Annotated in this window: 45 protein-coding genes, 1 tRNA gene and 1 pseudogene (1 of these 47 running past the window's edge); 27 read left to right on the top strand and 20 right to left on the bottom strand. The window is 43.0% G+C overall.

From position 1 onward, the window contains the following. A protein-coding gene (gene plsY / locus MHN30_RS20095; RefSeq protein ID WP_083229914.1) for a glycerol-3-phosphate 1-O-acyltransferase PlsY crosses the window boundary here: on the bottom strand, positions 1 to 242 show its beginning. It extends 349 nt beyond the left edge of the window; the window shows 242 of its 591 coding nt (coding positions 1-242); it begins with the start codon at positions 240 to 242; its stop codon lies beyond the left edge, outside the window. A 124-nt stretch (positions 243 to 366) separates the two neighbouring features. Between plsY and folB the strand changes: the two genes are divergently transcribed. From folB to MHN30_RS20080, 3 genes are read left to right on the top strand one after another with little or no spacing between them, the layout of a single operon-like run. After that, positions 367 to 717 (top strand): dihydroneopterin aldolase, encoded by a 351-nt coding sequence (folB, locus tag MHN30_RS20090; protein ID WP_017216518.1) that lies wholly within the window; start codon positions 367 to 369, stop codon positions 715 to 717. Positions 718 to 724: 7 nt separating this feature from the next. Next, entirely contained in the window at positions 725 to 1213 is a 489-nt protein-coding gene (gene folK / locus MHN30_RS20085; protein WP_130163452.1) for a 2-amino-4-hydroxy-6-hydroxymethyldihydropteridine diphosphokinase, read from the top strand. Next, complete coding sequence (locus MHN30_RS20080; RefSeq protein ID WP_010607635.1) at positions 1210 to 2010, top strand: undecaprenyl-diphosphate phosphatase; 801 nt, start codon at positions 1210 to 1212, stop codon at positions 2008 to 2010. The genes folK and MHN30_RS20080 overlap by 4 nt, the downstream gene beginning before the upstream one ends. Positions 2011 to 2343: 333 nt before the next feature. Here the strand turns inward: MHN30_RS20080 and MHN30_RS20075 are convergent, their stop codons facing one another. Beyond that, positions 2344 to 3300: a methylenetetrahydrofolate reductase gene (locus MHN30_RS20075; protein ID WP_130163454.1), complete on the bottom strand. Its 957-nt coding sequence runs from the start codon at positions 3298 to 3300 to the stop codon at positions 2344 to 2346. 270 nt (positions 3301 to 3570) lie between these two features. On the opposite strand from MHN30_RS20075, the gene MHN30_RS20070 reads away from it, so the two are divergent. Next, on the top strand, positions 3571 to 6447 hold the full coding sequence (locus MHN30_RS20070) for a pitrilysin family protein (RefSeq protein WP_239360900.1): 2877 nt from the start codon (positions 3571 to 3573) through the stop codon (positions 6445 to 6447). A 75-nt stretch (positions 6448 to 6522) separates the two neighbouring features. On the opposite strand, the gene MHN30_RS20065 is transcribed toward MHN30_RS20070, so the two are convergent. After that, entirely contained in the window at positions 6523 to 6930 is a 408-nt protein-coding gene (locus MHN30_RS20065; protein WP_211858517.1) for a diacylglycerol kinase, read from the bottom strand. Between the two features lie 243 nt (positions 6931 to 7173). Here MHN30_RS20065 and cysE point away from each other — a divergent pair, with 243 nt between their 5' ends. Next, positions 7174 to 7995 (top strand): serine O-acetyltransferase, encoded by an 822-nt coding sequence (gene cysE / locus MHN30_RS20060; protein WP_239360898.1) that lies wholly within the window; start codon positions 7174 to 7176, stop codon positions 7993 to 7995. Between the two features lie 49 nt (positions 7996 to 8044). On the opposite strand, the gene xseA is transcribed toward cysE, so the two are convergent. Next, positions 8045 to 9382: an exodeoxyribonuclease VII large subunit gene (gene xseA, locus MHN30_RS20055; RefSeq protein WP_239360896.1), complete on the bottom strand. Its 1338-nt coding sequence runs from the start codon at positions 9380 to 9382 to the stop codon at positions 8045 to 8047. 131 nt (positions 9383 to 9513) lie between these two features. Between xseA and guaB the strand changes: the two genes are divergently transcribed. The 3 genes from guaB to MHN30_RS20040 all read left to right on the top strand — a co-directional run bounded on the left by guaB (position 9514) and on the right by MHN30_RS20040 (position 14003). Continuing rightward, entirely contained in the window at positions 9514 to 10983 is a 1470-nt protein-coding gene (guaB, locus tag MHN30_RS20050; RefSeq protein ID WP_010374639.1) for an IMP dehydrogenase, read from the top strand. Between the two features lie 105 nt (positions 10984 to 11088). Next, positions 11089 to 12663: a glutamine-hydrolyzing GMP synthase gene (gene guaA, locus MHN30_RS20045; protein WP_069022743.1), complete on the top strand. Its 1575-nt coding sequence runs from the start codon at positions 11089 to 11091 to the stop codon at positions 12661 to 12663. Between the two features lie 527 nt (positions 12664 to 13190). Continuing rightward, on the top strand, positions 13191 to 14003 hold the full coding sequence (locus tag MHN30_RS20040) for a sce7726 family protein (RefSeq protein ID WP_239360893.1): 813 nt from the start codon (positions 13191 to 13193) through the stop codon (positions 14001 to 14003). A 237-nt stretch (positions 14004 to 14240) separates the two neighbouring features. Here MHN30_RS20040 and MHN30_RS20035 read toward each other — a convergent pair whose 3' ends face one another. Together MHN30_RS20035 and MHN30_RS20030 are read right to left on the bottom strand one after the other, a co-directional pair. Beyond that, positions 14241 to 15452 carry an RES family NAD+ phosphorylase gene (locus MHN30_RS20035; RefSeq protein WP_239360892.1) on the bottom strand — a complete coding sequence of 404 codons (1212 nt, stop codon included), beginning with the start codon at positions 15450 to 15452 and terminating at the stop codon, positions 14241 to 14243. Between the two features lie 292 nt (positions 15453 to 15744). After that, positions 15745 to 16860 (bottom strand): beta family protein, encoded by a 1116-nt coding sequence (locus MHN30_RS20030; protein WP_239360891.1) that lies wholly within the window; start codon positions 16858 to 16860, stop codon positions 15745 to 15747. Between the two features lie 371 nt (positions 16861 to 17231). Here MHN30_RS20030 and MHN30_RS20025 point away from each other — a divergent pair. The 4 genes and pseudogenes from MHN30_RS20025 to rimI all read left to right on the top strand — a co-directional run. Beyond that, positions 17232 to 17541: pseudogene (locus tag MHN30_RS20025) on the top strand (transposase); the annotation flags it as partial. Positions 17542 to 17712: 171 nt separating this feature from the next. Further along, a tRNA-Trp gene (locus MHN30_RS20020) sits at positions 17713 to 17789 on the top strand. Positions 17790 to 17852: 63 nt separating this feature from the next. After that, complete coding sequence (locus MHN30_RS20015) at positions 17853 to 18149, top strand: hypothetical protein (RefSeq protein ID WP_239360890.1); 297 nt, start codon at positions 17853 to 17855, stop codon at positions 18147 to 18149. Then, a complete protein-coding gene (rimI, locus tag MHN30_RS20010; RefSeq protein ID WP_239360889.1) occupies positions 18139 to 18585 on the top strand; it encodes a ribosomal protein S18-alanine N-acetyltransferase in 447 nt (148 codons plus the stop codon). The genes MHN30_RS20015 and rimI overlap by 11 nt, the downstream gene beginning before the upstream one ends. Here the strand turns inward: rimI and MHN30_RS20005 are convergent. The 3 genes from MHN30_RS20005 to MHN30_RS19995 all read right to left on the bottom strand — a co-directional run bounded on the left by MHN30_RS20005 (position 18577) and on the right by MHN30_RS19995 (position 25938). Beyond that, positions 18577 to 21258: an ATP-binding protein gene (locus MHN30_RS20005; protein WP_130125809.1), complete on the bottom strand. Its 2682-nt coding sequence runs from the start codon at positions 21256 to 21258 to the stop codon at positions 18577 to 18579. The two genes, rimI and MHN30_RS20005, sit on opposite strands and share 9 nt — an antisense overlap. Positions 21259 to 21442: 184 nt before the next feature. Then, positions 21443 to 24373 carry a TonB-dependent receptor gene (locus MHN30_RS20000; protein ID WP_239360888.1) on the bottom strand — a complete coding sequence of 977 codons (2931 nt, stop codon included), beginning with the start codon at positions 24371 to 24373 and terminating at the stop codon, positions 21443 to 21445. A gap of 464 nt (positions 24374 to 24837) precedes the next feature. Beyond that, positions 24838 to 25938, bottom strand: a complete 1101-nt coding sequence (locus MHN30_RS19995; protein WP_239360887.1) for a tRNA nucleotidyltransferase — start codon at positions 25936 to 25938, stop codon at positions 24838 to 24840. 90 nt (positions 25939 to 26028) lie between these two features. Between MHN30_RS19995 and MHN30_RS19990 the strand changes: the two genes are divergently transcribed. Beyond that, positions 26029 to 26943: an AAA family ATPase gene (locus MHN30_RS19990; protein WP_130163468.1), complete on the top strand. Its 915-nt coding sequence runs from the start codon at positions 26029 to 26031 to the stop codon at positions 26941 to 26943. An 8-nt stretch (positions 26944 to 26951) separates the two neighbouring features. Beyond that, positions 26952 to 27935 carry a general secretion pathway protein GspB gene (locus tag MHN30_RS19985; protein WP_239360886.1) on the top strand — a complete coding sequence of 328 codons (984 nt, stop codon included), beginning with the start codon at positions 26952 to 26954 and terminating at the stop codon, positions 27933 to 27935. 2 nt (positions 27936 to 27937) lie between these two features. On the opposite strand, the gene MHN30_RS19980 is transcribed toward MHN30_RS19985, so the two are convergent. Beyond that, positions 27938 to 29149: an HD-GYP domain-containing protein gene (locus MHN30_RS19980; RefSeq protein ID WP_130163470.1), complete on the bottom strand. Its 1212-nt coding sequence runs from the start codon at positions 29147 to 29149 to the stop codon at positions 27938 to 27940. A gap of 128 nt (positions 29150 to 29277) precedes the next feature. Between MHN30_RS19980 and MHN30_RS19975 the strand changes: the two genes are divergently transcribed. Then, positions 29278 to 30591: an amidohydrolase gene (locus MHN30_RS19975; protein WP_130163471.1), complete on the top strand. Its 1314-nt coding sequence runs from the start codon at positions 29278 to 29280 to the stop codon at positions 30589 to 30591. 61 nt (positions 30592 to 30652) lie between these two features. Here the strand turns inward: MHN30_RS19975 and MHN30_RS19970 are convergent, their stop codons facing one another. Continuing rightward, the gene (locus tag MHN30_RS19970; RefSeq protein WP_010374659.1) at positions 30653 to 31993 is read right to left on the bottom strand and encodes a peptidoglycan DD-metalloendopeptidase family protein; all 1341 of its coding nucleotides are present in this window, start codon (positions 31991 to 31993) and stop codon (positions 30653 to 30655) included. A 151-nt stretch (positions 31994 to 32144) separates the two neighbouring features. Here MHN30_RS19970 and tyrS point away from each other — a divergent pair, with 151 nt between their 5' ends. Together tyrS and MHN30_RS19960 are read left to right on the top strand one after the other, a co-directional pair. Next, positions 32145 to 33344 carry a tyrosine--tRNA ligase gene (gene tyrS / locus MHN30_RS19965; protein WP_130163472.1) on the top strand — a complete coding sequence of 400 codons (1200 nt, stop codon included), beginning with the start codon at positions 32145 to 32147 and terminating at the stop codon, positions 33342 to 33344. 307 nt (positions 33345 to 33651) lie between these two features. Continuing rightward, on the top strand, positions 33652 to 33900 hold the full coding sequence (locus tag MHN30_RS19960) for a DUF1289 domain-containing protein (RefSeq protein ID WP_099030485.1): 249 nt from the start codon (positions 33652 to 33654) through the stop codon (positions 33898 to 33900). On the opposite strand, the gene MHN30_RS19955 is transcribed toward MHN30_RS19960, so the two are convergent. After that, positions 33884 to 34573 carry a hypothetical protein gene (locus MHN30_RS19955; protein ID WP_239360885.1) on the bottom strand — a complete coding sequence of 230 codons (690 nt, stop codon included), beginning with the start codon at positions 34571 to 34573 and terminating at the stop codon, positions 33884 to 33886. The genes MHN30_RS19960 and MHN30_RS19955 overlap by 17 nt on opposite strands. Positions 34574 to 34743: 170 nt before the next feature. Here MHN30_RS19955 and MHN30_RS19950 point away from each other — a divergent pair, with 170 nt between their 5' ends. From MHN30_RS19950 to MHN30_RS19940, 3 genes are read left to right on the top strand one after another with little or no spacing between them, the layout of a single operon-like run. Next, positions 34744 to 34947 (top strand): DUF3283 family protein, encoded by a 204-nt coding sequence (locus MHN30_RS19950; protein WP_010374667.1) that lies wholly within the window; start codon positions 34744 to 34746, stop codon positions 34945 to 34947. After that, entirely contained in the window at positions 34947 to 35372 is a 426-nt protein-coding gene (locus MHN30_RS19945) for a GNAT family N-acetyltransferase (protein ID WP_010374669.1), read from the top strand. The genes MHN30_RS19950 and MHN30_RS19945 overlap by 1 nt, the downstream gene beginning before the upstream one ends. Positions 35373 to 35391: 19 nt before the next feature. Continuing rightward, the gene (locus MHN30_RS19940; protein ID WP_239360884.1) at positions 35392 to 39858 is read left to right on the top strand and encodes an EAL domain-containing protein; all 4467 of its coding nucleotides are present in this window, start codon (positions 35392 to 35394) and stop codon (positions 39856 to 39858) included. A gap of 9 nt (positions 39859 to 39867) precedes the next feature. Here MHN30_RS19940 and MHN30_RS19935 read toward each other — a convergent pair whose 3' ends face one another. Next, the gene (locus tag MHN30_RS19935; protein WP_039493932.1) at positions 39868 to 40815 is read right to left on the bottom strand and encodes an ion transporter; all 948 of its coding nucleotides are present in this window, start codon (positions 40813 to 40815) and stop codon (positions 39868 to 39870) included. A gap of 32 nt (positions 40816 to 40847) precedes the next feature. Beyond that, a complete protein-coding gene (locus MHN30_RS19930; protein WP_130163474.1) occupies positions 40848 to 43517 on the bottom strand; it encodes a bifunctional acetate--CoA ligase family protein/GNAT family N-acetyltransferase in 2670 nt (889 codons plus the stop codon). A gap of 145 nt (positions 43518 to 43662) precedes the next feature. Here MHN30_RS19930 and MHN30_RS19925 point away from each other — a divergent pair, with 145 nt between their 5' ends. Then, positions 43663 to 44373, top strand: coding sequence for an SIMPL domain-containing protein (locus MHN30_RS19925; protein WP_010374677.1), 711 nt, complete (start codon positions 43663 to 43665; stop codon positions 44371 to 44373). Between the two features lie 84 nt (positions 44374 to 44457). On the opposite strand, the gene MHN30_RS19920 is transcribed toward MHN30_RS19925, so the two are convergent. The 4 genes from MHN30_RS19920 to MHN30_RS19905 form a co-directional block, all read right to left on the bottom strand. Continuing rightward, positions 44458 to 44940 carry an NYN domain-containing protein gene (locus MHN30_RS19920; RefSeq protein ID WP_010374680.1) on the bottom strand — a complete coding sequence of 161 codons (483 nt, stop codon included), beginning with the start codon at positions 44938 to 44940 and terminating at the stop codon, positions 44458 to 44460. Positions 44941 to 44980: 40 nt separating this feature from the next. After that, positions 44981 to 45670, bottom strand: a complete 690-nt coding sequence (locus tag MHN30_RS19915) for a hypothetical protein (protein WP_239360881.1) — start codon at positions 45668 to 45670, stop codon at positions 44981 to 44983. A gap of 73 nt (positions 45671 to 45743) precedes the next feature. Continuing rightward, entirely contained in the window at positions 45744 to 46256 is a 513-nt protein-coding gene (locus MHN30_RS19910; RefSeq protein ID WP_239360878.1) for an NUDIX domain-containing protein, read from the bottom strand. 85 nt (positions 46257 to 46341) lie between these two features. Further along, complete coding sequence (locus MHN30_RS19905) at positions 46342 to 47394, bottom strand: aldo/keto reductase (protein WP_239360876.1); 1053 nt, start codon at positions 47392 to 47394, stop codon at positions 46342 to 46344. Between the two features lie 156 nt (positions 47395 to 47550). Here MHN30_RS19905 and dinB point away from each other — a divergent pair, with 156 nt between their 5' ends. The 3 genes from dinB to MHN30_RS19890 all read left to right on the top strand — a co-directional run bounded on the left by dinB (position 47551) and on the right by MHN30_RS19890 (position 52088). Continuing rightward, positions 47551 to 48675 (top strand): DNA polymerase IV, encoded by a 1125-nt coding sequence (gene dinB, locus MHN30_RS19900; RefSeq protein ID WP_069022594.1) that lies wholly within the window; start codon positions 47551 to 47553, stop codon positions 48673 to 48675. Between the two features lie 125 nt (positions 48676 to 48800). After that, positions 48801 to 50486 (top strand): carbon starvation protein A, encoded by a 1686-nt coding sequence (locus MHN30_RS19895; protein WP_239360874.1) that lies wholly within the window; start codon positions 48801 to 48803, stop codon positions 50484 to 50486. Positions 50487 to 50555: 69 nt separating this feature from the next. Then, a complete protein-coding gene (locus MHN30_RS19890; protein WP_239360872.1) occupies positions 50556 to 52088 on the top strand; it encodes a leucyl aminopeptidase family protein in 1533 nt (510 codons plus the stop codon). Positions 52089 to 52155: 67 nt separating this feature from the next. Here MHN30_RS19890 and MHN30_RS19885 read toward each other — a convergent pair whose 3' ends face one another. After that, a complete protein-coding gene (locus MHN30_RS19885) occupies positions 52156 to 53121 on the bottom strand; it encodes a YihY/virulence factor BrkB family protein (RefSeq protein WP_130163480.1) in 966 nt (321 codons plus the stop codon). Positions 53122 to 53255: 134 nt separating this feature from the next. On the opposite strand from MHN30_RS19885, the gene MHN30_RS19880 reads away from it, so the two are divergent. Further along, a complete protein-coding gene (locus MHN30_RS19880) occupies positions 53256 to 54371 on the top strand; it encodes a mechanosensitive ion channel family protein (RefSeq protein ID WP_130163481.1) in 1116 nt (371 codons plus the stop codon). A gap of 78 nt (positions 54372 to 54449) precedes the next feature. On the opposite strand, the gene MHN30_RS19875 is transcribed toward MHN30_RS19880, so the two are convergent. Continuing rightward, positions 54450 to 54881 carry an Lrp/AsnC family transcriptional regulator gene (locus MHN30_RS19875; RefSeq protein WP_130163482.1) on the bottom strand — a complete coding sequence of 144 codons (432 nt, stop codon included), beginning with the start codon at positions 54879 to 54881 and terminating at the stop codon, positions 54450 to 54452. 163 nt (positions 54882 to 55044) lie between these two features. Here MHN30_RS19875 and MHN30_RS19870 point away from each other — a divergent pair, with 163 nt between their 5' ends. Next, complete coding sequence (locus MHN30_RS19870) at positions 55045 to 55956, top strand: arginine deiminase-related protein (RefSeq protein WP_130163483.1); 912 nt, start codon at positions 55045 to 55047, stop codon at positions 55954 to 55956. An 82-nt stretch (positions 55957 to 56038) separates the two neighbouring features. Continuing rightward, the gene (locus tag MHN30_RS19865) at positions 56039 to 57469 is read left to right on the top strand and encodes an alanine/glycine:cation symporter family protein (RefSeq protein ID WP_130163484.1); all 1431 of its coding nucleotides are present in this window, start codon (positions 56039 to 56041) and stop codon (positions 57467 to 57469) included. The last annotated feature ends 202 nt before the right edge of the window (positions 57470 to 57671 follow it).

Below are 57671 nucleotides of genomic sequence, written 5' to 3'. Positions count from 1 at the left end.
AGCCATACAGGTTCTATTTTTAGAAAGTAAGCTCCCCACACCGGGATGGTTCCCTTTAAAATATCGAAGACGAGCACCAGCGCAGCTGGGATCTTTCCTCCCAATCTTAATACATTGGTTGCGCCTGGATTATTAGAACCATTAAAGCGTGGATCTGGTAGATGGAATAACCGACAAACCAGAATCGCTGAGGAAATCGATCCCAATAAATAAGCACATACGCACATTAAACTGATTAACACTGTCTTCCTTATTTTTTATTGCGTTGTTTTGGGCTATGATCGGCGGTCTTAAGTCCTGCACAGATCGCGAATTGCGATTAGAAAATGCGGGTGAATTACAGCGATAAACATGTTTGGAGTTTACATGGATAAAGTCTATATCTCACAGCTACACGTCGAAGCCATAATAGGAGTGTACGACTTTGAAAAAGAAAGTAAACAAAGCCTTTACTTTGATGTTGAGATGTTGACCGATATTAGCGCTGCCGCTCGTCATGACGATATTAATTTGGCGGTTGATTATGCCAAAGTGAGTGAGCGTATTATTGCGCATACCCAAGCAAAACCCGTTGAGCTATTAGAAACCTTAGTTGAACAGCTTGCTGCAATGATCCTAAATGAATTTAATGTACAACAAGTGCTTATAAAAGTGAGTAAACCTGCTGCCGTGCCACAAGCACAAACGGTTGGTGTAGAAATTGTGCGTAAGAAGTAGAATTATCATGGCACAAATTTTTATCAGTCTCGGCTCAAACATAGAAAAAGAAAAAAATTTGCTGAGTGGTTTGAGGATATTGATAAAACACTTTCCGGATTTTCAACATTCGAGTGTTTTTGAGAGTGAAGCCGTCGGGTTTGCAGGAAATAACTTTTATAATTCGGTCTTTGCTGCACAAACACAGCTGTCTTTAGACGAAGTGTATAAACTGCTCAAGTTGATAGAATACGATCATGGTCGTCGCTGTAGTGAAAAGAAGTTTAGTCCACGCACATTAGATCTCGATATTCTCTTTTATGATCACCTTATTTGTTCATCACCCGCTCAGTTGCCTCGGGATGAAATAACCAAAAATGCCTTCGTGCTTCAGCCATTAGCTGAACTAGCTCCTGATTTTATCCATCCTGTTGAGGGTAAAACCATTGCTCAGTTATGGCAGGAGTATCACAACCCAACTCAAAAATTATGGAAAGTGGAGTTTCCCAAGCAATGAGCTTTATTGAGATTGTCGTCCTTGCAATTATTCAAGGTCTCACTGAATTTTTACCTATTTCGAGTTCTGCCCACTTACTGCTACCTTCACAGGTACTAGGTTGGCAAGATCAGGGTCTTGCCTTTGATGTTGCTGTTCATGTTGGTACTTTGCTGGCTGTCGTTATTTATTTTCGACAAGACATTGTTAGCCTACTGGCAGGATGGTTCAAGTCATTCTCAGGTACGCACTCGAAAGAAAGCCGGCTGACTTGGTGTATTGTGGTTGCCACCATTCCATTCGTGATCTTAGCCCCATTACTTAAAGACATCGTAGAAGTTTACTTACGTAGTGCTTGGGTGATTGCAACATCGACGATAGTATTTGGTTTACTGCTTTGGTATGCCGATGTGAAAGCGAAACAAATCAAAGACGAATTTGCCTTAAACTGGAAAAGCGCGCTGATATTGGGGCTTGCACAAATTACCGCTGTTATTCCCGGCACATCGCGTTCAGGCATTACCATCACTGCAGGTTTATTACTCGGGCTTGATAAGAAAAGTGCGGCGCGCTTTTCGTTTTTAATGTCTATTCCGGTCATTTCTATGATGGGACTGTATTACAGTTTAGAGCTTGCTACCGGCGATGAAGTGGTTGATTGGAATGCGCTATTAAGTGGTGCAGCACTGTCGTTTATCTCAGCTTATGCCTGTATCTTCTTTTTTCTGAAAATCATAGAGCGCATGGGCATGATGCCATTTGTCATTTACCGCTTGTTACTTGGGGTGGGATTAATCGCTTTCTTGAGCCTAAGTTAATCTGGGCTTTGAATAATCCAGCAAGGTTAACAGAAAAGCCAGCTTGATGAAGCTGGCTATAGGGCCTGTTGGCCTTCGCTGTTTGGTTTTTGTTCTTCTGAGTGTGTTTTGGTCGCGACGCTCGACTTGCCGCCTAGTAATCTAGGCAAAAGTTGAGCAACAATGAACAAAGCGCACTCAGGTGAACCCAAAGGGCAGCGCTTGATTGGCATTTCTACTATGTTATCGCCAGACTTACATAGAATGACTATGCTACGCAGGCTCTGTCTTGTATAAATACCAATCAAACTGCTGCAAAAACAAACTTGGAAGATCAACAGGCCCTAGACTGCATTAAGCAATTTGCTTTTCCGCAAGGCATAATTCCATGGTCGCCTTCAACAGTCGATAAAGGTTTATCGACGCGTCAATTTCTTCTTTTCGGTTTGTTAAGCTCTCAATATTTAAGCCAAGAGAAATATCTAGGTGTGAGCAGCTTTTTAAGATTTGATCTAGATTCTCTCTACAAATACGAATTGACTCACTTAGTGTGTTTTCTGAATCTAACATGCGCCATTTGGTTGCTTCTGGTACTGAGATCCCCAGCCACTCCATAAACTGCAAGGTTTTTTCCCCACCACATGGAGTAAAGGTAAGAATAATGCGTTTTGGTGTTTGCCCTTGCTGTTTACAGGTGCGAGCATAGCTCGTGATAAGATCTATGGTTGCTTGAGCGTCATACACTGCTTGGGAAACAAAAAATTGGCAGCCTTGCTCTGTTTTATCAATTAATCTTTCGTGTTCATTACGCTTACTGGCGTGGCGCTCTGCAATCGTTACACCACCTAAGAAAAAGTTATCTTGATGATGCTTCAGTACATCATAGGCTTCAGAAAGCGGTAACTTAATATCGCCTTGTGAAGATGGACTGCCCACTAATACGAGATTGTTTAACCCATACTGCTGTTTGGTGCTGCTTAACCAATCGCCAAAAGCTTCACTGTCGCGCTGTGCCACACTTTTATACGTAATTACATCAAGGTGCGACAATTCGCGGATCAACTGACTATATTCACACGGATCAACGGTGTGCTTAAAAGGAAATGGGCGTGGTACTTGAGTACGACTGCTTTCATCTTGAATGTCATAGATGATCACGCCGTCGTATTCAATCTCATGTAAACGGCCCAAAAGCTTAGCGGCAATTGATTTTAGCTGCTCTGGGTCGGTGCCAATCTTAGGTGGTGTGGTACCAATTAAATATACCCCTTGGTTAGGGTCAATGATTTTCTCTTGAAGCGTTAAAGCCATAATCCTCATTCCACAAAAGCATTTCTGTATCTCTTTACTAATATAGCAGCCATTTAGACGTCTAGATAGATTTTTTTAATGAAAGAATTTCAATAATTATGAATTTATCTCAAGCGCTCAAACCAAAATTTCATATTTGTTTACACATTAGGGTGGTAAATCACCTTGGAAATTAGCGAATTAGTATGACTTTGGGGCATAATCAGGAGGTTTGCTAACGTAAGTGAACACGACTTACTTAGAATAAAAAATATGATTAGGACCAAATTCATGAAATTCAAATTACTAGCAACCAGCTTTGCCGTAAGCTTAGCGCTTAGTGGCTGCGCAGCGACGAATTCAGACCAAGCTCAACAGTCAGCTGTAAGTACTCAAGCTGCCCAATCCAATAAAGTATTCGCCCAAGATTATGTTTTGGAAGAGCTAGAAAATGGCCTTCGCGTCATGGTAGTTAAAACTAACTATCCTGATGTGGTATCGCTACAAATTCCGGTTTCTGTTGGTTCGCGTAATGAAGTTGAAGCGGGTAAAACCGGCTTTGCTCACTTCTTTGAGCATATGATGTTCAAAGGCTCAGAAAAGTATCCACAAGACGTTTATTCGGACATTTTGAAAAATTCAGGTGTTGATAATCGCGCTTACACCACCAATGATTACACGAACTACCACCTAAATTTCTCAAAGCAGCATTTAGATAAAGTATTAGAAATTGAAGCGGATATCTTTCAAAACCTAACTTACAGTGAAGAGCAGTTTCGTACTGAGGCACTAACTGTTAAAGGTGAGTACCTTAAAAATAATGCTAGCCCAGTTCGAAAACTGCTTTCTGCGGTAAGAAAAGAAGCATTTGACAAGCATACCTATAAACACACGACAATGGGCTTTTTTGAAGACATCGAAGCAATGCCAGATCAGATGGCCTATGGTAAAACCTTCTTTGAGCGTTTTTATAAGCCTGAGTATGTATCACTTGTGATCGTAGGTGATGTAGATCCTAAAGAAACTATGGCTATGGTGAAGAAGCATTGGGGTAATTGGAAAAAGGGTGACTACCAAGCCGATATTCCTGTTGAGCCAAAGCAAGACAAAGCGCGTTACGTTCACGAAAAATATGATGGCTTACCGGGTCACTGGTTGCTAGTTTCGTATAAAGGCGCTGCATGGGAGCCGAAGAAAAAAGACCGAGCGGCACTTGATCTGATCTCGCAGCTTTATTTCTCTGAAAACTCAGCGCTGTATCAAGAGCTAGTGGTAGACAAACAGCTTGCAAGCCAAATGTTTACCTATAACCCTGAAACCAAAGACCCTGGTCTTCTACATGTTTTCGTTAAAGTAGAAGATGAAAAAGATTTGGCGACAGTGCGTGATGCAATCAATAACACTTACGCAAAAGCACGCACAGAGCTGGTAGATGAAAATAAACTTGCTGCACTTAAATCAAACCTAAAGTACAGCTTTATTAACGGCCTTGACTCATCACAATCTATTGCTTCGACACTCGCGAGCTACATGCATTTTGAGCGTGATCCTGAAGTGGTGAATGCGCTATATGCTAGTGCTGATAAAGTCACTGCAAAAGATATTCGTGATATTGCCAATAAATACTTTGTGGACAGCAGCCGCACAACGGTGACTATGTCTGCACTTGAGTCTGTCTCTGGTTTTGATAAGGAAGTTAACTTAGACAAGTTAGTGGCAAAAATGGACAAGCCAGTAACGCGTTATTTCAACGTATTAGACAAGACCAATAACTCACCGCTGGTGGATGTGAACTTTCTTTTTTACACAGGTGCTGCTGCCGATCCTGCAGGTAAAAAAGGTCTTGCTGCGCTTACTGCGGCTATGATTGCCAATGGTGGAAGTGAGTCGCAATCATACAAAGAAATTCAAAAGGCGCTGTACCCGATTGCTGGTAGCTTTGGTTATCAAATCGATAAAGAAATGATTTCTTTACGTGGTCGTATTCATAAAGACAATGCTGATCAATGGTATGGCATTGTGAGTCAGCAGCTTTTGAACCCAGGGTTCAGAGAAGATGATTTTAAACGTCTGAAAAAAGAGCTAATCGATGGCATTAAGGCTGGTTTGAAAGCGTCAAATGATGAAGAGCTAGGTAAAGAAGTGCTTTATCACGAGCTGTACAAAGGCCACCCATACGAAAGCTATAACTTTGGTGATTTATCAGACTTAGAAGCAATCACTTTAGATGACGTTAAGGCTTTTTATGCTCAGCAATTTACTCAAGCTAAACTCAACGTGGGTATTACTGGTGCACTCGATAAACAGCTAAAAGAAGCGATGTTTAACGACCTTACGGCTTTACCTAAAGGTGAAGAAGCACGTTTACAAGTGCCTGATGCGCCTAAGCTATCTGGTCATCACGCAACCATCGTAGAAAAGAATGCAAAATCAACAGCGGTGTCTTTTGGTTTCCCAATCGACACGGTTCGTAGCAGTAAAGACTGGGCTGCGCTTTGGTTAGTGCGTTCATACTTTGGTGAGCACCGCAGTTCAAACAGCCACTTGTACCAGCGTATCCGTCAGGTGCGTGGTATGAACTATGGTGATTATGCATATATCGAATACTTCCCTCGTGGTATGTTCCAAACTAAGCCGGATGCAAACTTAGGTCGTAGTGAGCAAATTTTCCAAGTTTGGTTACGCCCACTTCGTTCTAATAACGATGCCCATTTTGCAACGCGTACCGCATTGTTTGAACTCGATAAGCTGATCAAAGAAGGGATGAGCAAAGCAGACTTTGAAGCAACACGTAACTTCTTAATCAACTTTGTGCCGCAAATGGTGGCGAGCCAAGATAGACAGCTAGGTTATGCACTTGATAGCCAGTTCTACAACACCGATGAATTTGTTGCCTATGTGACAAAGCAGCTAGCGTCGCTGTCTGTTGAAGACATCAATCGCGTTATCAAAGAGAACTTGCAGAGCGAAGATATTCACTATGTGTTTATCACTGGTGATGCAAAAGATATGGCGCAGCGTTTAAGTGCTGAGCAGTCATCTCCTATGACTTATAACACGAAAAAGCCTGATGTATTACTGGCTGAAGATGCTGAAATTGCTACATACCCGCTAAATATTCCAAGTAAGAATATTAAAACGTTAGATGTAGAAAAAGTGTTTGAATAACGATTATTCAGCTTAATAAAAAATGGCGGCTAAAAATTTAGCCGCCATTTTTTTGTGTCAAAACCACGCGTAATTTTAGGTTATGGTGTTGAACCACTCCACTGCGGCAGCTATCCAAATTAATGAGCTAATTAATAATGTCAGCGTAACGGCCGCTGATGCCATATCTTTTGCACGACCAGATAGTAAGTGATGCTCGGTACTCACTCGATCTGTCAGTGCTTCGATTGCCGAGTTGATAAGTTCTATGACCAATATCAACAGTACACTACTGACCAATAAGGCCCACTGAGCAATACTTTGCGCCAATATGATTGATAAAGGAAGACTTGCCACCAGTAACCACGTTTCTTGTCTAAATGCCGACTCTTCTTTATAGGCTGCTTTCATTCCTTTCGCTGAGCAATGCGTTGCTTTGATTATCCGCGCAAGCCCTGTGCCATTTGGTTTGTTGGTATCCGTTGTCTTGATCTTTATCGACATATTAGCGATCCCGCGTTGGTAGTATTCAATGGAGCGTTATTATACGAAGATCTGTTCAGTTCGACAGTGCAAAATTGTAAGAATCTTTGGTCCAACTGAAGGCGTTTAAAACCGGACTAAAATATGTTGGTTGGTTATTAGATATAACCAAGTGTTTGAAGCCTGATTTTTTATAATACATGACACTTAATGACTCTAAGCGTTACACTATGAGAAGTATCAGTATTATCGGAAGTTCGTCACATGAGACATGAGATTTGGAATAAGTTACGCGAAGAAGCCAATGAGTTGGTTGCTCGCGAGCCATTGCTTGCTAGTCACGTTTACTCGAGTATTTTAAATCACGAGTGTCTTGGTGCTGCATTAAGCTTTATCGTTGCAAATAAGTTGGCGGATGCCGTGGTGTCAGCATTTACAATTCGCGAGCTGTTTGATCAGGCCTTTGTACACTGCGATACCATGCTGACTCATGTTGCACATGATATAAAAGCCGTTAAAGATCGCGACCCAGCTGCCGATAGTTATCTCAACGTAATTTTAAATCTGAAAGGTTTTCATGCAATCCAAGCACATCGATTGGCATACTGCTTATGGCGTCAAGACAGAAAAGAGCTGGCTCGCTTTATACAGAGCAGAACCTCTGAAGTATTCGGTGTTGACATCCATCCTGCTTGTAAAGTCGGTCATGGTATTATGTTTGACCATGCGACTGGTATAGTCATTGGTGAAACCGCGGTTATTGAAGATAATGTTTCTATTCTGCAATCAGTCACACTTGGTGGTACGGGTAACGAGCAGGGTGATCGTCACCCGAAAATCCGCGCCGGTGTATTGATTGGTGCTGGTGCCAAAGTACTTGGCAACATTGAAGTAGGCGAGGGAGCTCGAATTGGTGCAGGTTCCGTTGTACTTAGCCCTGTTGCACCGCACACTACGGTAGTGGGGATCCCAGCTAAGGTGGTTGGTAAGCCATCATGCCCATGCCCTGCAGAGAGTATGAACCAAAACTTCCTAGAAGATGATGATAAGCTCGAAAATGAGTCTATCACTTCAGCGATGTTGTAAGGTTATTAGATTAAAAATGGGGAAATCACTTCCCCATTTTTATATACGCTTATTGGGTTGCTTTTACCATAGACACCACCTCACCATCAGCTAGTTGTGTAACTATCGGCTTTTCTGGGTCGACATCCGCCACTGACTTAATCACTTTATCTTCTTGCTTTGCGATACTATAGCCTCGAGCTAATACCGCCAGTGGACTGACGCTGTCTAGTTTTGCGCTTGATACCGCGAGTTGGTGTCTTTGCGTGTTAAGCTTTTGCTCCATTGCATACTGCAACTTATCACCGAGTTGTGCGACCAATTGCTTGAACTGAGCGATCCTTTGTTCTGGATGTAATCGATCAAATCTATGCTGCAACAGATGAAATTGCGATTGCTTTTGACGTAAGTGATGGGCTTGAGCACGAATTAATCGCTGTTCTAACTCATCAACTCGCTGTGTTTGCTGCATAAGTTGATTCTTAGGGTGTTGTAACTGCAGTCGGGCTTCAAAGTTTGCTAAACGCTGTGATGCACCTTCAAGGCGACGCTTAAAAGCCTGATTGAGATATTGTAGTAACTGCGAAGTACGCAATTTTAGCGCTTCTGAGTCCGGGCTCACTAGCTCTGCGGCCGCCGATGGGGTTGGCGCTCTGACATCTGCAACATAGTCGGAAATGGTAGTATCTATTTCATGGCCCACAGCGCTTATCACCGGAATTGAGCTGGCAAAAATGGCCCTCGCGACTGATTCCTCGTTAAAGCTCCATAAGTCTTCTAATGAGCCGCCACCTCTGCCAACGATCAATACGTCTACCTCGCGTCTAGCATTCGCCTGAGCGATTTGTTTGCAAATCTGCTGCTTGGCTTCATCGCCTTGCACTAGGGCCGGATAAATAACGACCTGTAACTGTGGGGCACGGCGTTTTAGTACAGTCAAAATATCCTTGATGGCAGCCCCTGTCGCTGAAGTGACGACCCCCACGCGATTAATGACACTTGGCAAAGGTTTTTTGTGACTGGCCGAAAACAGGCCTTCTGCTGCCAGCTGCATTTTTAGGGTATCGAACTGTTGCTTGAGCAAGCCTTCACCGGCGGGGGCCATTTGCTCGACTATCAATTGATAGTCACCTCGTGGCTCATACACTGACACTCTAGCTTGTACCATTACCTGCTGACCATTGGCAGGGCGGTGGTTACAGTAACGATTATTACCTCGCCACATGGCCGCTTTTATCTGTGCTTTGTCATCTTTTAGAGAAAAATACCAATGCCCGGAGGCCGGAGCAACAAAGTTTGAAATTTCTCCGGTGAGTTGTACAGAGGCAAAACCTTGTTCTAAGAGCGCGCGTATTTCTCTGTTAAGTCTTGATACAGAATAGGTTTTATTATTATTGGGGTATCCCATGTTGGCCTCCATAAAAAATTCACAGTCACTTTATCACATTTTTTGCTAAATTTTATTTACTCCCATAAGGAACGCTGATAAAATTCGCACGCAATTCCTTATACTCAGTTCACTTGAGAGAAGCCGCGAACATGCTAAGAATTGCAAAAGAAGCCCTTACCTTTGACGACGTACTTTTAGTACCAGCTCATTCAACTGTTCTTCCTCACACAGCAAACCTGAAAACGCGTTTGACTCGTGGGATTGAATTAAACTTACCGCTTGTTTCCGCTTCAATGGATACAGTGACAGAAGCGCGCTTAGCGATCGCTCTGGCACAAGAAGGTGGTATTGGTTTTATCCACAAAAACATGACTATCGAAGAACAAGCTCGCAACGTACGTAAAGTTAAGACGTATGAAGCGGGTATTATCTCTTTCCCTGTGACAGTTACTTCTGATCTTACGATTGCAGAAGCAATGGAACTTGCACAGGACAAAGGGTTCTCAGGTTTCCCGGTTGTTGGTGCAAACAACCAACTTGAAGGCATTGTGACTAGCCGTGATATGCGTTTCGAAACTAAGCTAGAAAAAGCAGTTTCAACGGTCATGACTAAGAAAGATGACTTAGTGACAGTAAAAGAAGGCGCATCTCGTGAAGAGATCCTTGGCCTAATGCACGAACACCGTATCGAAAAAATCTTAGTGGTTGATGATGCATTTGCACTAAAAGGCATGATCACTGTTAAGGATTACCAAAAAGCGCAAGATAAACCAAACGCATGTAAAGATGAGCAAGGCCGTCTTCGTGTTGGTGCTGCTGTTGGTGTTGGTGCTGGTACTGATGAGCGTATTGCAGCTTTGGTTGAAGCGGGTGTTGATGTACTACTAATCGATACTTCTCATGGCCATTCTCAAGGTGTTATTGACCGTGTTAAAGCGACACGTGAAGTATATCCAGAACTACAAATCGTTGCAGGTAACGTAGCAACAGCTGAAGGTGCAATTGCATTGGCTGATGCTGGTGCAGATGCTGTTAAAGTGGGGATCGGCCCAGGTTCTATCTGTACTACTCGTATCGTTACGGGTTGTGGTGTACCGCAAATTACTGCTATCTCTGATGCAGTAGAAGGCCTAAAAGGTCGTGATATTCCAGTGATTGCTGACGGTGGTATCCGTTTCTCTGGTGATATCGTAAAAGCGCTAGTTGCTGGTGCTTCATGCGTAATGGTCGGTTCAATGCTAGCGGGTACTGAAGAGTCTCCTGGTGAAGTTGAACTATACCAAGGCCGTTACTACAAGTCTTACCGTGGTATGGGTTCACTTGGTGCGATGAACCAAAAAGAAGGTTCGTCTGACCGTTACTTCCAGAAGAGTGATGCTGCTGACAAACTAGTACCTGAAGGTATCGAAGGTCGCGTAGCATACAAAGGACCAATCGCAACGATTATCCATCAGCAAATTGGTGGTATTCGCAGTGCAATGGGTCTAACTGGTTGTGCAACCATCACTGAATTAAATACTAAGCCGCAGTTTGTACGTGTGACCTCTGCGGGTATGGGTGAGTCTCACGTACATGACGTGCAGATCACCAAAGAGGCGCCTAACTACCGTATGGGTTAAGCCTCAAGGCGTGTTTCTGGGCTAGCAAGTTGCTAGCCCTTATTACTTTTGATAGAGACGCAATGCGGCTTTATCCTGTTTAGTTCCTAACTAACGAGATTATCAATGAGCAAAGATATCCACGATTCCCGAATTTTGATCTTAGACTTTGGTTCGCAATACACTCAGCTAATTGCACGTCGTGTACGTGAAATTGGTGTTTATTGTGAGCTTTGGGCTTGGGATGTGACAGAAGAGCAAATCCGTGAGTTCAATCCTCAAGGTATCATTCTATCAGGTGGCCCAGAGTCAACAACGCTTGAAGGTAGCCCAAAAGCACCAGATTACGTATTCGAAGCCGGTGTGCCTGTACTGGGTATCTGTTACGGTATGCAGACGATGGCAATGCAGCTTGGTGGTCAGGTACATAGCTCAGATAAAAAAGAATTCGGCTACGCAAAAGTAGAGAAAGTAGGCGACTGTAAGCTATTTGAAGCGATTGAAGATCACATCGAAGATGGTGCAGGTTACCTAGACGTGTGGATGAGCCATGGCGATAAAGTTGCTAAAATTCCAGATACATTCAAAACTTCAGCGAAAACGGATACTTGTCCTCATGCGGCAATGTCTTGGGAAGAAAAGCGTTTCTATGGTGTACAGTTCCACCCAGAAGTAACGCACACTCAGCAAGGTCTGCGTTTACTAGAGCGCTTTGCAATTGATATCTGTGGTTGTGAAAAACTATGGACGCCTGAGCAAATCATTGAAGATGCAATTGAGCGTATCAAAGAGAAAGTAGGGGATGACGAAGTTATCCTTGGCTTATCTGGTGGTGTTGATTCATCAGTGGTTGCAATGCTTATTCACCGTGCGATTGGTGATAAGCTAACCTGTGTATTTGTTGATAACGGCCTGCTGCGCTTGAACGAAGGCCAGCAAGTAATGGATATGTTCGGTGATAAGTTTGGTCTGAACATCATCAAGGTAGAAGCTGAAGAGCGTTTCCTTAACGCGCTTAACGGCTTAAACGACCCTGAAGACAAACGTAAAGCAATCGGTCACACCTTTATTGAAGTGTTCGATGAGCAAGCCAGCCAGCGCCTAAACGCGAAATGGCTAGCACAAGGTACAATTTACCCTGATGTTATCGAATCAGCAGCATCAAAAACCGGTAAAGCGCATGTGATCAAATCTCACCACAATGTGGGTGGATTACCTGAAGATATGGAGCTTGGTCTGGTTGAGCCACTACGTGAACTATTTAAAGACGAAGTTCGCAAGATTGGCCTAGAGCTTGGTCTGCCGTATGACATGCTTTATCGTCACCCGTTCCCAGGTCCAGGTCTTGGTGTTCGTGTACTTGGCGAAATCAAGAAAGAATACTGTGACTTACTGCGCCGTGCTGATGCTATCTTCATTGAAGAGCTACATAAAGCGGATCTATACCACAAAGTGTCTCAAGCGTTCGCCGTGTTCCTACCGGTACGCTCTGTTGGCGTGATGGGTGATGCACGTAAATACGATTGGGTGATCTCACTACGCTGTGTTGAAACTATCGACTTTATGACGGCACGTTGGTCACACTTACCATACGAGCTACTAGGCCACGTTTCAAATCGTATCATCAATGAAATCGATGGTATTTCTCGCGTGGTTTACGATGTATCAGGTAAGCCGCCAGCGACAATCGAGTGGGAATAAGCTTGGTTGTAAAAACCTAACCTAGCTTTCGTTAGATTAATAAAAGGCCAGCCAGTATTTCTGACTGGCCTTTTTTATGAATTTTTACTTTCATAAAAAAACCTTGCGGAGGTATTTGGTTTCTTCGCAGTGATGTTCATCGTGATGCTGGCCTGCTATTTTTTTGGAGGCCGTGGCTACACAGCACCTCACTTCACATATATCAAACCGATTATGGTGAAGCTGTAACTTGTTTCTTGCCTAAAAATAGACCACTTAATAAAGCAAGTTGGTATTAAAATAATTACTAAATTAGGTGCAAAATATCCAGTTGCAATAACAGCAAGTCACAAATACTACCACTCAAATCGCTGACACCCACCACTACAGTTGGGCTAATTGAGGGAGTGTTTAAAGTTGAGTTTAGGGATTTGGTTGGATAGTTGCAAAGCTACTATTGAAATAGATAGAATGCGCAAGTTATCACTTATTGTTATATATTTTAACTGTACTAATTTTGTACTTAGCATGCCGATAATGGATTAATAATGTTTAAAGAGTCTGAATTTAAAGCGGCTGCAATTGACTGGTTAATTGCAAGAGGAGAGCTTTGCAAAGATGCTGTGTTGATAAATGAGTTACCAGTTGACGATTTTAGTCGCAGAGCTGATTTAGTAGTTGCTAATGGTAAATTACAAGCGTTTGAAATAAAAAGTGATGCCGATAGTTTGACTAGACTGGAAGGGCAGATACAAACGTATCTGACTTTTTTTGATAAAGTGACTTTGATTTGCTCTCCAAAGTTTACCGAAAAAGCAAAGCAAATATTGCCACCCAGAGTGGAAGTTGTTGAACTTAATTTTGCTGATGCTCGAACACCAAAAATAAAAATTAGAAGGCGAGGTAAAATTGACCGTATTAACACTGCAAGCCGATTCTTATCGTTTGTTGATAAGCGCGAACTAGTAAGAGCTTTAAGAAATAGGGGGATTGCATGTTCTCATGCTGACACCCTTCAAGAACTGTATGGAAAGTATAGTAAGTTACCAATTACTTTCTGGCGTTCAGTTGTGCTTGAATATTTGAAGTCTAAGTACAAAGTTACGCATGATAACTTTGTTTCTGCCCGTGGTGATTTTACTTCAATTGACGACTTAGATATGTTGAGTCCAAATAAGTTAATTGCTAGTGAAACTGTAGAATGTACAGATGATGCGATTGATCGGTGGGACTTGCCTGATAATGAGCAATTGGTAGAGGCTGGTGCAGTTGATGTAACAAAAACCATGAAGCAGTTTGGAATGATTTCTGAAAAGCCTGTTTTTGTTATACCTAGAGTGAAAAAGAGTAAGGCTTGTTAATCTGAATGAGCCATAGTTTGACCTGTTAGATTTGACTAATAGCACTCAATCAAATCTAACATTCATATAGATGCACTTGAAGACAATAGAAACGACTAATTGAGGTGTGAAGACACGCAATGCATGAAACCTAATCACGAAAATCAATTCATAGTAATAATACTGAGAGAGCCGAACCACTTTTAACCTTCTTGTTAACTTCTATAAAACGTGAAATAGCTTATTAATTATTAATTATTAATTATTAATTTTTTCAGTTTTTGTTAAAATCTCTCTAACTTTATAAAAGTTTACATTGGAATCGCTGTCTAATGAAACATAATAATCTTTAGCGTTTTCTTTTTCGTCATAATCACCGAATATAACATAATTAAGACCTCCTGCGCGTTGAGATGATTCGAATATAATTCCATCAAACATGCCTTCTTGATAATTCCGGATGGTTTCAGATAAAATCTGAAGATCTATATATGTAACATCCGTCGGCCTAACTGGCTTAGAAACAAACTTATGTAATTCATTTAATAAGTACCTATTCCTTATGTTTTTTTCATTTTTTGGGTCTTCAAGAATATTAAACTTTTTTATTTTAATCGTTTCTAACAGCGTGAAATCAAAAAAGTTCAATTTTTTAGTAGATACAAACTCCCCAATTGCAATGGTATCACCGACATAAGGACGTAATTCCGCAATGGCAGTTTCATAATCTCCAGCGGTATACAAAAAAGATATTCCTGAAGGACTCATCCGATTACTTGCGGATAAGTTTTCTGGAGGTGCACCTAGCTCTTTTTTTGGATTTTTTCTAAAGGTATCTTTTTGAGAATCATCTTTTACTATTCTCCCTCTAAAGAAACTTACTCCTTTATCTATTTTTGTTAGGGCAGAGTTGAAATTTTCATCATTTTCATCAATACTTAAAAAGCAATTATTAATTAAACCTTCATAAAATTGAATTGCTTTTTTGTTAGTGAATCGACGGTTATGTTTTACATCATTTGATATTTCATGCCACTCAGTTTTGGATTCTTCTTTATATTTTTCAATGGTTTCATCATCAACAGTCTCTTTATATCGCCCTTCAGCTTTAAAGAATTCTGGTGTTTTATCACATAGCAAATTTGAAATTTTAGTTGTAAATTCCTTATTGTTATATGTAAATCTAGATACTACATCTTCAAGGGGAATTGAATCAGATGTGTTTTTTTCAACTAATTCATAGTGGTTCGGTATATTTCTATCTAGTGTAAAAATAAAATCTTCTAAAATAAGTCCTTTGGTGCTTTTTTTTGAACATATCACACAGTTTTGTTCTAAATTATTGTAATCCTTATTATTTGTTTTAAAGTAGAGTGCAGTGGAATTACATTTCTTGCAAATAAAACCAATGGATTTTTTTATTTTTTCTTTTCTGAATTCTTCAAAAAAGTTTTCAAAATTTGAATTCATTTTTTCCAAATTAATATTGATGTACAAAAATTCAACACGGTATCATTTTAATGCTTTTAAAGTTAGCACTTAAGTCGCCGTGAATTACGAGCGTAAAGATTAATATAACCATGAAGGTAAAAGTGATAATTTCTGACTAACGGTATAAGTTCATTTTGATACTCGTGAGTGACGTAAAAATATCTTTATCTAAACTGTAGATCCAGGTACGAGCAGATACAGTTTACCTAAAAATACCTTTACTTTTAAGGTCGTTGTAAAGGGATTATAAGCTATTATATCATTAGAGATGTTACCACTCGCCTTCCTCTTCCCATGTTTCATCAAAATCGCTTAATGGTACACCAATGATGTCTTGCTCTAGGAACTCTATGGTTCTTTCAATGTGTAAGTTAACACGTACAGATATCCATTTGGACTGAGACTTGAATTTATCTAAAATACCTTCGGCTGACTTAATAATTATATCTTTACCCCAAGCTTCAAGTTCTTCATCCCAACATTCATTTTGAATTATGGCTCGTGAAGCTTCTGTATATTTCACATCTCTAGGATCATCTTTATTTTCAAGTTGGCGGCGTTCAAAAATCCAAGTGCCAGGTGTTGGATAGTCAACACGAGCTACAAAGGTGGCTCTTCTGGCCTCATAAAACATTGCATGTATAGAGGCATGGTCTCCATAGATTGCAACATCTTTACCTCCAAAAGAATGATAATTTTGCCACTCTAAAATTGGAATTTCGCCGTATGATTTGGCTTTATTTGTGGTATATGGCGGGAATGATTTAGGAAAGCTCGATGCTGATGTAACAATTTCGAGCGATTGGTCTTCTTGGCGCAAGGCATTTAATAGAGTTGTAGTTGAATTTAAAGATTTATTTTGATTTTCAGGGGTTATTTGACCGTTTTCAATAATGATTAGTAATTTTTCTATCGATGTAATTGCAGATGCAGCGTAAATAGCGGCTTGATACTCTCGTTTTGATCTCGGATTTACTTTTAGTACTACTCGTCCAAAGCGAGATTCTAAGTCTTTTAATTGTGCAAGGAAGGCTCTGCGAGAACAATTAGAGGTAATTTGTGCTGCTGGAATGATATTGGGGTTAACGTTTGCCAGTTGATCTAAGAACACTTGCCAGTTTTTAAAATTATTAGAATCTTCTAAAAGCGTGTCGTACTCTTCAACCCTGATAGGTTTGTCGTTTGCAATAGAGATTATTGCCGGTTCAAGAAAGGCTTTGTTCCACTTTTCAAATACTTTATCTGCTTGCTTAACTTGATGCGCTTTTGAAAGCTCAACAAATGGCAGTATTTTTTGTTTAGTGTTGCTTTTTAGTTCTGCAACACCTTGCATCTCTGCAAGGCGTGTTCTTATCGTGGGTACGTATAGGTATTCATTGAAGTTCATAGCTTTCCTTAACTTAATCTAGTTGACGATGGTGAAAGAGCTTAAATACTGCCACAGGTTTACTTTTGTTAACAGTGTTTGGTGTTTTGGTTCTGTTTGTTTTTTTTTGAAGTTAATGATGATGATCATGTTTTTATGAGTTTTATAGGTCTTATACTTTTTTCTTTATTTGTTTTCTTACTTACTATTTGAGCTGCGTGTGATTAATGAAGCTTTGAGTGCGGCGGGAGTCGTAACACGTTTCCAAAGCTGCGGGTGGAGTAGATTGTCTTAATGGGAGTAAAACGCTGACACCCACCACTAAGTTTGCACCTTCCAAAGATACCGCCTAAGCTTTAATTCTGCACTCAAAGGATTGAGGAAACCAAACTATGGCTACTGCCCGTAAAAAACAAATTAGTTTAACCGACACCAAATACTACCACTGTATCTCCCGTTGCGTAAGACGTGCCTTTCTGTGCGGTGAAGATAAATTTACTGGAAAATCATATGAACACCGCTGGGATTGGGTTGAAGAAAAGCTCCTGATGTTGGGCTCCGTGTTTTGTATTGATATCTGTGCTTATGCCGTGATGAGTAATCATACTCACTGTTGATGATAAAAAAGCTAAGCGTCTGTCGGATAAAGCAGTTGTGATACGGTGGCATAAGCTGTTTAAAGGTAATTGGATAACACGTAAGCTTACCGAGGGTGAGTGGGAGTAATGTCTCTAAAATGAGTTAGCATCCGCTTAAGAAAATGGCGAATATGATAAATATTCGCCATTTTGCTTGTTTTAGAAGCAGTTGAATCAAAAAAGTAATTTTTCACTTTACCTTTTTAAAAAGCTCATTATAATGCGTCGACATTGCAGGGGCGTAGTTCCAATTGGTAGAACAGCGGTCTCCAAAACCGATGGTTGCGGGTTCGAGTCCTGCCGCCCCTGCCACTTCTTATTTTGCACTTCGCATATTTTCAAAGTAAACTCCCTAAAAAATTAAACTGCTTAGCTATGAATCCGATTTACGCAAATATTCTCGATATTGTACCGCTAAAGCTAAATTCTACATTTGCACATCTTGACCCTAACGCTGTTGTTGCTACTGATGTGAATGAGCTTCAGCAAATAGCTTTACCGGCTGTTTTGTTGCAGGACTTTGAATTGGTCATGGGTAGAAAAATTGAGGTTGTCATGGGCAACACGATTGCATTTGAGAATAACCAATTGAGTTTGCCAAGTGCACAACTAAGTACAGCTCAAAAGCGTGAGTTGTGGCAATTAATCTGGAGTCAACAAGATGCAAGTTAAGCAAGGTGGTTTACTGCAGTTTCCACTTAATGAGATTATGCAGGTAGAGCAAGCTTGTCATGCTTTTCCTTGGAGTGAGAAAACCATGCAGTCTTGCCTTCACGGTCGTTACTTTAATACGGCTATTGTTGATGGTAATACGCTAGTGGGTTTCTACGTTGCTGAGCGTGCGGGCCCAGACTTAACCTTGATGGATATTTGTATTCGTCCTAATTACCAAGGTAAGGGCTACGCGAAGCCATTAATGGAAGATTTATTAGCGCAAGCGGAGAGCTTGCAAGCAGAAAATATCTTCCTTGAAGTTAGAGCGTCAAACTCTGCAGCAATCGCGTTATATCATCGCTATGGTTTTGTCGAAATGGGCTTGAGAAAAAACTACTACCCAAGCACTCATGGCCATGAAGATGCAATGCTCATGGCTTTACCATTAGCCTAAGTGACTATTATCCGTTGGCTGGTCTATTGATAGGGTATAGCGCATAGCCTCAGTGAGCTTAAGCAAATAGTAATGGCGATTACTGTTTTGTGTTTTTTGCAAACTGGTTTCTAGTTCCCCTGCGGCTTCATGAATATTCATAAAGCCAAAGCAACCCGCGCTGCCTTTGATACTATGTGCCAGTGCCCTTAAAGATTCCCATTCTTGTTTATCGTAAAGCTTTTGCAGCTCAGCTAGCTGTGACGGTAGCTTTTCGACATAATTACGACTTATTTGTAAGAACTTTTCGGTTTTTAATAAGGCATCCCATGAAGAGGACTTGTCATTTTGAAGTTCAAGGTACTCTAGTAGCAATTTACCTAGCAATTCTTTATCTATCGGCTTGCCAAGAGTAGCATCACACCCTGCTTTAATATGGTTGTCTATGTCGTGTTTCATTACGTTGGCGGTAAGCGCGATGATTGGTCCATCATAGGCGGCATGTCTGAGCATTTGCGTTGCTTCTTCACCACCCATGACTGGCATTTGCATATCCATTAATATCAGTTGATAGTCTTCAACCAGCGCCATCTCAACCGCTTCAGCACCGTTATTAGCAATATCAGGAACTATGCCCCAGTTAGACAGTAGCAGCGTAATAAGCTCTTGGTTATCGGGGTTGTCTTCCGCAACAAGCACTTTGGCATCAAGCTCTTTTACCGCCGCAATATGGGTTTTACTGTTATCCGGTTGTTTTGGTCGCTCAAGTGCGTTTAGCCAAGAGTAAGAGCGCTCTTTGAAATTACCAGAGACCTCAACAGAAAATAAGCTTCCTGTGCCTTGTTGGCTTTGAACATGCACGTCACCACCAAGCAGTTGTGCTAAATTCTTTGAAATACAAAGACCTAGTCCTGTGCCACCGAAGCGTCGAGTTGTTGTTGTGTCGGCTTGCTCAAAAGGCTTAAATGCGCGCTCTAGCTCATTTTGTGACATGCCAATTCCGGTGTCTTTGATGCTAAAGATAAACTTTTCAGATTCTGGTCTAAACTCCACCTTTAAATGAACGCCACCGTACTCAGTAAATTTCACCGCGTTTGTTGCGATGTTAAGCAAGATTTGTTTTAAGCGAGTAATGTCGGTGTAAAGCTTGTCAGGCAAGGGTAGAATAAATTCTGTGGAAAAGTTCAGTAGTTTTTCATTCGTCATCGGCTCAATGATGGATTCAATATCATTGATGAGTGGCATTACCAAGACCTCTGATTCTTCCACATCCAGTTTTTCAGCCTCAATTTTCGAAAGGTCTAAGATATTATTGATAAGTTCTAAAAGGTGTTTAGAGTTTCTTAAAATTGTGTCTAGGTGCTGTTTTGAGGTTGGAGAATTAGGATGCTGTATAAGCTGCTCGGTAAACCCCATAATAGCAGTCAGCGGGGTACGTATCTCATGACTCATGTTAGCTAAAAAGCGGCTTTTAAGCTGGTTTGCCTGCTCGGCTTCTACAATAGCAACTTCTAGCTTGCTATTGGTCTCTTCTAATTCTTTGGTTCTGTCTTCAACTTTTTCTTCCAAGTGCTCTTTGTAATCCTCAAGCTCTCGTTGAAAGGTACGAATTTGGCCGATCATATGGTTGAAATCTCGAAAAAGGATGCCAACTTCGTCACTGTTATGCTCCGGTAGCGCCACCATTAGGTCACCATCTCCGACTCTATGGCTCGCTTCCCCCAGTAATTCTATGGGGTTGAGCAACAGGTTGCGGACCACGATAAAAATCAAAATTGGCAATGTAACGACAGATAAAATAACGATCAATGCTGTGATCAGACTAATGGTTTTACCAGAGCGGTAAAGTAGCGATTTAGGGATCGTTGAAATATAAAAGTAGCCTCCGCTTAGTTGCGCGCTGTAGGTCATCCTTTCCACATTATCAATACTATGAATAACGGTAGAGTCTAATTGGCCAAGATCAGCAATATAACCAATTTCTTCTATTTCACTGGCGCTTAAGTAGTGGCCAATGAGGTTCGTATCTGAGCTGAATAACACTTCACCATCAATACTCACTAATAGGTTTAGCGTATTGTCGTACGGTGCTTCGAGAATACTGGTACTTAAAAGAGAAGGAGAGACTTGTACGACGATATAACCTTGTTGTCTAGGTTGCTTGAGTTCGTAATCTACGCTGTAGATTTGCTGGACAAAATACAGCTGTGTACCTGCACTTGAGGCAACCATAAATTGATGTTGGCGCAAGTTACTTTGCATGATCTGTTTGGCGAAAGGGTAGAGGTTTGGCGCTTCGCCCAAGTTACTGGAATAAAATGCGGAGCTTCTGCCATTGGGAGATAAAAGATTGATGCTGATAATATCAGGGTAGGCTTCACTATAACTGGCAAATACATCCATCAGTGCACCTAAACGCTTGGTTTTTTCCATCCTTTCAAGGTTGGCCGAATTAAGAAAGTCACTAAGTACTGGAGAGGTTGAGAGCAGTTTTGTTGTTGACTGGTAGATCTCAATATAATTGAACATCTTCTGCTGTTGTTGTTCAACGAAACGACTAACAATGAGCTTGGCTTGTTTTTGCGTTGAGCTAGTTACATTCGTGAGCGTAAATCCGCCAAGAAACAGCAAGGGTAATATCACAAGCGGGGTGATATACCAAAGGAGTCGAATACTTAACTTGCTTGTTTTCATGGATAACTAGCTGCCTTGCTACACGAAATCTTAATGACAATAAAATTAACATGAGTATTAAATCATAAGCGGGGAAAGGTGAATACTCAAGTTTGTCCAATTGCGTCGAAAATACGATAAAAGGTGGGGGCTAAATAAAAAAGCCTCCAAAAAGGAGGCTTTCGGATCGTAATTTTACAGCAGATTAGAAGTTATACTTCATACCTAGTGATAGACGACGACCTTTAACATCGAAGAATTCACCGTCATCGTATGTATAAGGTGTACGAGGCGGCTCTTTATCAAATACGTTATTTACACCAACACGTAGTTGTAGATCTTCAACCAAGTTAGTTTTATACATGAAATCTACAGTAGTGTAAGAAGAAACCTCATTGAAGTTGTTATCTTCAGGTGTCCACTCGTTATCTTCAACAGTGCTGTGGCGATAGTTTACTGTTACTACGTATGCAGAATCATCATGCGTGTATAGCGCGCTGAAACGGCCTTTCCAGCGTGGTGCGTCATCCGTTTCACCCATGTAGTTACGGAAGTCTTCCGCACGACCAGTTGAGTTTTGGTTATCTTCAATCAAATAAGTCGCAGTTAGTTTAAGTGCAAACTCACCGTTTAATGCGTCAAATTTGTATGCAGATTCAAAGTCCATGCCTTTTTTGGTGATTTGTGCAGCGTTAATTGGACGCGAGTAGTAGTTTTCAATTTCACCAGTTTCTTTATTACGTACAAAGTTACCACAGAAAGGGTTGTCTAAAGAAGATGCTTCGTAACAAAGCTTAATACTGTCACGACCAAAGTATTCAATTGCACCATCAATTTCAAATGACCAGTAGTCAACAGTAAGATCCAAGCCTTCAGCAAATTCAGGCGTGTAAATTACACCGATAGTGTAGTCATTAGATACTTCGTTTTTCAGCTCAGTATTACCTTGAATATAACCAGGTAAGCTACCACCAGATAACCATTCATCAGAAGGCATCCAACCCGCAGCTAGACCAGCAGCTTGACAGTTGTTGATGATGTTATCTCTGTACTTGTAGTCACTGCTTAACTCTGCAATTGAATCTGCGCGACAAACGTCTGCACGGCCTGAGCTGTAAGTTTTAGAGTTTGGAGTAAACAGGTCACCTAGGTTTGGCGCACGTACCGATTTAGAACGGTTTACACGTACACGTAGTTCGTCAGTCACACCCCAGTTTAGTGCAAGTTTCCAAGCATCGTCACCACCTGTTACAGAGTAATCCATGTAACGGTATGCACCTTCAAAAGTAAGGTCAGTAGCTAGGAATTCATCCATCAGTAGCGGTACAGAAACCTCGGCTGAGAATTCTTTAACTTCGATTTCGCCATCCATAGGTAGGCTTGAGTTACCTTTAATAAGGCCCTGCTCCATGTTTTCAGATGGACGGATCTTAGCAACTTCACGACGGTGCTCAGCTGTAAACGCTGCACTTACGTAACCTGCAGGTAATTCAAATAATACACCATCAACCGTTGCACCAAATACTGCTTGGTCGTGTCTTGCAAAACGAGTTGCAGTCGTTGAAATGTAACCTAGTTGTTCCTGAGTTGCACTTGTTGCACCCATTGGGTTGAATGGTACACAACCTTCACGTGCACCAGTCACGTTACCGTCAGCATCACGGGTAGCACACACAACTTGACCATCGATTAATACAGAATCAATCGCATTAGCTAGGTTGTTTTTATAAACTTCACCAGTCCACAGCGTGTCTTGTTCGATACGACCGAATTGGAAGTATGTGCTGTAGCTCCAGTCATCGTTAATGATGCCTTCAGCACCAATTGATGAACGGAACACTTCACGCTCTTGGTTATACTTACGGTCACCCCATAAGTTTTCGTTTGCTTGATAAAGTGTTACAGAGTCTAGACCTGCGTCATCCATCACTTTACCCATGGCATCGTTTACAAATGCGCTATCGCGACGGATTGTGTGTGAGAAGAATGCAGGGCTACTTTCAGTCGTTGCTTCCGTCTTAGAATAAGTCGCATCAAATGTTAGTGCATGTTCATCATTCAGCTCATATGTACCGTAAAGAGTACCGATCATTCGCTCAAGAGGTGTGCGGAAATAATCTTTATAACCGTGTCTGAAGATAGCATCACCAGGGTTTGCTTCGTCGTAGGTGTAACGACCTGCAGCACGAACTGGCTTATTAGTAAGTTGAGCTGGATCGTCGATTAGACCAAGACCGTAATCGAATGGACGCATTGTACCGTCTTCATCGAAAGTGAAGTGGTGGTTCTCAAACGCTTCACGTGTCTTTGTACCAGTCCAAGCAAAGAAGTCACCACGCTCTGAGTAATAGCCAAGTGCTGTTGGGTGATTAAACTCGATATCAGCAGGAATACCGTCACTACCACCTGTATTTGCAGGGTTAGAGATAGATCTCATGCCGCGCTTGAAGAAGTCACGGTCTAGTTTCGCGTAGCTTTCATTTTTGGTGTAGTTTAAAGAGGTAATGAAAGAGAGCTTTTCTAGTTCTTGACCACCGGTAATCGAGAAGAAATATTCCTCACCACCGCTTTGTTCAGGCTTTACTGTAGACACATCAACTTCTACACCATCGAATGACTTTTTAGTGATGATGTTTACAACACCAGCTACAGCGTCAGCACCGTATACTGCTGCTGCACCACCCGTTGCGATTTCTACGCGCTCAATAATAGAGGTAGGGATGTTGTTTAAATCTACCGCAGTGTCACCAACAGAGCCTGGTACAAAACGACGACCATTAACAAGTACTAATGTACGCTCTGAACCTAAACCACGTAGGTCAGTTGTATTTAAGCCTGATGCATAGATATAGTTAGTAGTATTCTCTGGAGATAGGCCAACTGTTGCTTGAGGCATTTCAGCTAAAAGGTCATTTACGTTTGTGATGCCTTGGTTTTCAAGCTCCACACCACCGATAACGGTAACTGGAGTCGGCGAAGTTAGGTTTACACGTTTAATTCGAGAACCTGTAACTTGAATACGCTCTACTGATTTTGCTTCTGTCTGCTCGTTTGCAACAGCTACTGAACTACTTACGGCACCGGCCACTAAAGCAACTTGGATACCCGCGGTAACTAGATTTAACTTCTTCAACATTTTGACCCTTATTTACTTTGTTTATAACGACGGTCAACTCTTTCCATACATTTGAAAGAGGAGATATCGCAATATAGGTGCAGCGTTTTTACCATAAACAATTGTTAAATATGGCTTTTGTCTAAATGTGTATGATGTTTATAAAAGGTGTAATATGTGATTTTGCTGTTCCTGTTTTGATTTTATTCTTATTAATCATATGGTTGTGTTGAGTCTTTGTGTCATCTTTTATTTACGGTTAGTGAGTGTTTACAAATGCTGTTATTGTTTTGAAAACAATAATTTTATATTTGATAGGAATGGTATAAGTTTTAGCGGTAATTTTGAGCGTATTTGTAGCTGGATTTGTAATTTTTATGTAGTATTTGCTGTGTTAAAAATGAGCGTTTGATATTGTGGAGCTCATTTTTGTGGGAACTTTTAAAGATAGGCTGAAAATCAACCTATCTTTTCACGGTAGATGGCTAGTTTTGTATAGCTTTTAGGCGTCTGAGTTTGAGCTGTTCTTGAATAGCCTTTCCCTGATAGCCCATTGCGATGATCTCTTGAACGTCTATGTTGCGAGTTGCTAAAAAGTTCTGTGTAAGTTTGTCACAAAGCACGCGGAAATTATCACTTACCTTGCTACAAATATAACAAAAACGCGCTAATTTCTCAGGTCTGCGCCATGCGTCAATATTTTGTAATATAATAAGCCAATCATCCGGCGTTTTATTTTCCTTGCTCAATAAATCGAGATTTGTGATGAGCTCTTTGCTGCTTTCTATGTAACTATTAGGGACTTTGAATCGTTTTGCTTGCGCTAACTGAATCAAGCTAGTACCCGAAAAGTAACAGGCAAGGCTGAATTGTGCTAACCCATCTAACTCATCATTTTTTTCAAGTCTAGAGAGTGCGCTTTGGAATTTGTCATAGGCTGCTTCATCCCATTTTGGGATATATGGAGTGACATCATCAAGCGCACTGAGCCTCCAAATGGTATGTAGAAAGTGCCCCAAACCTTTATCTTGGATTGTCTTTTCTATTTCTAGCCAAATACGCTCTTTGGTTAAGGTTTTTAATTCACCGTTAGCAACCATGGTTTGCATAAGGTGCCAAGTTTCAGCAGCAATGGTGAAGTTGTATTCTTTATAACGAGCTGCAAAACGCGCTACTCGCAGCACTCGAAGTGGATCTTCACTAAAAGCACTGCTCACATGGCGTAATATTCTGCTTTCTAAATCTTTTTGGCCGTCATAAGGGTCGATAAGTGAACCATCATCATCTTTAGCAATTGCATTAACGGTAAGATCTCGGCGAAGCAAATCTTCTTCCAGTGTGATTTCAGGGCCGAAGTCGCAAATAAATCCGGTATATCCTTGACCACTCTTTCGCTCAGTGCGCGCAAGTGCGTGCTCATCTTTGGTCGTTGGATGTAAAAACACAGGAAAATCATTACCAACCTGCTGATAACCCAGTTTGCTCATTTGCTCAAGTGTGCTGCCAACGACGACATAATCTCTTTCTTTTATTGGGCGTCCTAGCAGTTCGTCTCTAACTGCACCGCCGACGAGGTAGATTTTCATTTTCTATGTTCCATTTTCTGCGATTCGAGGTTTTATCTTGAACCGGATTTTGCCATTATAGAGCGCATCATAACAATAAAGAGACAAGTCGTGTATTTACGCTATTTTGGGTTAACTGAAAAACCCTTTTCGATTGCTCCAAATCCTGAATTTTTATTCCTTAGCGAACGTCACAAGGAAGCACTTGCACATTTAACCTATGGGTTGGGTGACGCGGGCGGTTTTGTGCTACTGACAGGTGAAGTGGGAACGGGCAAAACCACAGTAACACGCAGCATGTTGGCTCAATTACCTGAATCAACGAAGGTTGCTTTTATACTTAATCCATCACTATCAGAGCTTGAACTGCTTGCGACGATTTGTGATGAGTTGGAAATTGACTATGACAGCAACAACGCCACGTTAAAATCGCTTACCGATGTGATTAAGCATAGATTGTTAGAGAACCATCATAGTGGTGGTCATACTATGTTGATCATTGATGAAGCTCAGCATCTAGCACCAGAGGTACTTGAACAGCTTAGGCTGTTGACTAATCTGGAAACAGATCATAAAAAATTGCTACAAATTGTATTGGTAGGTCAGCCAGAGCTACAGCATTTGTTACAGCGCAACGAGCTACGTCAATTGGCACAGAGGATCACTGCGCGTTATCACTTGCTACCACTTAGCGAATCGCAAGTGTTTGCTTATATACAGCACCGACTGCAAAAAGCAGGTTGTCAGCAAGCGTTGTTCCACCACGATGCGGTAGCCTATGTACATCAAGTGACAGCTGGGATCCCAAGATTGATAAACTTGTTGGCCGACAGATGTTTATTAGGTGCTTACTCGGCATCGCAAACTCAGGTAACGAAAGCAATCGCTGTTCAAGCTGCAAAAGAGGCGCTACCCACTAATTTAGTGCCAGTCGCAAGGCAAGAAAAAAATCGCGTGCCTTTATTGTTTACGGCTTGGCTTGGTGTGTTATTTATTGCAGGCTTTGGCTTGGCAAAGTTGGTGTAGAGGGAAACATGTCGTATTTAACAAGTGCAATGAAACAGTCGCAACAAGGCGCAGATGCAGAGCAGGATTATTTGAGTCAACGTCAAGACGCCCAACTCATTTTCTATAAAAAGCTCGTTACCTATGCCGGTGCGGGTCTCTTGTCTCTGTCTTCACTTGGGGCGGGCTATTATATTGGTAAGATAACGACCCCCGCGGAAGTGCAACCTGCAGTAACGTCTAAAGAGGAACCGAAAAAAGAAGAGCAAGCTGAGCTTTCTACAGATCTTGCGGTGGAGAATAATCAGCAGGTGAAAAAGGCTAATGTTGCTAGTCAAGAAGTGAGTACACCAACCACTACTTCAGCGACAAACAACACTGTTAATCCTAATCTAGCGGCGCAAACTGCTGAGCCTGAGCAGCATTTCCAGTGGGTGTCTGTGCAAATTGGTGTTGATAACCAAGGCAAGCCTTTATATCAACAACAATTGGTACCGGTAGATTCTGTTAAAGCTGTAGCTGTTGTTCCAGCCCCTGTCCCTACATCGGATGCCATTCAACCTAATCAGGCTACTCAAGACTCATCTCCTGGAGAAATCCAAACGGCTGGTGAATATGCGGGTTATCGCGTATTTGGTGCTAAGCCAAAACTACAAGATGATGAACTTGCCGGGGTATCAGAAGAACTTAAAAAAGCCTTTGCTGAGGCGGTAAAAGAAACGGCACCGCATGAAGAGCCTGAGGTGCTTTCTACGACTAAGGACTCTGCTTCAGCTACGCCCATCGCGCTGCTGCCTGCCCAATTGCAAAATAGTATTCCAAGCTTACGTTATCAAGCGCATATTTATGCTACCGACTCGCATGAGCGGTGGATAAAAATAAACAATAGACCTTTATATGAGGGTGATAGTCTAGGTGCTTTGACCGTTGTAGAAATTACACCAGAGCAAACACGTTTTGATTTCGATGGTATTGAATTCAGCCTCGAAGCAATGGAGGACTGGCTGCCTTAATATCAAGGCAGCATTGAGTGTTTAAAAAACCGGATAAGATCAAGCTTGAATTCTTCAGGCTTGATCGCTGACTCTAGCTCATCGTTTGCTTTTTTCGCGCTTAAATCTATATCTTGAACTTCAATGTAATGCATGTGCTTAGCGTGATAAAACACTTTCACGACGGGCTTTAAAGGTGTTTTGGGGTTACTTTGGGCAATAACACCGACCTTACCACTAGTGAGTTTTACTAAGGTGCCTACAGGGTATACGCCAATGCAAGCAATAAACCGGCTTAGGAGTTGTTCGTCAAAATGGTGAGGGCAGCCTTCACGCATTAACTTAAAAGCTTTAATTGGTGTCATGCCCTCTTTATAGACGCGCTCGGCGGTCAATGCGTCATACACATCAACGATAGCGGCCATTCTGACATGCTGTGGTAGTTCGTCCGCGGTTTTGCCATAAGGATACCCTGTGCCATCTAGGCGCTCGTGGTGATAACCCGCAATTTCGCAAGCAACTCGTCCAAGACCCGCATTGAGCAAAATATCAAAGCTATATTTTGCGTGTGATTTCATAATGCCGTATTCATCTAAGCTCAACTTTCCTGGCTTATGTAAAATATCGTCGGGAATTTCTATCTTACCAATGTCATGGAGTAGCGCCCCTGTGGTCATCTCTTCGGTTAATTCTCTAGAGTAGCCAAGGTGCTTACAGAAAATAGCCATTAAGATAGAAACATTAATAGAGTGCTCCAATAAATAGGCGTCTTTTTCTCTGATCCGAGCAATGCAGGAAAGCGCATCTTGATTGCGAAATACGGAGTCAATAAAGCCGCTCGCTGTTGCTTTAAAAGCCTCTATTTCTATCGTTTTACCCGCTTTAATATCCGCAAACGCTTTGCTTTGAATTGCCTTTGCTTCGTCGTAAAGTGTCACTGCGTGTTGCATTTCTGCGTCAACACTACACTTGGTTTGCCAAGGATCATGCTCTGGTTTATGCGGTTCTTCTATATTTTCATCATGAGGAGGTTCATCGTGAGGGTCGTGTTCTGAAAGGCGCTTACTGGGATCAACCGTTACCTCTAAAACACCACTCTTTTGTAGCTTTGTAATGCTTGTTTTCGTTCTCACCCAGCCCTTGGTTTTAATCGCAACTGAGCCTGTCTGCTTTGTCACACCGACAACAAACATACCTGGCTCTAAATCACTGATATTAATATTAATCTCTGGCATGAGGATTCCTTTAGTTGTGTCTTTAAGCGTAGCAAAGCTTGGTAAAATAGAAAGGATTAAAATATAAATATGATTGATTTTCCCCCAATAAACCCGCATCCTGAAAGAAACAAAAAGGAGTCTATCTTATGCGCTTATCTCCCTTGGCATTAGGCCTCATTGCTACTTTGTCTTGGCATGCGAATGCTAATTTGAAACAACAAGTTGCAGAGTCTATGCCTGAACTTGAATCTTTGTACCTACATTTACATCAAAACCCTGAGCTTTCGTATAAAGAAGAAAAAACAGCAGGGCGTTTGGCGGATGAAATGCGCAGACTTGGTTATGACGTGACTGAAAATGTGGGTGGCTTTGGTGTTGTTGGCATGCTGAAAAATGGTGATGGTCCAACGGTGATGATCCGAGCTGATACCGATGGTTTGCCAATTATTGAAGAAACAGGAAAGTCGTACGCGTCAAAAGTTAAAGTGAAAGATGATGCGGGGAATTTGGTTGGTGTGATGCACGGTTGTGGTCACGACATCCATATGACCAGTTTAATCGGTACAGCAAAACAGCTAATGGCTAACAAGGAAAAGTGGCAAGGTACATTGATGTTAGTTGCTCAACCCGCTGAAGAAGTGGGTGGCGGCGCAAAAGCCATGTTAAAGGAAGGGCTATATACTCAATTTGCTAAACCCGATCATGTTATTGGTTTGCATGTAAGTGCTGCGGTTCCTGCCGGTAAAGTGGCGATCGCACCGGGTTATGCACTGGCTAATGTTGACTCAGTTGACATCATTGTCAAGGGTAAAGGGGGGCATGGAGCCTATCCACATACTACCATCGACCCTGTGGTACTGGCATCGCGGATTGTTTTGGGGCTACAGACCATTACATCACGAGAGATCTCTCCGTTAGAACCGTCGGTGATCACAGTAGGCTCTATTCACGGTGGTTCTAAGCACAACATTATTTCAAACGAAGTGAAGCTACAATTGACGCTACGTTCTTATAATCCGGATGTACGTGAGCAACAAATTGCGGCGATCAAACGCCTGACTGCAGGCATTGCACACAGTGCAGGGTTGGAGGACAGTCTTGTGCCTGAGGTTATCGTTCATGAAAGCGAAAGCATTCCATCTACGTATAATAATCCGGAGTTGGCTGAGTTTGTAACTAGCGCCATTAAGCAGGAAATTGGTGCAGAAAATGTTGAACAATCTCAGCCTGTGATGGCTGGTGAAGATTTCGGCTTATATGGCCGTACTGATGACAATGTACCAATTACCATTTTTTGGCTAGGTGGTGTTAATCAAGCGGTATTCGATGCGACACAAAAAAGCGGAGAGCCTTTACCTTCATTGCATTCTAGTAAATTTGCACCAGATTATCCTATTGCCATCGCAACTGGAGTAAGAGCGATGAGCAATAGTGCACTTGCTTTGTTTAATCAAAAATAAGCTTTATCTAGCATTTTTATCTCGCATAGTAAAAAGGTAGCCTCGGCTACCTTTTTAGTTTTTAGTCTTTATTTGCTGCAGCAAGCATTAACTCTCTATTGCGCTCTAGTTTTACCAGCATCGCATCTGCAATGGGCTTGAACTTAGCGAGCTCAGACTGAGGTAATGGCTCAGACTTCGGCAGTTTTACCGTTTTAGGATTTCGGTGTACGCCGTTCACCAAAAACTCATAATGAAGGTGAGGACCTGTCACGCGGCCAGTTGAGCCGACAGTACCAATTTTCTGTCCTTGCTTCACTTTTTGACCTGTCTTCACTGCACGTTTATTCAAGTGTAAGTACTTAGTCACATACTTGCTACCGTGCTGAATAAACACATAGTTACCATTGAGTTTATTGTAACCTGACTTGAGTACTTTACCGTTACCAGAGGAAACCACCGGCGTGCCTACGCGTGCCGCATAGTCTATACCATTGTGAGACGATACTCGGCCAGTCACAGGGTGAAGACGACGCGGATTGAAGCTGGAGCTGATATATTTGAAGTTAACTGGTGCTCTTAAGAAGGCTTTTTTCATGCTACGGCCTTCAGGGGTATAGAACTCGTCATCAGTATGACGAACCGCGCTGTAACGCTCGCCTTGGTTAATGAATTCTGCGGCAATAATTTTACCATTACCGATTTCTTCACCGTCTACATAGTGCTTCTCAAACACTAATGCGAAAGAGTCGCCCTTACGAATATCATTTGCAAAGTCGACATCCCAACCAAAAATATCGGCGAAGTTCATTATTTGACGTTCGCTAAGGCCCGCTGAAATACCGGCGCTCCAGAAGCTGGAACTGATCTCGCCACCCGCTGATTTTTCGCGACTTTCGATTTCTTTGCTTTCGATTTTGGTTTCGTAACTACCCTCGTCGTTTAGGGTGACCAATAAGGTATCCGTTTTTGACAAGATGTATTTTAATTGAGCTAATTCACCACCATCATTGCTAGCAAAGCTAAGCACTTCTCCCGGGTGGATTTTAGTCAGCTTACGGGTTTCTGCGTTGGTATTGACCAGATTGTGTAACGTTTTGGCAGAATAACCTGCGCGTTTAAAAATCACGGCTAGGCTGTCGCCAGACTTCACTTCGTGGTCTTTAAATTCAAATACAGGTTGCTTAGGGGCAGACTCAGGCGTGATGACTGGCGCTGCATCTAATTCAGTAAGTTGCTCTGTTTTTTCTGATATTTTTACTGGCAACTCGTAACGTTTCCCAACTTCTAAAGCTTTTCCGTCATTGTCTTTTGAAGCCGTTGCTTTTTCAGAGGGGATCAGGGCAATTCCGACCATCGCAGATAGGAAGCCGATGATGAGCACTTTGTGCTTTTTGGGGAGCTTATGAACCACATGAACCATAATGCGCCTTTTCTGCTGTCAAGAATTATTGTAGATAATATTGCAGGATATACGTAATAAACCCGTAATACCAGCGTTTTGTGCATTTAAACTCGGATAAATATAGGCTAGAATCGAGCGATTACAAGTTATAGCTGTTGGAGTGAGAATAGTGGATTTAGAAACTGCATTTGCAGAGATTAGCCGTGGTGCAGAAGAAATTCTGTTGCAGGATGAATTAAAAGAAAAGCTGAAGTCAGGTAAAAAACTACGTATTAAAGCGGGTTTCGATCCAACAGCGCCTGATTTGCATTTAGGACACACAGTGCTAATCAATAAAATGAAAACCTTTCAAGACTTAGGCCATGAGGTGATTTTCTTGATTGGTGATTTCACCGGTATGATTGGCGACCCAACGGGCAAAAATGTAACTCGTAAGCCACTCACTCGTGAAGATGTACTGGCAAATGCAGAAACATACAAAGAACAGGTTTTCAAAATCCTTGATCCTGCCAAAACCACAGTTGCATTCAACTCTGAGTGGATGGAAAAGCTTGGCACAGCTGGTATGATCAAGCTTGCTGCACGTCAAACTGTGGCACGTATGCTTGAGCGCGACGACTTTAAAAAGCGTTATGCAAATGGTCAAGCAATCGCAATCCACGAATTTTTATATCCACTGGTTCAAGGTTGGGACTCGGTTGCACTAGAGGCAGATGTTGAGCTGGGTGGTACCGATCAGCGCTTCAACCTATTAATGGGTCGTGAGCTACAAAAAGACGAAGGGCAAAAACCGCAAACAGTACTGATGATGCCGCTACTTGAAGGCACCGACGGTGTGCAGAAAATGTCTAAGTCATTAGGTAACTACATCGGTATTACTGATGCGCCAAACGACATGTTCGGTAAAGTGATGTCGATTTCTGACGATTTAATGTGGCGTTACTACGAGTTGCTAAGTGCGAAAACATTGGATGATATCGCTGCACTTAAAGAAGAAGTTGTGGGTGGCCGTAACCCTCGTGACATTAAGATTGAATTTGCAAAAGAAATGATTGCTCGATTCCACAGTGAAGCTGACGCTGAAGCGGCACATCAAGACTTTATCAAGCGTTTCCAAAAAAATGCCTTACCTGATGAGATCCCTGAAGTCACCGTAACTATTGAGGGTGAAAGCACGTTTATCACTAACTTGCTAAAAGAAGCGGGTTTAGTGACAAGTACTTCAGAGGCGATGCGCATGATCAAGCAAGGCGCAGTAAAACTTAACGGCGAAGACAAAGTAACGGATACCAAATTAGAAGTTACTAAAGGTTCTTGCGAAATCTACCAAGTAGGTAAGCGTAAGTTTGCGAAAGTAACGGTAAACTAAATTAGTTTGCCTACACTTCATTTTAAAAAGGCTAGGCTAGCGAGTGACTAGCCTTTTTAATTTGAGATATAAAAAGCGCGGTTATCGCTCTTTGTCAAGACAAGTGAATTCCCGCTTCAATTTCGCCTATTCCCACGCAAACTTTATTCTTAATTAAGCTGCAAAAATTGCCTTCAAACGTTGATTGATTTTGATCATGAACGTTATTCGAGTGTTGTTGAATGCAAGCAAGCTTATCAGAATTACACCTTGGCAGAGTTTGCCCTAGCCAGTATGCTTAGGTTAGGGTTAATGGTGTAGCGCATACATGGAACAAATTGAGATATTCGAGATCCCAAGTCCGTGTAAGGGGATCTGTCAGGTAAATAATCGCGGTTATTGTAAAGGTTGCTATCGCAGTCGCGAGGAGCGCTTTGAGTGGAATAATTTGAATAACGAGCAAAAGCGTAAAGTTATCTCGTTGTGTCAGCAACGTTATAAAAGGTACCTGCAACGAAAGTCAAAATCAGAGCATATGGACGATCAAAAAGGGGAAAACTTCAAATTTGATATTTAGCTTTAAGCATTTTTATTATTCCTTGTCGCTCAAACTCCTCTAACTTTGCTTTGATAAGTGGGACTAGTTGTTCGTTACGCTTATGTACAAAGTGGAAACTTTCAACGACGGCTAAATTTTTTATCTGCAATGTTTCTTCATTTATGTTCTTTAGATGTGGCTTTAAGTGAAAGTCGAGTATCAATGCGCCTTCAACCTGTTTCTGCATGACTAAGTTAAGCTGTGCCACCGCGCTTTTAACGCCAATAACATAGGCTGTGGTATGGTGTTCAGCCAAATAAGTAGTTGCGACGGGATAGCCGCTGCGGACCGTTAATGATTTGATTTCGTTAAGCTCGCAGTGAGCACATAGGGTGAATAACTGTAAATTAAACTGAAATAAGGGATAGTCAATACGGCGCAGGTTTGGATACTCATTCTCCACACTGGCAACTCGAGCTAGCTGTCCGTCTAAGTTTCCTGCGTTGGCTGCAATTAAAGAGCCTTTATGATTAAACTCCTCAAGGCGTAACTCTATTCCGAGAGATTGATAAACCATTTCCATCAGCTCTATCACATAGAGCGCTTGTGGAGCTTGCGGTGGTTTATTGAAGCGCATAACTTTTGGTAGTTCATTCGCGGCGTGTGCAACAGTTGAAATAATCATTAGTAAACACAGTAATACGGTTTTCAATCCGACTCCTTCGGTGGGTCACTCAGCGATTTTTATGCATTTAAGTATACATAATTTTTACAATAAAGGGCACGCTATCGCGCTTTAATCAAAACTAGATTTTGCTGCAATAGACAGACAGCCTTGTGATACACTTGAGCTTTCCTTTGCTTAAAATTGAATGATGCGTAATGAGCTATAACCTGTGTTTACTACCTAGACAAGAAAAATACCAAATTCAACTTGAGTATGAGGCGTCGTTTTGGGCCTACCAAATAAAACGAGGCAAAAAAAGTAGAGAAGCGATTTATGACACCATCAATCAAAGGCCGTTGTCTGAACAGGACACGCTAAAGCAAAAGTTTGAGTATTACCTGAGTCTAATGCTTGCTTGATGCTGACAATTGAATTGCTCCCAGCCGTAATGACGCCGCTTGTGAATAAGTTTTATGCAGCAAACAAAGCGCGGGGGCGAGCAGCAAAACACGACAAAGTGTGGGTTGCAAAAAATAGCAATGAAATTATCGCGGCTTGTCGTTTGCAACCGGTAGACGGATATTGGTTGCTGGTGGGCGTTTATGTTGCATCACAACATAGAAAACAAGGCATTGCGAAGAAACTAATTGAAGCTGTGATTGCACAGTTTCGTAGTCAGCAGCCACAGCAGATAATTTATACTTTTGCTTACTGTCATCTTCATGACTTTTACAGCGCACTTGGGTTTCAAAGCAATTCACGAGAGCTACCACCTGAACTTGCTTCTCGCTTATCTAGTTATCTTGGACAAAATCGTCAACTCGTGGCAATGTATTACGTCTAGTTAACAACCTCGGCTTTTTATGTTTCGCCTGTGTTTTATATTTTGCATTTGCCTATTTACTGCATTGGTAAATGCTGCACAAATTTCTCGACTTTCTCCCGCGGAAGGATTATCACAAAGTTACGTAAATACGTTGCTCATAGATGAGCAGGGCTATTTGTGGCTTTCTACCGAAGGAGGACTTAACCGTTACGACGGTTATCAAGTGCTGGACGTGAATGGACCAGATGGTGTGCTTGATAAAGTGCAAGTGAATTATATTTACCAGGACAACCTTGGTGGCATTTGGATCACCACGGGGATCGCAGGATTATTGCGATACGACCCCATGAAAGACGAGTATAGAAAGTACATAGAGCCACCCTCCACAGAGGACGAGTTTTATTCCAATTTGGTTAATATTGTTTTGACCAAAGATGATGATCATATGTGGGTTGTGCGCACCAATGATGTCGCTATCCTCAATATCCATACAGGCAAACTTGAGAGTGAAGTGACTTTACCGCTAGATGAAGAAAGCGGTTTTATACGCGCCGTTTATCAACATCAAGACATTTTGTTTATCGCCACTTCAGAGCGCTTGTTTGCATATCATTTAACAACGAAAAAACTAAGACCCCTTGACCACCTTGCTCCCATTGCACATCCCTATCAAACAAATACTAAATCACTATTTATTTTAGACCAAGATACCTTGCTCGTGGGAGCGGTTCAGGGGATGTACGAGCTAGATATTTCTCAACTCCTAAAAGATTTTGACGCAGAGGTACCGTTTAAAACGCTACTTCCTGAGCTAAATATATGGAAAATGCTCAGACATGATGAACACACCTTGCTACTTGGTACCGATAAAGGTCTTGTTTATTACACGATTGAAGATGGTAATGCGGTTCGTGATAAACGCTTGTCTACAAGCGTATTTTTACCATCAAATACCAGTGTTATCGATATTGTCAAAGACAACTATGGCGGGCTTTGGGTTGCAACCAAAGAAGATGGCGCATTTTACTTACCAGACAGCACACTGGCGTTTGATAACGTTAGCGATCTTACCGTTGAAGGTGAGGGTTTTTCTCACAGTAATGTCTGGGCAATGCATGAATCTAATCAGTTCTTGTGGCTAGCAACGAATGATGGCCTAACACGATATAATGCAAAAACCAGAGAGACCAAACAGTTTCTAAAGGGTTACTTGGGTGACGAAATTCTCTCAGAGTTTATTATCTGGAAGATTGCGGAGTATAACAATAAGCTTTGGCTAACAACTGTGAAAGGATTGTTTGTCTTTGATCCTATTACTCATGAAGTGACAAGACCCAAGGCTAATAACCCAGAAGATAAAGAGATACTGACATCCTTTGTGAAAGGAGGGGAGCTGTTAGCTGATGGTAAGTTTTATTTCGTCAATAGTGACGTGGGGATGTTCGTTTATGATATTAATACAGCAGAGCTGACACACCTGACGAAGTCATTTGAAAATGTCGATCCGTTTCTTACTTATGGCTTCTACCCACCACTTCCAAACGAACCGCTTAAACCCCTTTACTACTATGCTGGCGTATTGCTGCAATATGATCCGCAGTTGGAAACGCTAACTGAGATCTATAAAGCGCCAAAGGCAAATAAGCATTTAGCGGTTGATATCACCACCTATACCATAGATAAAAATAATATCTTGTGGTTGTCGTTATCATCATTTGGTTTGATTGGTCTGACGCTAGACGGTTATGAGCCGATTTATAACATCGATTTAAAAGCCCATAAAATAGATACTTTGATGTATGAAATGCGCCAAGACAAAGAAGGAATGATTTGGATGTCATCTCACAAGGGAATTTGGCGTCTAGATCCGGATAATTTGCACTTACAACAATTCACCACCGAGGATGGCATACTTTCTAATGAATTTAACGGTGGCGCGTCCGTGATGTTGGAAGACGGTCGCATTGCGTATGGTATGTTAAAAGGGTTTGTGGTGTTTTCTCCTGATGACAATCGGCCTAAAAAGCCTTTACTTGATCATGTAAATATCACCAGCGTGGATTTAATTTCTCGCCCAAATCAAAAAGCCGGATTAAAGCAATTTGATCACATTGAACTTGAACATGACGATATTGGACTCGAAGTGTCATTCTCTGCGATGGCATTTAGCTATCAGGATCGGATCATTTATGAGTATCAAATATCCGGTGGTCAGAAGATCTTGAGCCGCAATCAAAATCGTGTGGTATTTCCTAAACTTAATCCCGGTGAATATGCATTAAAAGTGTGGGCTAAAGACCCATTAACGGGAGATTATACACCGCCTGCAAAATTAACCATTAATGTGAACTATCCCGCATGGCGTTCACCCGTTGCGATTGCTGGATATGTGTTTCTCACGCTCTTACTACTGTCTCTTTGGAGCTATCGAAAGTATCGTGTTGAGCAACTTATTCTTGCCGCTCATAAGGAAACACAAGACCGCGAAGCTAGGTTGAAAATGGCGCTAGAAGGAAGTAACTCCGGTGTATGGGAGTGGCATGCGGGTAGTACCTTAATCTATCAGCCTAGATTAGTTACTGAACTCGACTACGAACTTGAGAGTGTTGGTTTAGATGATTATCTGCAAAAGATACACCCCTCGGATAGAGCCATGTTCCGCTTACAGTGGCTTGAGTTCGTCACAACGAACAAAGGGTTTATCGACTGTACTTATCGATTAAAAGACAGCAAAGGTCAGTGGCGCTGGTACAAGGATTTTGGCAAGGTACTCGAATGGGATGAAGGCAATCCAACACAAGTGGCTGGCACCTATACCAACTTAACGCGTGAACGTTTATTTGAAGAGCGTGCCGCATTATTTGGGGCTGCGTTTGAGCAGACCCGTGACTGGGTTATGATCTTAGACAAAAGACTACGTATTCAGGCTTGTAATCGGGCGATGCAAAATGCCTTTAATCTTGACTCTATCCCGTCATCAAGCACTGCGGTGAAACTTGGGATGTCGAGACAAAAGCGGATGATGTATCTACGCCAAACCTTGGCGTTGGCAGTACATCAACACTTGAGTTCAGAGGAAGTCGTAAGTCTGCCTAATGGTGATGAAAGAGACGTATTGATTAAAATTAGTGCCGTGGCAAATGGTGATGGCGAACTATACAGTTATGTCGTGGTACTAACCGATATTAGCCAACAAAAGCGTACTGAAAAAGAGCTATATCAGCTCGCTAACTACGATTTACAGACGAAGTTGCCGAATAAAGCGTTATTGATGGATAGAGTGCAGCATGCAATCAAGCAGTCGCAGGCTCAAGAGACACATTTTGCGTTGTTGGTAATCAAATTCAATCGCTTACAAAATCTATACGATATTTATGGTGCAGACTTTGTGGCTGAGCTGCTTCCACTGCTTGCAACAAAGCTACGCTGTTGCTTCCGAGAATTAGACAGTTTAGCAACCGGGCATGATAAGTCGTTTTATGTGTTGATGGAGCATCTCGATAACCCTGAAAAGGTGCATCAATATGTAGAGTGTTTAGTTCACTCATTTAGCACACCTTTGGAGGCTGCTGGACATACTGTGCAGATGCAACCTACGATAGGAATTGCAATGTACCCGGATGATGCGTCCGACGCTTTTGAGCTCAATCAAGCGGCTAAGGCGGCCCTTGAACATGTCAATGTACAACAAATTTCTAGTTATCAGTTTTTCCGCGAAGAGATGAATGGCAAGGTTAGGCGTTCTCGTGAAGTTGAACAAGCGCTTATGCGAGCATTAAAAAATGGTGAATTTAGTAATCATTATCAGCCAATTGTCGATGTACAAAGCGATACCTTGCTTGGCTTTGAAGCGCTATTACGTTGGCCTGAAAATAGTGAGTTTTGCGCTCAAGAGTATGCGCTCGCAGCTGAACATGCTGGCGTAGTTACCGAGCTTACCCTGCAAACGTTATCTCGGGCATTGGTTGAATTGAGACACTGGCAAACCATTGAGCGCGATTTGTATATATCTATTAATCTATCTGCCATTGATTTTGAATCCTCGAGCTTGGTCGATAATATTCAACAAGCTCTAAGTCGCAGTAAAGTGTCAGGTCACTCAGTGGCTTTTGAGATAACGGAAACTGCCTTGCTTTCTAACGTTGATAGCGCCGTGAAAGTGATGAAAGAAATTAAAGCACTGGGCTGTCGTATCTATATGGATGACTTTGGGACGGGGTACGCCTCTTTGACCTATCTGCAACAATTGCCTATTGATGTCATCAAGATAGATAAAAGCTTTGTACAACAAATTGCTGAGGATCCTGAAAGCTATTTGATCATTCGCTCATGTGTAAATTTAGCGCATGGACTGGGATTAAAATGTGTCGCTGAAGGGGTGGAAAACGACCTACAGTATCAGCGAATTAAAGCTGAGCAAGTTGATTATTATCAAGGCTATCGCTTCAGCTTGGCGATTAGTGGTGAGCAGGTAGCGCAATTACTCTCTGAAACATCGCTGTAGCCTCTCTGGCTACAGCTTTTTACCGCAGTGGCGACAGTACATATGATGGACGCGTTGACTACTCATCAGTTTAATCGCTTGGTTTGCTTCTAATTGACTTAAGCCAAGTTCAATACGAAGGGCTTCTAAATGGGCCCTTTCACTTTTGTCGACATCGCCATCGACTAACGCATGCAGCACAGCCTCATTGAATGCATCTCGACGTTTGCGCATTTGGTCCGCAAAGCTTGAAGCCAAGAGGCCGGTGGGGATCGCGACCATGCCCATACTGAGTAAAGTGATAAGGCCACCAAAAAATTGTCCAAGTGGGGTGATTGGTACAACATCGCCGTAACCCACAGTGGTTAGAGTGGCCATCGCCCACCACATGGCTTTGGGAATGGAGCCAAACTTATCCGGTTGCACATCGTGTTCAATAAGATAAATTCCGCAAGAGGCCATGATAAGCACCACACTCATAATGAAAAAGGCAGCAAGCAATGAACTCGACTCTTCTTTAAATGCTGCGAGCAGCAACTGCATGGCTCGAGAGTAGCGCGTCAGCTTAAAGATCCTGAGTAATCGAATAACACGTAAAAAGCGCAGATCAAAGGTGATAAAGGCCATTAATATGGTTGGTAAAATAGCGATGAGATCAATCACCGCCAGCGGTGAGATCAGATATTTTAGGCGCTTTTTCCAATTAGGTATATCCAAATGGCGGTAATCAAGTTTATCGACACAGCACCAAAACCTCAGTAAGTATTCGATGGCGAAGATGGTCACACTGACTAACTCTAGGGTTAGAAAGTAGTGATGGTACACACTTGCTAAGTCGCGCTCAGATTCCAACACGATAGCAACGACATTGGTTAAAATCAGGGTGATGAGGAAGATATCAACTGCGCGCCCGAGTCGGCGATATTGCCCTGTAGCCTCGAGCACCGCAGCCGTTTTTTCTCTGATGTGAAGTTGCATCAAGTTGCCAGCATCCCTTATCTTTTTTGTGTTTAGTTTAAGTGTAACACCATCTGAATGGTGCCTTCCTCAAAATCTCGAGATACGGTAAATCCAAGCTTTTTGGCAAGGCCTATCATCCCGCTGTTTTCTGGCAGGGTAATCCCTTCAATGCTTTGTACGCCCTGTTTACGACAGTGTTTTATAGCAGCTTCCATGAGTATGTGTCCAAGCCCAAGTCCTTGGCGATCTGAGCGTACCACTACGGCAAATTCAGCTACTTGGTTATCAGGGTCCATCAGCACGCGTGATACTCCAAGCGTTTGGTAGCTAGATTTATTAGGCACAGTGACGATAAACGCCATTTCTCGGTCGTAGTCAATTTGCGTCATTTTGGCGAGCTGTTCATGATTAAATTGCGGCAGTTCACCAAAGAAGCGGCGGTATCTATCTTCTTTACTTAAAGACTGATCAAATTCTTGGTGCGCTCTTTCATCCTCAGGACGAATAGGTCTCAAGGTTGCAGGGCGGCCATCTTTTAACGTCACGGTTTTTACCAGTTCTCGAGGGTAAGGTCGGATGGCCAAGCGTTTACGGCCAGATATCGGTTCGTATCGTCTGAGCGTAATACTGGCGTCGAGCACTTGGAACTGACCCGAGCAGGCCAAAATAGGATTGAGCTCCATATCAATGATATCGGGTTGGTCGACTACCATTTGAGACACTCGAGTGAGTAGGGCACACAGACGGTATTTATCGACCTTTTCAGGTAGTGCTCGCTCTTTGATAAAGCCTTTATCATGGGCGGCTGCAATCAGGTACTTTGCAAGGTTCATATTCAGTGGTGGTAATGCCACCGCAGCTTGCGAAAAATTAAGCCCGGTGCCTGCTTCACCCAGCAAAATAACAGGGCCAACACCGGGTTCGGTTTTTACTGCTATCCGTAATTCTTGTCCACCAGCGCGTTTTGCCATGCGTTGCAAAGAGAAGCCTTCTATTTCAGCTTCGGGGGCAGCCTCACGGATCCGTAGTAACATCGAAAATGCGGTTTGTTCTACTTCTTCGGCATCGTTGAGGTTGAGTACAACCCCACCCACTTCCGATTTAGAAGGAATATCATGGCTTATCAGTTTGAGTGCAACGGGGAAACCAAGCTGCTGAGCTTGCTCTTTCGCTTCTGAGGGGGTGAGTGCGATTTGTGTCTCTATACATTCTATATCGTAATTAGCCAGCACTTGAGAAGCCAAATGGGTCGCGAGTTTATTGGCACCTGAATTTAAAAAGTCATTGATTAAACGTTTGCTTTGCAGGTGTTGCAGCTGGCCTTCATCACTGTAGGACTCAGGTGTTTGCGTGAGGTGTTTTTGATTTCGGCGGTAGCTCACCAAGTGCATAAAGGCGCCAACTGCGCCTTCGGGTGTACGATAAGTTGGGATCTTAGCATTTGCACATACAAGCCTTGCAGCGTAGGCCGCTTCTTCACCCATAAAGTTTGTCATCACATAAGGGCGTGCCATTTTTGGAATTTTGGCTAGGGTCTGTGCAATGATCTCGGCATAAGCGGTACTTGGCGCAAGCGCTGAAGGAGTATGAATTATCAATAAGTTTTTGACTTCGTCAGCCTTTAATAAAATCTCTAGTGCTTGTTGGTAACGTTTTGGCGAGGAATCACCAAAAATATCTATCGGGTTACAAGCATGATCCGTTTGTGGGATCAGGGCGCTGAGCGCTTGCTTAGTCTGCTCGCTTAGCACCGCCAGTTTGCCTGAGTTCTGCAGTAAGGTATCGACCGCCATAATGCCAGGGCCGCCGCCATTGGTTAAAATGGTCAGCTGTTCTACTTGCAGCAATTTGGGGTGTAAAGCAAGCGTTTGGGTGGCAGCAAATAGCTCCCTAAGATCGTTTACCCTCAGCATACCTGCACGTTGGAACATGGCATCATAAACTGCGTCATCGGAGGTATTGCCGCCGGTGTGATTCAGCGCAGCGATTGCGCCAGCCTTGGTTTTACCGGTTTTTATGGCGATGACGGGCTTACTAAACGCAGCGGCTCGAGCTGCGGAAATAAAGCGCCTAACATCGTCGATATTATCGATGTAAAGCAAAATAGCTTGGGTTTTTGGATCCCGTCCAAGGAAATCAAGTAGTTCGTCGAAATCGATATCAAGGCAATCCCCAACGGAAACAAAGTAAGAAAAGCCGATTTTTTTATGTTGTGCCCAGTCCAGTATGGTTGAACATACCGCCGCCGATTGTGAAATAAAAGCAAGCTTACCGGGTGCTGCAACCGTATGAGAAAAACTGGCATTAATACCCAAGTGAGGAATGAGTAAACCGAGACAATTAGGACCAAGTAAAGTGACCTTCGCTATTTTGGCAGCTTCTTTTAATTGTTGTTTGTGCTGATTATCAAGACCTGCCGCGATGATGATTGCATGTTGACAGCCAATATCACCAAGCTCATTGATGATTTGCACTAGGGTTTGTTTGTTGGTACAAATAACAGCGAGATCAGGGACTTTGGGGAGCTGTTTGATGGCGCTGTAGGCGAGCACTCCATGCACGGCGGTATGCTTTGGGCTGACGGGCATAATGGGCCCTTTAAAACCGCCTTGTAGCAAGTTACGCATTACGATAAAGCCGGCGCGATCAGGATTGTTAGAGGCGCCAATCACCGCGATGGATTGGGGGTTAAAAAATTGGCTAATACGCTTTACGCTCATACTGTTTCCTAGTTCAGCCGCAGCTCATAAGCACCACTCTACCATTTTGCTCGCGGTTTTCGAGTGCAATTAAGGTAGACTTTGATCTATCTCCATAATAATTGTTTGAAAACCATGACTGAGGCGTAACGTTGAGGACAGAGATATGTCTACTATGAGTAAATATTTGGCTCCTGCAGCTTTGCTATCACTAGCGGTGGTAGTGAGCGGCTGGATGGTAAAGTCGACCATTCTAGAAGTAAAAGGAATGGAGCGAACGGTAAGTGTAAAAGGGTTATCGGAAAAGGAAGTAACAGCAGACACGGTGATTTGGCCCGTATTTTATCGTGATGCAGATAACGATCTGGAAGCCTTGGTGGAGCGCACGGAAAAGAAAAATGCGGCGATCCGCGCGTTCTTAACCTTGCATGGCTTTGATGCTTCAGAGCTTTCGATATCAGCGCCTTCCATTACGGATAAATACGCCCAAGAGTACGGTCAAAACAATCAAGGATTTCGCTATGTGGCAAAAGCCGGTGTGACTGTGTACTCCAATAATCCAGATAAAGTCTCGCAAGCACTAGGGCAGTTAAGTGAGCTGGCCAAGCAAGGTATTGCTATCACTAAAGACGACTATCAAAATCGGGTTGAATATTTGTTTACTGGTCTTAACGATATTAAGCCTGAAATGGTGCAAGAAGCCACACAAAAAGCACGAGAAGTGGCGGTCAAATTTGCTAAAGATTCCGACTCTGTGCTTGGCAAAATAAAATCGGCAAGGCAAGGACAATTTAGTATTCGCGACAGAGACAGTAATACGCCGCAGATAAAAATCGTGCGTGTCGTGACGAGCGTGGAATATTACTTATCGGATTAAAACGCGTGTATTGCGCGACCAAGCAATCGAAAGTGACGAATTCGTCAACAAGCAAAGCCGTTTTTATCAAGGTGCTTTGCTTGTTTATTTCTTGCCAATCAACAATTCGTTTTCAATTGGTATAAACTCACTGGCTGCACGGATCAGTGAAGCGGCGGTAAGCTGCGGCACGCCGTAAACTTCGACTCGGGTATGGTATTTATCTCTGAGCTTATTCGCGAGTAAATCAAAATCACCATCGCCAGTAACTAGAATTATCACATCGGATCCTGACGCGCATTCCATGGCATCAATGGTAATGCCAACATCCCAATCACATTTCGCGGAGCCATCGGCACGTTGAATATAAGGCTTTAACTTCACTTCAAAGCCAATCGCTCGCAAGATATTTTGGAACTGTCTTTGTTTGTCGTCACCCCGTTCGCTGGAATAGGCAATAGCTTGATATACCTCGCGATTAGCCGTTGCTTTGCGCCAAAACGCATTATAGTCAAAGCCTGTTTGGTAGGCTTGCTTGGTGGTGTAATAAACATTTTGGGCGTCAACTAAAATGGTGACTTTTTCCATAATGGATTCTTCGCAATAGATTTGCTTTATGATAGCAAGATTAGCGTTTGTTTAGCCATTTACTCATTGCGGCATCATAGGCTTTTTTGATGGCACCGCCATCGCAAGGGCGAGGCGCAGTACGCCAATTCTTATTTAATCCTTCCGGTGTAGGGATACTCGGATCGGGCCTAACTTCAGCGTAACACAGGCCATTTTCACGGTAGACTGTGTATTGGGGCGTAGACTCGAGTTGCTCTCTTTGTATGCTCGCAGCAGTGGTTTGATGCGTTTTAGGGACGGTGAGCCGCTGTGGCTTTTCTTGGCTTTGGCTGAGTACAGCGTCACTCGGAGCGCGCTCTAAAAGTTGCTGACGAAATTGAGAGATTGCTTTGCGATGGTCTAATTTTTTAGGTTGCGTGACGACCGCTGCTTTGGTTATGTGCTTAGTTGTACTTTCAACCGTAGGCTTTTTTGGTTCTGCTTGTGCAGTTTTTGGTACTTCAACCGTATCGTCCGGCAGCGTCGGTTTTAACTCCTCTACTGGCTTATCTTCAGTTATCTTCGGTGTCGCAATACGCTCCATCTTGGGCTTGTCAGGCTCAATAACCAAATAGGTTTTCATTGCCTTAATTTCTTCAGGCTTTGAGGGGATATAAATACTTTGTTGCAGATACCAGCCGAGCAGTAGATGCAGCACAATAGAGGCGATAATGGTGAAACTAATCAGGTTGTGTTGGAGCAGCCGCATTATTCTTATTAAATCCTTGAGTCATGCGGAGTTAGAGCTTAATAAAGACTTAATTGTTCCCTCAATAGGCAAATTAATCTGTGACTAATTGCGCGGAAATGTGTTTTAGCAAAGTGAGTTCACGTAAAACGGACATCCCTTTGTTATTCGCATCATTGAGTTTTGCTTCGTTATGCGCGATGGCTTGGTTTATATTGATCCACACCGGCTTCATACCATTGGCGCGTTCATAATCCTCCATAGCTGGCGCATCAAATTCGCCACAAATCTCACAAACGTAGCAATAAGAAATAATATGTACATTGTCATGACCGGGTTTATACCAAGGGCGGTACTCTTCATAGCGGCCAAACGGCGTCAACTCTGTGATGGATACTGCACCCGTTTCTTCTTTTAGCTCGCGTTCCAATGCTGCTTCTAAGCTTTCACCCTCGTCGACGCCGCCACCTGGCAAGGTGTAATCGTCATAACGTTTGGTGTAAAGCATAAGGATGTCGTTGCCTCTAAGGACAATGGCGCGAGTGGTTTTTCTGGTAAAGCAGCTGCCTTGAAGCGGAATGACAGGGGTGTTATTTAAGCTTTGCATGGGGTTTTAACTTCGATCTAGGTAACAAAGGTGGATTTATGGGGCGATACGCCCGCGTAAAAGCGGCGTATCGCGAATGAAGATATTAAAACGGAGCAGGGTACGCTTTAAATACCGTATCAATCTCGGCTAAAGATTCTGCACATAGCGGTTGTTCAAACGCTTGAATATTTTCTTTAAGCTGTGCCATGGTTGTCGCGCCGATAATAGTTGAAGTCACGCCATCGACTTGATTGCACCAAGCTAGCGCCAGTTGCGCTGCTGTCATATTAAATTCTTTGGCGATCTCTAAATATTTTGCAACGGCTTCTTGTGCTAGTTGTGTGTCCCTAAATAGGCCTTGTCTTTGCACTAAGGTAAAGCGGCTGCCTTCAGGTCTTGCGCCCCCTAAATACTTACCGCTCAGCATCCCACCAGCCAATGGCGACCAAGGTAAATAGGCAATATCTTCGTTTACGCAACTCTCAATCAAGTAAGGCCAATCTTTGGCATGTAGCAAGCTAAACTCATTTTGAATCGAAACCGGCTTAGGTAGGTCGTGCTGCATCGCCAAATTAAGGTAAGTGTGAATGCCCCAAGGCGTATCATCAGAAAGACCCCAATGGCGAATTTTACCTGCTTTAATACAGCTCGCTAAGCCTTCTAAAATATCTAGCATGCCAGCGCGTTCTTCGTCGCGGTCAAGCGCGCTCAAAGGCACCATGCCTGGCCATTGTTTACCAAAGTGCGGTGAAGTACGGTTTGGCCAATGTAGTTGGTAGAGGTCGATATAGTCGGTATTCAGGCGCGCTAAAGAATCATCCACTGCTTGGATCACTGATTGTCCCGTAATAGAGCCGCCTTCACGGATCCAAGGCAAACCGCTTCCCGCAATCTTGGTTGCAAGCACGAGCTTTTCGCGCTTTTCTTGGTGGCGCTTTAGCCAATTGCCAATGATGGCTTCGGTTTTACCATAGGTTTCAGGTGAGGGAGGGACCGCGTACATTTCAGCGGTATCAATGAAGTTAATACCACGGCTTAGTGCATAATTGATTTGCTCGTCGGCATCATGCTGGTTGTTTTGTACGCCCCAAGTCATGCTTCCTAAACAAATGCGCGAAACTTCTAATGGGCTACTACCAAGTCGTGAGTACTTCATGCAGGCTCCTGATTGATTGATTGCTGAATGATTAAATATAGCCAAAGTGACGGATTTAGTACTTTGAACTGTATTGATATTGTTAGCATTATCTCTGTTTTGCAGTGCAACTTGCAACAGACATCCACACAAGTATAGCCCAGAACACTAAGGCCTATGTTCAAGATTGCAACAGTTGGAAAATTAGCACATAATAAACACTGTTTATTTAGACAGTGTTTTAACGTGCGTAAATTTATTCATATTGATATGGACGCGTTCTATGCATCAGTAGAAATGCGCGATAACCCCGAGCTTGCAAAGGTGCCGATGGCGATTGGTGGTCGTAGCCATCGCGGGGTGCTATCCACGGCTAACTATATTGCTCGGCAATATGGGGTGCGCTCGGCTATGTCGAATTATCAAGCGAAAAAACTTTGCCCTCAGCTGGTGATTGTACCGGGGAGAATGGAGGTATATAAGGCAATATCGCAACAAATTAGAACTATTTTTGCCCGCTATACTGAGCTAATTGAGCCACTGTCTTTGGATGAAGCCTATCTAGATGTCACTGAGTGTCAGCAATGTAATGGCAGTGCAACGCTTATCGCCGAGCAGATCCGAGCGGATATATTTGCAGAAACGGGCCTTACGGCTTCGGCAGGAATTGCGCCAATCAAGTTTTTAGCCAAAATTGCTAGCGATGAAAACAAGCCCAATGGTCAGTGTGTTATCCCGCCTCACCAAGTGAGCGCTTTTATTGATGCGTTACCCCTTAAAAAAATTCCAGGTGTAGGTAAAGTGACTCAACAACGTTTGCTAGCCATGGGACTTGAGTATGGCCGAGACATTAAGGCACTGTCTGAAACTCAGTTACGCCAGTCATTTGGCAAGTTTGGCGCTGTATTATGGCGGCGTTGTCAAGGTATTGATGAGCGCCGAGTTGAGACCGATAGAGTGCGCAAATCGATAGGCGTTGAAACCACATTTGCAGAAGACACGCTTGACCTTGATACTTTAAAACAAGTCATAAAAGAAAAGTTGTTACCTGAACTGACTCGCCGAGCACAGCCTTATTTACAGCGCGGCTTTAATAAGCTTGGCGTTAAAGTGAAGTTTTACGATTTCACCCAAACCACCAAAGAATGCCAATACCAGCATATTGATTTGCCCGTTTTCGAGGAATTATTGATTGAGGCGATGTCACGGCAAAAGTTTAAACCTGTGCGCCTCGTGGGCTTGCACTTAGGACTAAATGAAAAGTCTAACACGCAAGCTCAATTGGGACTTTTTGATGGCTAATTCTGACCTACCTAGACTAAAAGATAACTGCAATTAGTTTAATTTGTGCTAGCTTCGAAGTTGTCGTGCAACAAACTAATCACGCCAACTGCGTGTAATTAAAACAACAACAAGAGGTAAGCATTATGCAATCCATAATGATCGTACTCTTCGGCATCATAGGGATGTTATTTGGATGGTTTGTCTATTCCAAATTTATTGCTGAAAAAATATTTAAAATGGATGACAACTTTGTCACGCCGGCTCATGAGCTTGAGGACGGCGTGGACTATGTTCCCACTAACAAAGTGGTATTGTGGGGACATCACTTTACTTCAGTCGCAGGCGCAGCACCAATTGTAGGTCCAGCTATCGCTGTTTATTGGGGTTGGGTGCCAGCTGTGCTTTGGGTTGTATTCGGTACCATATTCTTTGCGGGTGTCCACGATATGGGCGCGCTGTGGGCAAGTGCTCGCCATAAAGGCAAGTCGATGGGCGCGTTGTCTGAAAGCGTGATTGGCAAGCGCACGCGTTCATTGTTTATGATAGTGGTCTTCCTTGTACTGCTCATGGTAAATGCCGTGTTCGGTGTGGTAATCGCAAACTCCTTCGTGGGTAACCCAAATGCGGTATTCCCCGCTTGGTCTGCTATCGTCGTGGCGCTTATCATCGGCCAATTGCTGAAACGAAAAGTGCCGCTAGTACCGCTCTGTATTATCGGGGTTATTGTGCTCTACGCGACCATTTATATGGGCAGTAGTATGCCGATTACCTTACCAACCGAAATGTTTGGTCTAAGCGACAAAGCCAATTGGATCATTATTTTGTTTATCTATGCCGCCGTGGCGTCATTGTTACCGGTTTGGATGCTATTACAACCTCGTGACTTTATTAATGGCATGCAGCTGTTAGTGGGATTGATCCTGCTTTATGGTGCAGTATTTGTGGTGATGCCAGATATCACCGCGCCTGCGTTTAACACCCAAACGGTAGAAAATACCCCAAGTATCATACCCCTGCTATTCGTGACTATCGCTTGTGGTGCGGTATCTGGTTTCCACGGTATTGTTTCGTCGGGAACGAGTTCAAAACAACTAGACAAAGAAAAAGACGGCCGTTTTGTCGGCTACTTAGGTGCAGTTGGTGAAGGTTCACTTGCACTTATCACTTTGGTCGCCGTGAGTGGCGTGATGCTTGCTGTATCACCTGAAGAGTGGCACGAAATTTATAGTCATCTTGGTGCAGGCAGTGTATCAGCCTTTATTAACGGTGGTTCAAATCTTATCAGTACAGGTTGGGGACTACCAGTCGAGATCGCATCAACCCTACTTGCCGTTATGGTTGTACTTTTTGCAGGCACTACCATGGATTCTGGCGTTAGACTTCAGCGTTATATTATTCAAGAGTGGGGCGAGATCTATACCATCAAGTTCCTGAACAACGGTATCATCGCGACTTTATTGGCCGTTGCATGTTGCTTGCTACTCGCCTTTGGCGCTGGTGGCGCATCGGGTAGTGGTGGTATGGTGATTTGGCCGCTGTTTGGTTCAACCAACCAAATCTTGGCAAGCTTAACCTTGTTAGTTATCTCAGTGTATCTTATCAAACTCGGGCGTCCTGCAAAGTACACCTTGATCCCTATGGTATTTGTGCTGGTGATGGCGTTTTTTGCCGGAGTGATCAAGCTAGGTGAATACTATCAAAAAGGCAATTGGCTGTTGGTTGTGCTTGACGTTATCGTGCTGGTGGTCAGTATTTTGGTGATGTTAGAAGCTTGGTCTGTGATCAGCAAAACCAAAGCGAAACCAGATGAAGCCCGTGATATGTCGTAGTTCCCTTGGAACTTGACCACAAATCACCTATAGTCGGCCCTAATTCTAATATAGAAAAGGGCCGTTTTTATGTCTTTTCCAATCGCATTACCTTGTAACACCCTATTTGAAAGCGATGCAGATGCAATCGTTGTTGTTACTCATGATATTCAAAACCTTGGCAGTGCAGAGCTTGACGAGGTTGCTGCACCATTTATAGCTGTGGATGCGCGCATTGCGCAAAAGGCAAGTCTGCTTGTTTCAGACAAAGTACCTGGCAAGCGTTTGGTGATTGCGCCAACCGGACCACTCGATAGAGATTACGATGACGTTCGCCGTTACTTTGAAGCGGCAAAAGCTGGTATTTTAGAAGCGAAAGCGGCTGGTGCGGTAAAACCTGTGCTTGCTGTTGTAAATGTGCCTGCCGATGCTCGTTACGAAAATGCGCGTGCAGTCAGCTTTTTAGGTGCTTGCCAAGGCTTATGGCAGCCATTAGAAGCGCGTGAGTACCGTGGCGAAGTGATTGAACCAATCGAAGCGATTTATGTTTTTGACGAGTCAGCACAATGCTGCGATCAACTGAGCGCAATCGCTGCAGGCCAATATGCTGCGCGCGATCTGTGTGGTACAGAACCTGAGCGCATGGCACCACCTCGTTTTGCTGACTACTGTGTTGAGCTATTCCAAGGTTCAGCAGTAAACGTTGAGGTTATCGCTGATCGCAAGGTTATGGATGATCAATATCCACTCCTAAGCACGGTAGCGCGTGCCTCTTATGCCGTTGAGCGCCACCATCCTCGTGTTGTAAAAATGGCATACGAGACTGAAGGTGACGTCGAACGTACTCTTATCTTTGTTGGCAAAGGTCTTGTGTACGATACTGGCGGTGCAGACTTGAAAGTGGGCGGTTTTATGGCGGGCATGAGCCGTGATAAAGGCGGTGCGGCGTCAGTGGTTGGTTTTATGGAAGCGGTTGCTAAGTACCAGCCAAAAGGTATTAAGGTTATTGCATATCTTGCTGTGGTTCGTAACTCGATTGGTTCTGACTGTTTCGTGCCGGATGAAATCATTGAGAGCAGAGAAGGCGTTCGCGTTCGTATTGGTAACACCGATGCGGAAGGTCGCTTGGCGATGGGGGATTTACTCAGTGAAGCGAAAGACTTAGCACTGGGTGAGAAAAACCCTGAAATCTTTACGGTTGCAACACTGACAGGTCATGCAGCGCGCGCCATGGGCCCTTACAGTGCCTATGTTGAGAATGGTCCTGCACGAGCAGCACAAGTATCTCGCAAGATTGCAGATATGGGCGACTTATGGGCTGACTGCGCGGAAGTATCGCGTAGCCGACGCGAAGACTATGACTTTGTAAAACCACGCACCCTTGCGGATGATGTGCTATCGAGCAACAACGCACCATCGGCGGTTACCGCTCGTGGTCACCAATTCCCAATGGCATTTTTGGCAATCGTTGGTGGCCTAGACAAGCATGGTTGTAATGCAGAATTGCCAATTCCGTATGTACACATGGATATTGCAGGTAGCGGCGTTGAAGGTGGCGACTGGCAGCATGGCAAACCAACCGCTGCAACCGTTGCAAGCTTGTTTGCTAGGTACTGCATCTAACAGATAATCGTTTAAAAGGGAGCGAATTTGCTTCCTTTTTTATGCCTATAATCCATTCCACGTATCGTTATTGCTTTTCTTGACGCTGTCTTGTCGTTAAATTATCAGCCACAAATGCGCCTCGTTGTCCTCTCACTTTCTCAGGACCTACGGTACTATCTTTTAAAGTTTGTAGTTCAGTACTGGCATTTAGTGCGGCACCAAAAATAATGATGTATGCGCTTAAGTATAACCACATCATCATAATGACAACGCCACCTAATGAGCCATAAGTTTCATTGTAAGAAGCGAACTGCGCGACGTAATATGAAAATCCCAATGACGCTAAGATCCATAAACCGGTTGCGGTAAACGAGCCGAGTGTTATCCAACGCCATTTTGCGGCTCTGCGATGTGGTGCATAACGATAAACAAACGCCAAAGAAAAGTGAAATAGCGCTGCTAAAATAGACCAAGTGATTATCTGGATAATCGAATCGAGTGCTGTGGTAAATCCTACGAGGTTAAGCACAATCGGTAAAATCCCGATAATAGACAACGCCACAATCGCGACGAAAATCGCCCCCACAGAAAACAAAAAGCGCACCACTAGCGCTTGCAAAAACTGCCTTTTATTGTGCTCATGATACGTAATGTTGCAGGCTGTAATCAATGCTTGGCAGCCTTTACTGCTACTCCAGATTGTTAAAAAGAGGGTAAAAATAGCACCTAGACTTAGGCTTGCCTGCGATTTTTGAGTGAGCGCCTTGAGTTGTTGCAACATAATTTCTTGGCTGGATGGTGGTAAGAGCTCAATTAGCGGCAGTAGCTGATCAACCATTTCTGCAGGAGAAGAAAAATAGGCATAGATAGAAACGACGGCTGCTAATGCGGGAAATATTGCCAGCAGAGCATAAAATGCCACTCCAGCGGCAACCAGGGATAAATTATCTTGGGATAAGCTGTGATATAGCCGTTTACTGACATCCCACCAACCGAGTGCTGGAATATCACTTGGCCTGTCTGCATTAAAGCCATGTTTATGAGCTGCCATTGGTCTTTCCTAAATCAATTCTGGGCCTGTTGTTCTAAAGTGATATACAGCAAAAGGTTTGCCAATCTCGTTTGGCGTTATATTTGCTACTAGTCAACTCGTGACCTTGTCAATAAAAACCCAAAGAGTGCAATATGGAAATCAATAATATTATTAAAAATCAAATGACTAATATGATTCAGACGGCAGCTTCTCGCGAAGCGACTGAAGCCGTGAGCACATCAGATACGCTAAGTTTAAGCGCACAGGTTGTGCACTTTTTACAAACCGCATGGCAATTATTACCTGCTCTGGCGTTGGGGATTATGGTTATTGTGCTTTGTTATTATTTAGCGCGGCCAATCTCTTATCTTTTGATTAAACCCATAGGTTATGTCAGTAAAAGTCGATTATTGCATCTCGTCACTCGCCGTTTTATCAGTGTGTTAGTCATATTTTTTGGTATTTATATCTTTTTGCGCTTGGCCGGATTGAGTGAGTTTGCCGTCGCAGTAATGAGTGGCACTGGGCTTGTCGGTCTTATTCTTGGGTTTGCGTTTCGTGATATCGCCGAGAACTTTATTTCGAGTATGTTACTTAGTGTCCAACGCCCGTTTAGAATTGATGACGTTATTGAAGTGGATAACCGTTTGGGGATCGTTAAAAAGGTCACCGCCCGCGCAACGACCTTAGTTGATTATGATGGCAATCACATTCAAATACCCAATGCTACCGTCTACAAGAATGTAATTAAAAACTTTACTGCCAATCCCAAAACGCGTGGACACTTTAAGATTGGTATTGGTTATGACAACGATATTCGCCTGACGCAGCAAATTGCAATTGACTTACTTAAAGAACAAAGCGCGGTTTTAAACGACCCGCCACCTCAGGTTCTACTTGAAGCCTTAGGCTCTGCGACTATCAATCTTACCATTTATTTTTGGGTCAATAGCGAACAACATAGCCCGATCAAAGTGGCGTCTCAGCTCATGCGAGAAACCGTTAATTGCTTTACTGCACACGGAATTAGCATGCCTGACGATGCCAGAGAGCGGATAATCATAGCTGCAAATAATGAAACGCAAGGAGCAACCAAAGAAGCGACTAATAATTTGAGTAGTAGCAATGGAGTCTCCGTGAAACAAAAGAGTAAAGCCATAATAAGTGCGGTAGATGCGGATATTGACGATGTGAGTAGCGATGTAGATGAGATCAGAGAACAAGCCGAACGTGCTCGAAGCCCAGAAGAAGGGGACAATATTATTTAGCGGTAAATTAGGGCCTGTTGAGCTTTAGTTTATTTAGGACAATTGATTCACTTACCCTAATCTAAACGCCATCGAGCTTTACGTACTCGATAGCAAAATACTAGTTTCACTATTTAAAATGCCATCAATCTCTCGAACTTGCCTCAGTACACCATCGAATTCACTGAGGTTAGCGGCTTGCACTTCAGCGATTAAATCCCATGCCCCGTTCGTGGTATGAATTTTACTGAGTTCGGGGATCCCTCGCAGTGCATTAATCACTTGCGTGGTGGATTTACCACTCACTTCTATCATCATAATAGCGCGCACAAGCTCGGACTCGATATGTTCATGAACCCGTACAGTAAAGCCTTGAATTGCACCACTGGAAATGAGTCTATCTAAACGGTTTTGTACGGTGCCACGAGACACATCGAGCGTCGTGGCTAAGGTTGAAATGGCTGCTCGGCCATCTTTGCGCAATTCAGCAATCAAGGCTTTATCAAGCGCATCATATAGATAAGGAGTCATAGTACGGCTTTGTGGTTTTTTGTTGTATTAGTCTATTTGTATAATTCAACTTAGCAAAGTGATAGAAAATTGCACGAATTGTATAAGATTTTGGCATTTAAATTGTCTTGTGGTGTGGTTACACTGATATTGAGTATGACAACGCCCAAATGATGAGTGCAGTATGACAACGATATTCCAAGCACCAAGAGCTGTGGTGATGATCCGCCCACACCATTTCACTTCGAATCCGCAAACCATGCAAGATAACGCGTTTCAGCAAGCTTGCAGTGAAAACAATCCTAACAACAGAGCCTATGTTGAGGTCAGTAACGCCGTGCAAGCATTAGAGTTGGCTGGCGTGAAAGTGCACTTATTTGAAGATACCTCCACAGACACGCCAGACTCGGTCTTTCCAAATAACTGGTTTTCGACGCATAGCGATGGTCAGTTAACGATTTATCCTATGTACGCCTTGAATCGACGATTGGAGATCCGTCGCGATATTATCGATTTTCTGAGTGCTCACTATCAGGTGACAAACATCAATGATTATAGTCACCTAACTGCTGAAGAAATATTCCTTGAAGGCACCGGCTCTATGGTTATCGATCATAAAGCAAAAGTGGCCTATGCAGTAGAATCCAAGCGCACTAACGCCGTGTTAGTTAATCAAGTTTGCGAGCAGTTGGGACTACAGGCAGAGATATTTAATGCCTATGATAAGAATGAAGTGCCTGTTTATCACACCAATGTCTTAATGTGTGTCGCCACCGATTTCGCCATGATATGCCTAGATATGGTGCCAGAATATCAGCGGGCACAGCTTATTAATCGTTTTACGCAAAGCGGCCACACCCTGATTGCGCTATCTTATCTGCAGATCCAACATTTTTGCGGCAATGCGATTGAGCTACAAGGCAGTATGGGACGCATACTCGCGCTTTCCACAACGGCTTATCAGGCGTTGTTGCCTGAGCAAATTGCTGTCATTGAAAAGTCAGCTAAGCTAGTTGCTATCGATATACCGACAATTGAAGCCGCAGGTGGCTCGGTGCGTTGTATGATTGCTGGAGTCCATTTAAATAACCGTTAAATAATACTAGGGCCTGTTTATCCTTCAAGAAGGTCAACAGGCCCTAGATAAACGGCAAATAATAATAAAACAGGAACCGCCTATGTTTGAAAGTGCAGTTAAGAGTATCAATGGGCTCTTATGGGGAGAAGGTCAGATACTTATTTATATCCTGCTATTTGCAGGGTTTTGGTTCACTATTCTTTTGCGAGGGATACAAGTTGTAAAGTTTCGCCACATGTTTAGTCTGTTACGAGGTAGCAGTCAGGGTGATGACAATACAATCAGTTCATTTCAAGCGTTATGCACGGGGTTATCAGCTCGAGTTGGAACCGGTAACCTAGCAGGTGTTGCGGTTGCAATTTCTCTTGGTGGCAGTGGTGCGATATTTTGGATGTGGATGATAGCCATTTTGGGGATGGCAACAGGCTTTGCCGAAAGTGTGCTTGGGCAGGTCTATAAAGTGCGAGATAGCCAAGGTGAATTTAGAGGTGGCCCTGCTTATTATATTCACATGGGATTGGGAAGTCGGGCGTTTGCAGTATGTTTCGCCTTTTGCTTGTTTTTGGGATATGGATTTACCTTTAGCGCGATGCAAACTAATACCATCACCGATGCGCTCAATAATGCGTTTGATGTTCCAACCTTATATTCAGGTATTGTGATCACAATCCTTGCAGGCTCTATTATTCTTGGTGGCTTCAAAGCGATTGCACGATTTGCTGAAAAGGTAGTGCCAGTAATGGGATTAGTCTTTGTCCTTGCGGCCATTACTATTACCGTGATGAATTACTCGCAAGTCCCTGCCATGATCAAAGATATTTTGCTTTCAGCTTTTGGCTTGCAAGAAGCGGGCGCTGGCGCACTTGGCGCAGCTATCAAAAATGGTATTCAGCGCGGGCTCTATTCTAACGAGGCCGGAGCGGGTAGTGTGCCGCACGCATCGGCCAGTGCGTCGCCAATTCCTAATCACCCCGTGACCCAAGGTTATATCCAAATGCTAGGCGTATTCTTTGATACCATAGTGTTGTGTAGTTGTACGGCCGTGATCATTTTATTGGCAGATATAGATATTGGCAGAGAGATGGAAGGCATACGGCTAACGCAATCTGCGATGACCGCGCATTTAGCAACTGGGGGCGTGTACTTTGTCGCGGCGGCGATTACTTTATTTGCTTTCACCTCTGTAGTGGCTAATTACGCCTATGCTGAAAGCAACTTACACTTATTCCACCTGGATAATAAAGTTGGCCGTTCAATTTACACCGCATGCTACTTATCTATGATGTTGTGGGGCGCTTCGGCAACGCTAAAACAGGTATGGGATCTTGCCGACATCGCATTGGGTTTAATGACGGTGGTAAATGTTATTGCCATCGTGCGTCTTACACCCACGGTCTTGGCGGTTACGACTGATTATCATCTGCAAAGAGCAAAAGGGAAAGAACCTGTATTCGAAGTCGATAAGGTCAAAGTGCAAGGAGTTACTGAGTCTGGCATTTGGGGTAATATTAATGCGAATAATTCAGCCTAATATATTTTAGATGGAATAAATAAAGGCCGAATTTTTCCGGCCTTTATTTATTCTTTAACTTTTTAAGTTAAAAAGTACGCGAATTCAACTCCGAAGTGCACCACTCGCTAAATTAAGCTGCTTTACGTAATTCATTGAATACTACAGCAGGCTGTTTATATCCTAAACACTTTCTCGGTCTGGCATTTAATGTCCGCTCAAT

It is taken from the genome of Pseudoalteromonas sp. OF7H-1, assembly GCF_022347825.1.
GTDB classification, from domain to species: domain Bacteria; phylum Pseudomonadota; class Gammaproteobacteria; order Enterobacterales; family Alteromonadaceae; genus Pseudoalteromonas; species Pseudoalteromonas maricaloris.
Note: the sequence above shows the minus strand (reverse complement) of the source record. Positions and strands in the feature narration are given on the sequence as shown.

Bases quoted from the DNA above. Each gene is read 5' to 3' on its own strand.
- MHN30_RS19915 (WP_239360881.1), bottom strand. From the start codon at position 45,670: ATGCGGCTGCTCCAACACAACCTGATTAGTTTCACCATTATCGCCTCT.
- MHN30_RS19905 (WP_239360876.1), bottom strand. From the start codon at position 47,394: ATGAAGTACTCACGACTTGGTAGTAGCCCATTAGAAGTTTCGCGCATT.
- dinB (WP_069022594.1), top strand. From the start codon at position 47,551: ATGTTCAAGATTGCAACAGTTGGAAAATTAGCACATAATAAACACTGT.
- MHN30_RS20000 (WP_239360888.1), bottom strand. From the start codon at position 24,373: ATGTTGAAGAAGTTAAATCTAGTTACCGCGGGTATCCAAGTTGCTTTA.
- MHN30_RS19920 (WP_010374680.1), bottom strand. From the start codon at position 44,940: ATGGAAAAAGTCACCATTTTAGTTGACGCCCAAAATGTTTATTACACC.
- MHN30_RS19975 (WP_130163471.1), top strand. From the start codon at position 29,278: ATGCGCTTATCTCCCTTGGCATTAGGCCTCATTGCTACTTTGTCTTGG.
- MHN30_RS19945 (WP_010374669.1), top strand. From the start codon at position 34,947: ATGCTGACAATTGAATTGCTCCCAGCCGTAATGACGCCGCTTGTGAAT.
- MHN30_RS20015 (WP_239360890.1), top strand. From the start codon at position 17,853: ATGAATCCGATTTACGCAAATATTCTCGATATTGTACCGCTAAAGCTA.
- MHN30_RS19925 (WP_010374677.1), top strand. From the start codon at position 43,663: ATGTCTACTATGAGTAAATATTTGGCTCCTGCAGCTTTGCTATCACTA.
- MHN30_RS19970 (WP_010374659.1), bottom strand. From the start codon at position 31,993: ATGGTTCATGTGGTTCATAAGCTCCCCAAAAAGCACAAAGTGCTCATC.
- MHN30_RS19960 (WP_099030485.1), top strand. From the start codon at position 33,652: ATGGAACAAATTGAGATATTCGAGATCCCAAGTCCGTGTAAGGGGATC.
- MHN30_RS19995 (WP_239360887.1), bottom strand. From the start codon at position 25,938: ATGAAAATCTACCTCGTCGGCGGTGCAGTTAGAGACGAACTGCTAGGA.
- MHN30_RS19910 (WP_239360878.1), bottom strand. From the start codon at position 46,256: ATGCAAAGCTTAAATAACACCCCTGTCATTCCGCTTCAAGGCAGCTGC.
- MHN30_RS20035 (WP_239360892.1), bottom strand. From the start codon at position 15,452: ATGAATTCAAATTTTGAAAACTTTTTTGAAGAATTCAGAAAAGAAAAA.
- MHN30_RS19875 (WP_130163482.1), bottom strand. From the start codon at position 54,881: ATGACTCCTTATCTATATGATGCGCTTGATAAAGCCTTGATTGCTGAA.
- MHN30_RS20070 (WP_239360900.1), top strand. From the start codon at position 3,571: ATGAAATTCAAATTACTAGCAACCAGCTTTGCCGTAAGCTTAGCGCTT.
- MHN30_RS19950 (WP_010374667.1), top strand. From the start codon at position 34,744: ATGAGCTATAACCTGTGTTTACTACCTAGACAAGAAAAATACCAAATT.
- cysE (WP_239360898.1), top strand. From the start codon at position 7,174: ATGAGACATGAGATTTGGAATAAGTTACGCGAAGAAGCCAATGAGTTG.
- xseA (WP_239360896.1), bottom strand. From the start codon at position 9,382: ATGGGATACCCCAATAATAATAAAACCTATTCTGTATCAAGACTTAAC.
- MHN30_RS19885 (WP_130163480.1), bottom strand. From the start codon at position 53,121: ATGGCAGCTCATAAACATGGCTTTAATGCAGACAGGCCAAGTGATATT.
- MHN30_RS19880 (WP_130163481.1), top strand. From the start codon at position 53,256: ATGGAAATCAATAATATTATTAAAAATCAAATGACTAATATGATTCAG.
- MHN30_RS20030 (WP_239360891.1), bottom strand. From the start codon at position 16,860: ATGAACTTCAATGAATACCTATACGTACCCACGATAAGAACACGCCTT.
- MHN30_RS19930 (WP_130163474.1), bottom strand. From the start codon at position 43,517: ATGAGCGTAAAGCGTATTAGCCAATTTTTTAACCCCCAATCCATCGCG.
- folK (WP_130163452.1), top strand. From the start codon at position 725: ATGGCACAAATTTTTATCAGTCTCGGCTCAAACATAGAAAAAGAAAAA.
- guaB (WP_010374639.1), top strand. From the start codon at position 9,514: ATGCTAAGAATTGCAAAAGAAGCCCTTACCTTTGACGACGTACTTTTA.
- MHN30_RS19890 (WP_239360872.1), top strand. From the start codon at position 50,556: ATGTCTTTTCCAATCGCATTACCTTGTAACACCCTATTTGAAAGCGAT.
- guaA (WP_069022743.1), top strand. From the start codon at position 11,089: ATGAGCAAAGATATCCACGATTCCCGAATTTTGATCTTAGACTTTGGT.
- MHN30_RS19980 (WP_130163470.1), bottom strand. From the start codon at position 29,149: ATGCCAGAGATTAATATTAATATCAGTGATTTAGAGCCAGGTATGTTT.
- MHN30_RS19895 (WP_239360874.1), top strand. From the start codon at position 48,801: ATGCAATCCATAATGATCGTACTCTTCGGCATCATAGGGATGTTATTT.
- MHN30_RS20040 (WP_239360893.1), top strand. From the start codon at position 13,191: ATGTTTAAAGAGTCTGAATTTAAAGCGGCTGCAATTGACTGGTTAATT.
- MHN30_RS19865 (WP_130163484.1), top strand. From the start codon at position 56,039: ATGTTTGAAAGTGCAGTTAAGAGTATCAATGGGCTCTTATGGGGAGAA.
- MHN30_RS20080 (WP_010607635.1), top strand. From the start codon at position 1,210: ATGAGCTTTATTGAGATTGTCGTCCTTGCAATTATTCAAGGTCTCACT.
- MHN30_RS20065 (WP_211858517.1), bottom strand. From the start codon at position 6,930: ATGTCGATAAAGATCAAGACAACGGATACCAACAAACCAAATGGCACA.
- rimI (WP_239360889.1), top strand. From the start codon at position 18,139: ATGCAAGTTAAGCAAGGTGGTTTACTGCAGTTTCCACTTAATGAGATT.
- MHN30_RS20075 (WP_130163454.1), bottom strand. From the start codon at position 3,300: ATGGCTTTAACGCTTCAAGAGAAAATCATTGACCCTAACCAAGGGGTA.
- MHN30_RS19935 (WP_039493932.1), bottom strand. From the start codon at position 40,815: ATGCAACTTCACATCAGAGAAAAAACGGCTGCGGTGCTCGAGGCTACA.
- MHN30_RS19940 (WP_239360884.1), top strand. From the start codon at position 35,392: ATGTTTCGCCTGTGTTTTATATTTTGCATTTGCCTATTTACTGCATTG.
- MHN30_RS19870 (WP_130163483.1), top strand. From the start codon at position 55,045: ATGACAACGATATTCCAAGCACCAAGAGCTGTGGTGATGATCCGCCCA.
- MHN30_RS19985 (WP_239360886.1), top strand. From the start codon at position 26,952: ATGTCGTATTTAACAAGTGCAATGAAACAGTCGCAACAAGGCGCAGAT.
- MHN30_RS20005 (WP_130125809.1), bottom strand. From the start codon at position 21,258: ATGAAAACAAGCAAGTTAAGTATTCGACTCCTTTGGTATATCACCCCG.
- folB (WP_017216518.1), top strand. From the start codon at position 367: ATGGATAAAGTCTATATCTCACAGCTACACGTCGAAGCCATAATAGGA.